This window comes from Dethiosulfovibrio faecalis (assembly GCF_021568795.1).
Taxonomy (GTDB): domain Bacteria; phylum Synergistota; class Synergistia; order Synergistales; family Dethiosulfovibrionaceae; genus Dethiosulfovibrio; species Dethiosulfovibrio faecalis.
Genome location: NZ_JAKGUE010000002.1, coordinates 171,495 through 217,690 on the forward strand (window position 1 = coordinate 171,495; position 46,196 = coordinate 217,690).

Annotated in this window: 45 protein-coding genes and 1 pseudogene (1 of these 46 only partly in view); 41 read left to right on the forward strand and 5 right to left on the reverse strand. The window is 54.1% G+C overall.

The window, feature by feature from the left end; genetic code table 11:
• From pgsA to L2W58_RS03015, 27 genes are all read left to right on the forward strand, one after another.
• On the forward strand, positions 1–429 hold the 3' portion of the coding sequence (gene pgsA / locus L2W58_RS02890; RefSeq protein ID WP_236101511.1) for a CDP-diacylglycerol--glycerol-3-phosphate 3-phosphatidyltransferase. 144 nt of this gene lie to the left of the window's left edge; 429 of the gene's 573 nt are visible here — the last part of the coding sequence; its start codon lies off the left edge, out of view; the stop codon is at positions 427–429.
• A 24-nt stretch (positions 430–453) separates the two neighbouring features.
• Positions 454–3,210, forward strand: coding sequence for a preprotein translocase subunit SecA (gene secA / locus L2W58_RS02895; RefSeq protein WP_236101639.1), 2,757 nt, complete (start codon positions 454–456; stop codon positions 3,208–3,210).
• 25 nt (positions 3,211–3,235) lie between these two features.
• On the forward strand, positions 3,236–5,026 hold the full coding sequence (locus L2W58_RS02900; RefSeq protein WP_236101512.1) for a hypothetical protein: 1,791 nt from the start codon (positions 3,236–3,238) through the stop codon (positions 5,024–5,026).
• Between the two features lie 41 nt (positions 5,027–5,067).
• A complete protein-coding gene (argS, locus tag L2W58_RS02905) occupies positions 5,068–6,744 on the forward strand; it encodes an arginine--tRNA ligase (protein WP_236101513.1) in 1,677 nt (558 codons plus the stop codon).
• Between the two features lie 6 nt (positions 6,745–6,750).
• On the forward strand, positions 6,751–7,056 hold the full coding sequence (locus tag L2W58_RS02910; RefSeq protein WP_236101514.1) for a resistance to Congo red protein: 306 nt from the start codon (positions 6,751–6,753) through the stop codon (positions 7,054–7,056).
• Between the two features lie 70 nt (positions 7,057–7,126).
• Positions 7,127–7,411 (forward strand): 30S ribosomal protein S6, encoded by a 285-nt coding sequence (gene rpsF / locus L2W58_RS02915; RefSeq protein WP_236101515.1) that lies wholly within the window; start codon positions 7,127–7,129, stop codon positions 7,409–7,411.
• An 18-nt stretch (positions 7,412–7,429) separates the two neighbouring features.
• Positions 7,430–7,939 (forward strand): single-stranded DNA-binding protein, encoded by a 510-nt coding sequence (locus L2W58_RS02920; RefSeq protein ID WP_236101516.1) that lies wholly within the window; start codon positions 7,430–7,432, stop codon positions 7,937–7,939.
• Between the two features lie 21 nt (positions 7,940–7,960).
• A complete protein-coding gene (gene rpsR / locus L2W58_RS02925; RefSeq protein ID WP_005658751.1) occupies positions 7,961–8,200 on the forward strand; it encodes a 30S ribosomal protein S18 in 240 nt (79 codons plus the stop codon).
• A gap of 134 nt (positions 8,201–8,334) precedes the next feature.
• A complete protein-coding gene (locus L2W58_RS02930; protein ID WP_236101517.1) occupies positions 8,335–9,276 on the forward strand; it encodes a YybS family protein in 942 nt (313 codons plus the stop codon).
• A gap of 6 nt (positions 9,277–9,282) precedes the next feature.
• A complete protein-coding gene (gene rplI / locus L2W58_RS02935) occupies positions 9,283–9,729 on the forward strand; it encodes a 50S ribosomal protein L9 (RefSeq protein WP_236101518.1) in 447 nt (148 codons plus the stop codon).
• A 4-nt stretch (positions 9,730–9,733) separates the two neighbouring features.
• On the forward strand, positions 9,734–11,089 hold the full coding sequence (dnaB, locus tag L2W58_RS02940) for a replicative DNA helicase (RefSeq protein WP_236101519.1): 1,356 nt from the start codon (positions 9,734–9,736) through the stop codon (positions 11,087–11,089).
• 12 nt (positions 11,090–11,101) lie between these two features.
• Positions 11,102–12,046: a ParB/RepB/Spo0J family partition protein gene (locus tag L2W58_RS02945; RefSeq protein WP_236101520.1), complete on the forward strand. Its 945-nt coding sequence runs from the start codon at positions 11,102–11,104 to the stop codon at positions 12,044–12,046.
• Positions 12,046–13,803 carry an O-antigen ligase family protein gene (locus L2W58_RS02950; protein ID WP_236101521.1) on the forward strand — a complete coding sequence of 586 codons (1,758 nt, stop codon included), beginning with the start codon at positions 12,046–12,048 and terminating at the stop codon, positions 13,801–13,803. The genes L2W58_RS02945 and L2W58_RS02950 overlap by 1 nt, the downstream gene beginning before the upstream one ends.
• A complete protein-coding gene (locus L2W58_RS02955; protein WP_236101522.1) occupies positions 13,800–14,402 on the forward strand; it encodes a type II secretion system protein in 603 nt (200 codons plus the stop codon). Before L2W58_RS02950 ends, L2W58_RS02955 begins: the two co-directional genes overlap by 4 nt.
• Positions 14,371–15,294: a type II secretion system minor pseudopilin gene (locus tag L2W58_RS02960; protein WP_236101523.1), complete on the forward strand. Its 924-nt coding sequence runs from the start codon at positions 14,371–14,373 to the stop codon at positions 15,292–15,294. Before L2W58_RS02955 ends, L2W58_RS02960 begins: the two co-directional genes overlap by 32 nt.
• Positions 15,294–16,460 carry a type II secretion system protein GspL gene (gene gspL, locus L2W58_RS02965; protein WP_236101524.1) on the forward strand — a complete coding sequence of 389 codons (1,167 nt, stop codon included), beginning with the start codon at positions 15,294–15,296 and terminating at the stop codon, positions 16,458–16,460. Before L2W58_RS02960 ends, gspL begins: the two co-directional genes overlap by 1 nt.
• Positions 16,457–16,939: a type II secretion system protein GspM gene (gene gspM / locus L2W58_RS02970; RefSeq protein ID WP_236101525.1), complete on the forward strand. Its 483-nt coding sequence runs from the start codon at positions 16,457–16,459 to the stop codon at positions 16,937–16,939. The genes gspL and gspM overlap by 4 nt, the downstream gene beginning before the upstream one ends.
• The gene (gspN, locus tag L2W58_RS02975; protein ID WP_338033056.1) at positions 16,936–17,541 is read left to right on the forward strand and encodes a type II secretion system protein GspN; all 606 of its coding nucleotides are present in this window, start codon (positions 16,936–16,938) and stop codon (positions 17,539–17,541) included. The genes gspM and gspN overlap by 4 nt, the downstream gene beginning before the upstream one ends.
• Positions 17,542–17,560: 19 nt before the next feature.
• On the forward strand, positions 17,561–18,490 hold the full coding sequence (gene gspC / locus L2W58_RS02980; RefSeq protein WP_236101527.1) for a type II secretion system protein GspC: 930 nt from the start codon (positions 17,561–17,563) through the stop codon (positions 18,488–18,490).
• Positions 18,477–18,809: a type II secretion system protein gene (locus tag L2W58_RS13200; RefSeq protein WP_420827981.1), complete on the forward strand. Its 333-nt coding sequence runs from the start codon at positions 18,477–18,479 to the stop codon at positions 18,807–18,809. Before gspC ends, L2W58_RS13200 begins: the two co-directional genes overlap by 14 nt.
• Positions 18,810–18,882: 73 nt before the next feature.
• Positions 18,883–20,790 carry a type II secretion system secretin GspD gene (gene gspD, locus L2W58_RS02985; RefSeq protein ID WP_236101528.1) on the forward strand — a complete coding sequence of 636 codons (1,908 nt, stop codon included), beginning with the start codon at positions 18,883–18,885 and terminating at the stop codon, positions 20,788–20,790.
• Positions 20,787–22,289 (forward strand): GspE/PulE family protein, encoded by a 1,503-nt coding sequence (locus L2W58_RS02990; protein WP_236101529.1) that lies wholly within the window; start codon positions 20,787–20,789, stop codon positions 22,287–22,289. Before gspD ends, L2W58_RS02990 begins: the two co-directional genes overlap by 4 nt.
• A gap of 1 nt (position 22,290) precedes the next feature.
• On the forward strand, positions 22,291–23,442 hold the full coding sequence (locus tag L2W58_RS02995; protein WP_236101530.1) for a type II secretion system F family protein: 1,152 nt from the start codon (positions 22,291–22,293) through the stop codon (positions 23,440–23,442).
• A gap of 24 nt (positions 23,443–23,466) precedes the next feature.
• A complete protein-coding gene (gene gspG / locus L2W58_RS03000) occupies positions 23,467–23,886 on the forward strand; it encodes a type II secretion system major pseudopilin GspG (RefSeq protein ID WP_338033057.1) in 420 nt (139 codons plus the stop codon).
• 4 nt (positions 23,887–23,890) lie between these two features.
• Positions 23,891–24,292 (forward strand): prepilin-type N-terminal cleavage/methylation domain-containing protein, encoded by a 402-nt coding sequence (locus L2W58_RS03005; protein ID WP_236101531.1) that lies wholly within the window; start codon positions 23,891–23,893, stop codon positions 24,290–24,292.
• A complete protein-coding gene (locus tag L2W58_RS03010) occupies positions 24,289–27,006 on the forward strand; it encodes a PAS domain S-box protein (protein ID WP_236101532.1) in 2,718 nt (905 codons plus the stop codon). Before L2W58_RS03005 ends, L2W58_RS03010 begins: the two co-directional genes overlap by 4 nt.
• 24 nt (positions 27,007–27,030) lie before the next feature.
• Entirely contained in the window at positions 27,031–27,672 is a 642-nt protein-coding gene (locus L2W58_RS03015; RefSeq protein WP_236101641.1) for a response regulator, read from the forward strand.
• 58 nt (positions 27,673–27,730) lie between these two features.
• On the opposite strand, the gene L2W58_RS03020 is transcribed toward L2W58_RS03015, so the two are convergent.
• Positions 27,731–29,848, reverse strand: a complete 2,118-nt coding sequence (locus tag L2W58_RS03020; RefSeq protein ID WP_236101533.1) for a glutamine synthetase III family protein — start codon at positions 29,846–29,848, stop codon at positions 27,731–27,733.
• A gap of 290 nt (positions 29,849–30,138) precedes the next feature.
• Between L2W58_RS03020 and L2W58_RS03025 the strand changes: the two genes are divergently transcribed.
• From L2W58_RS03025 to L2W58_RS03050, 6 genes are read left to right on the forward strand one after another with little or no spacing between them, the layout of a single operon-like run.
• Positions 30,139–31,059, forward strand: coding sequence for an efflux RND transporter periplasmic adaptor subunit (locus L2W58_RS03025; RefSeq protein ID WP_236101534.1), 921 nt, complete (start codon positions 30,139–30,141; stop codon positions 31,057–31,059).
• Complete coding sequence (locus L2W58_RS03030) at positions 31,053–31,769, forward strand: YggS family pyridoxal phosphate-dependent enzyme (protein WP_236101535.1); 717 nt, start codon at positions 31,053–31,055, stop codon at positions 31,767–31,769. The genes L2W58_RS03025 and L2W58_RS03030 overlap by 7 nt, the downstream gene beginning before the upstream one ends.
• Before the next feature lie 5 nt (positions 31,770–31,774).
• Positions 31,775–32,212, forward strand: coding sequence for a cell division protein SepF (locus L2W58_RS03035; protein WP_236101536.1), 438 nt, complete (start codon positions 31,775–31,777; stop codon positions 32,210–32,212).
• Positions 32,205–32,678, forward strand: coding sequence for a DivIVA domain-containing protein (locus L2W58_RS03040; protein ID WP_236101537.1), 474 nt, complete (start codon positions 32,205–32,207; stop codon positions 32,676–32,678). Before L2W58_RS03035 ends, L2W58_RS03040 begins: the two co-directional genes overlap by 8 nt.
• Positions 32,675–34,738, forward strand: coding sequence for an ATP-dependent DNA helicase RecG (gene recG, locus L2W58_RS03045; protein WP_236101538.1), 2,064 nt, complete (start codon positions 32,675–32,677; stop codon positions 34,736–34,738). The genes L2W58_RS03040 and recG overlap by 4 nt, the downstream gene beginning before the upstream one ends.
• 16 nt (positions 34,739–34,754) lie before the next feature.
• Positions 34,755–35,192 carry a regulatory protein RecX gene (locus tag L2W58_RS03050; protein ID WP_236101539.1) on the forward strand — a complete coding sequence of 146 codons (438 nt, stop codon included), beginning with the start codon at positions 34,755–34,757 and terminating at the stop codon, positions 35,190–35,192.
• Here L2W58_RS03050 and L2W58_RS03055 read toward each other — a convergent pair.
• The gene (locus tag L2W58_RS03055; RefSeq protein WP_236101540.1) at positions 35,189–35,881 is read right to left on the reverse strand and encodes a FadR/GntR family transcriptional regulator; all 693 of its coding nucleotides are present in this window, start codon (positions 35,879–35,881) and stop codon (positions 35,189–35,191) included. The genes L2W58_RS03050 and L2W58_RS03055 overlap by 4 nt on opposite strands.
• Positions 35,882–36,001: 120 nt before the next feature.
• Between L2W58_RS03055 and L2W58_RS03060 the strand changes: the two genes are divergently transcribed.
• From L2W58_RS03060 to L2W58_RS03090, 7 genes are all read left to right on the forward strand, one after another.
• A complete protein-coding gene (locus L2W58_RS03060) occupies positions 36,002–36,973 on the forward strand; it encodes a TRAP transporter substrate-binding protein (RefSeq protein WP_236101541.1) in 972 nt (323 codons plus the stop codon).
• Positions 36,974–36,978: 5 nt separating this feature from the next.
• Positions 36,979–37,452 (forward strand): TRAP transporter small permease, encoded by a 474-nt coding sequence (locus L2W58_RS03065; protein ID WP_236101542.1) that lies wholly within the window; start codon positions 36,979–36,981, stop codon positions 37,450–37,452.
• Positions 37,452–38,729: a TRAP transporter large permease gene (locus L2W58_RS03070; RefSeq protein WP_236101543.1), complete on the forward strand. Its 1,278-nt coding sequence runs from the start codon at positions 37,452–37,454 to the stop codon at positions 38,727–38,729. Before L2W58_RS03065 ends, L2W58_RS03070 begins: the two co-directional genes overlap by 1 nt.
• 18 nt (positions 38,730–38,747) lie before the next feature.
• Positions 38,748–40,409, forward strand: coding sequence for a dihydroxy-acid dehydratase (ilvD, locus tag L2W58_RS03075; RefSeq protein ID WP_236101544.1), 1,662 nt, complete (start codon positions 38,748–38,750; stop codon positions 40,407–40,409).
• A 74-nt stretch (positions 40,410–40,483) separates the two neighbouring features.
• Positions 40,484–40,906 (forward strand): RrF2 family transcriptional regulator, encoded by a 423-nt coding sequence (locus L2W58_RS03080; RefSeq protein ID WP_236101545.1) that lies wholly within the window; start codon positions 40,484–40,486, stop codon positions 40,904–40,906.
• Between the two features lie 170 nt (positions 40,907–41,076).
• The gene (gene rny, locus L2W58_RS03085; protein WP_236101546.1) at positions 41,077–42,615 is read left to right on the forward strand and encodes a ribonuclease Y; all 1,539 of its coding nucleotides are present in this window, start codon (positions 41,077–41,079) and stop codon (positions 42,613–42,615) included.
• On the forward strand, positions 42,616–43,401 hold the full coding sequence (locus tag L2W58_RS03090) for a TIGR00282 family metallophosphoesterase (protein WP_236101547.1): 786 nt from the start codon (positions 42,616–42,618) through the stop codon (positions 43,399–43,401).
• 83 nt (positions 43,402–43,484) lie between these two features.
• On the opposite strand, the gene hypE is transcribed toward L2W58_RS03090, so the two are convergent.
• Genes hypE through L2W58_RS03105 form a run of 3 tightly spaced genes read right to left on the reverse strand, consistent with a single transcriptional unit; the run spans position 43,485 to position 45,776 of the window.
• The gene (gene hypE / locus L2W58_RS03095) at positions 43,485–44,471 is read right to left on the reverse strand and encodes a hydrogenase expression/formation protein HypE (RefSeq protein WP_236101548.1); all 987 of its coding nucleotides are present in this window, start codon (positions 44,469–44,471) and stop codon (positions 43,485–43,487) included.
• On the reverse strand, positions 44,459–45,544 hold the full coding sequence (gene hypD, locus L2W58_RS03100) for a hydrogenase formation protein HypD (RefSeq protein WP_236101549.1): 1,086 nt from the start codon (positions 45,542–45,544) through the stop codon (positions 44,459–44,461). Before hypD ends, hypE begins: the two co-directional genes overlap by 13 nt.
• Complete coding sequence (locus tag L2W58_RS03105) at positions 45,531–45,776, reverse strand: HypC/HybG/HupF family hydrogenase formation chaperone (RefSeq protein WP_236101550.1); 246 nt, start codon at positions 45,774–45,776, stop codon at positions 45,531–45,533. The genes hypD and L2W58_RS03105 overlap by 14 nt, the downstream gene beginning before the upstream one ends.
• A gap of 300 nt (positions 45,777–46,076) precedes the next feature.
• Between L2W58_RS03105 and L2W58_RS03110 the strand changes: the two are divergent.
• Positions 46,077–46,196: pseudogene (locus L2W58_RS03110) on the forward strand (sodium-dependent transporter); the annotation flags it as partial.

A 46,196-nucleotide genomic window follows, 5' to 3' on the forward strand; every position in this document is an offset into this window, starting at 1 on the left:
ATCTTTGCCGGAATCGTCTTCATAATAGCCGCTCTCACCGATACCGCCGACGGCTACATAGCCAGGAAAAAGGGGATAGTGACCAACTTCGGAAAGTTTATAGATCCTCTGTCCGACAAGGTCCTGGTCGTGGCGGCCCTGATCTCACTGGTTGAACTCGGGCGGCTTCCTGCCTGGATGGTCGTGGTGATAGTCTCCAGGGATTTTGTCGTAAGCGGTCTGAGGATGGTAGCGGCGGTGGAGGGAGTCGTGATCGCCGCCTCCTGGGCCGGAAAGGCCAAGACGGTAGTGCAGATCGTAGCGATAAGCATGATGATATTCAACGTTCCCTTCGCTTTTCCTGCCATGTGGTTGGCCCTCGTGCTGACCGTATGGTCCGGTGCCGTGTATCTCGCTAACGGATGGGAACTTATAGTCGATATCGACTGATATTATTGGATTGAGGTGGATGTATTGTTAGGCAAGTTAAAGAAGGCCCTCGGTTTGGATCCCAACGAGAGGGCCCTGAAGCGCTACGGTAAGATGGCGGAAGAGATAAGCGGTCTGGAAACCTCCGTTCAGAAATTATCCGACCAAGAGATCCTCGGAGCGGTAGAGGAGATCAAGTCCGATCTGTCTTCTCTGGACGGTCAGGATCTTCGAGATGCTATGGATCGCCATCTTCCTCGGGTGTTCGCCATGGTCAGGGAGGCCTCCGTAAGGAATCTGGGACTTCGCCACTTCGACGTGCAGCTCATGGGAGGCGTAGCCCTTCACGAGGGTAACATCGCCGAGATGAAGACCGGAGAGGGAAAGACCCTTGTGGCTCCTCTTGCGGTGGTCCTCAATGCCCTGACCGGCCGGGGTGTCCACGTCATAACGGTGAACGACTATCTGGCGAAGAGGGACGCCTCCTGGATGGAGCCCCTCTATAACGCCTTGGGGCTGTCCGTAGGGGTCATCTATTCCTTCATGGATCCCGAGGAACGTCGAAAGGCCTACGAGGCGGACATCACCTACGGTACCAACAGCGAGTTCGGCTTCGACTACCTTCGAGACAACATGGTGCTCTCCAAGACCCAGATGGTTCAAAGAGGCCATAACTTCTGCATCGTCGACGAGGTGGATTCGATCCTCATCGACGAGGCCAGGACGCCTCTAATAATATCCGGACCATCGGAGGACAGCGAGGAGCCCTACAGCAGGGCGGACCAGATAGCCTCCAGGCTCTCCGGGGTGGCGAAGGATCCCAACGAGGTCAGACCCTCTGTTCTGGACGGTCAGGATAGACCGGAGCCGGACGGAGATTTCGAGTACGACGAAAAAGAGCGTTCCGTGGCCCTGACCTCCCGAGGAATAGCCAAATGCGAGGAGATGCTGGGGACCCCCGATCTTTTTACCGACATGGCCCACGCCGACATGGCCCATAAGATTCTCCAGGCTATCAAGGCCAGAACCCTCTTCCAGAGGGACACCCACTACGTGGTTAAAGACGGCGAGATCGTCATAGTCGACGAGTTCACCGGTCGTCTGATGTTCGGTCGTCGCTATTCCGACGGCCTGCACCAGGCCATAGAGGCCAAGGAAGGGGTCAAGATAGGCAAGGAAAGCCAGACCCTGGCCACCATAACCCTTCAGAACTACTTCCGTATGTACAGAAAACTCGCTGGTATGACCGGTACCGCCGCCACCGAGGCGGAGGAGTTCAAGGAGATATACGGTCTCGGGGTCGTGGTGATACCGACGAACCGTCCTGTGGTCAGGGACGATATGGCCGATCAGGTCTATCGAACCAAGACCGAGAAATTCGCCGCCGTCGCCGACGAGATACAGAGTATATCGTCGGAAGGACGACCGATCCTCGTAGGGACCACGTCGGTGGAGCAGTCCGAGAGGCTGGCGAAAATGCTCAAGGCCAGAAAGGTGCCTCATCAGGTTCTGAACGCGAAGTACCACGAGAGGGAGTCTCTCATAGTGGCTCAGGCGGGGAGGCTGGGAGCCGTTACGGTGGCTACCAACATGGCCGGTAGAGGGACCGACATATTGTTGGGAGGTAATCCGGAGTATCTTGCCCAGGAGGAGCTTCGCAAAGAAGGATCCGACCCCAACTCGTCTCCGGAACGTTACGAGGAGCTTCTGGAAAGCTACAAGAAAGCCTGTAACGAAGAAAAGGCGAAGGTCCTGGAGCTGGGAGGTCTATGTATACTCGGCACGGAGCGTCACGAGGCCAGGCGCATAGACAACCAGCTGAGAGGTCGTGCCGGTCGTCAGGGAGACCCCGGCAGCTCTCGATTCTTCCTCTCTCTGGAGGACGATCTTCTCAGACTCTTTGGGTCGGAGAGAATCCAGGGAATAATGGGCAAGCTGGGGCTGGAGGAGGGGGAGGCCATAGAACATAGCCTCCTGACCAGGGCCATCGAGTCGGCCCAGAAAAAGGTGGAGCAGCTTCATTACGATATACGTCGCCAGCTCCTCATGTACGACAACGTGATGAATCGTCAGAGGGAGGCTGTCTACGACGAGAGACAGAGGATACTCTCCGACGAGGACGTCGTCCTTCATGGATGGGAGATAGTCGGCGGAGTGGTCGAGGACGTCCTGGACCGGGCCTTTCCGGAGAACGGCGAGGTGGATCCTGAGAGCGCAAAAAGTCGTCTGAAAGCTATATTCTGGCCCGGGGTGGAAGCTCCCTTGGACGGGGTGGACAGCCTACAGGGACTCCCGGAAGCCAGGGAAGCCATACTGGACGATATGAAATCCCGTTACTATGATAGGGTGGAGAAGTTGGGCGAGGACGTATGCAAAGATCTGTTCCGTTTCATCTCTCTCCACGTGCTGGACGGCAGCTGGAAGGAACATCTTTTGGCCATGGACGCTCTGAGACAGGGCATAGGGCTCCGGGCGGTCGGTCAGAAGGATCCTTTGTTGGAGTATCAATTCGAGTCTTATTCTTTGTTTCAGGAGTCCATGTCCCAGGTTAGAGAGTCCATAGCCCAGCTACTGTTCCGCGTCGCGGTCGTCTCGGAGGAGAGGGTACCTAGACGTAATCAGGTCAAGGAGAGCAGAGACCTTTTCCTGCCGACCCCGGGAGGAACTCCCGTCCCGGGAGCCGATGCAGGCGACGGTCGTCACGAACCCTTCCGTCGCCAGGGCAGAAAGATAGGGCGAAACGAGCCATGCCCCTGTGGCAGCGGTAAAAAATACAAAAATTGCTGTGGCAGGAACGCTTGAAATCCACGCCGTTAGGAGGATGTCCGTGAGAAAAAAGACTTTTCCGTCCCTGTGTTTTATGGTAATAGGGCTTTTGTGGGTGCTTTCACTGGAGGCCTCGGCGGAGATTGATATCTCCCGGCTGGTCCAGGAGGCTCCTCCTCTCGAGACCTACGGAGATGTCCCGGCGGTGATCTGGCAGCGTCACGAAGACTACGGTCTCCTCCCGGATGGGGCCATGTTCAGAGATAGTCTCTGGGTCGTCATGGTTACGGATAAACTGAGAAGAGACTGGCCCGAGACGATCCTGTCGGTTCCTGCCGCAGGAGAGCTCAAGATACGGAGGGCCGACCTGTTCGATCCCGTGTCTGGAGAGAGGATAAGGTCCGTTCCCTACAGGCTGGAGGACGAAAAGGGTTATCCGGTCTGCCGGATGGACCTGGGCGACGCCGACGAGGCCGTCCTCGTCCTGAGGTTCAGACAGACCTATGCCCGCAGGTTCTCCGTAGACGGCATAGTCGAGCTCGCCTCGGATCTTCCCATGTGGGAGGGGCGTTTTTCGGTGTCCGTGCCTCAGGGGTCGGAGCTATATGTCCAGAGCAATCGGCTAGATCCCCCTAAAAAGACGGACCGAGCCGGAGCGACCAAGTATCTTTGGACTGTCTACAATCTATCTGCTCACAAGAGGGTCTCCTTGGTGGAGATGGGAGAGCCCTATCTCGCCTTCGGTCTCAGGTCCGGAAAGGTGCCTTTTCTCCAGTATATGGGTGCCCTCGAGGCCCTGGATCTTTCTCCTCTCCCATCTCAGCTGGAGGGGTTGAAGAGGATCGGCGACAAGGTGAAGGCCGGGAAGAGGCTTCTTCGTTCCGTCGAGGGGATGACCATACCTCACAGTGCCGGTTTCATAAGGGAGGAAATCCCCCCCGAAGGGCCTTGGACTCAATGGGAAAGGACGCTGCTTCTCGGACGTTGGCTCGAGGATTTCGGTTGGCGATCCGAACTGGTATGGCTTACCTTTCTCCCCATAGGTTCGAACGAACCGGCCACCCTTGATAACTTTGCCTCTCCCGCCTTGAGGTTGGCTCCTCCGGGGTCCAACCCGTGGTTCTATCTGCCGGGACAGACGGTCGAGCCAGGAGAGATCCCGGCGGCCTTGACCGGGAAGACTCTTTACGGCGGATCTCCGGAGGCGGGGCTCTCGGTTTACTCTGTCGACAAGGGAAAGACCGGAGACCATCGACTGACCATGGAGTGGCTGGTATCCCTTGGTTCCGATGGACTGCTCTCCGGCGAGCTTCGTCTTTGGGTGAGAAACGGTTGGCTGTGGCTCTTTCCAGATGGAGGAGACGTCACGTGGGAATCTCTGGAGACCGTAATACCTGGAATCTCCAACTGGGGCGACGGTAGACCCAAGGTTCATCCCATGGATTACGGTTACAGGATAGACCTTCCAGTAAGAAAGATAACCGGCATTCCCGGAGGTCCGGGGATGCTGCTGCGTCTACCCTGTCTTCTCCCGGGGGCTCTAGAGGATCTGGCGTCCACCGTTCCTCCCAAAAAACTAAAATTCCCCTTCGTGGTGGAGCAGAAATACTCGGTTTCGTTGCCCGAGGGCTCGAGGCTTCTCTCCGTTCCTCCCATGAACGATAGGAAGGAAGGAGAGCTTCGTTTCTCCGAGTCCATGCGGTTCAACAGAAAACGTCGAACTCTGGAGGGAGAGGAAAAGATAATAACCTGGTCTTCCGACTACGACGACGGATTCAACGTCGCTCTCGGTCGTATGTTAGGGGCTTGGTTGCGTTGGAAAGATCTGTCCGCGCCCATATCCTACAGATGAGGGCCGGGCCGAAAACGGTATAAAAAAGGAGTATGAGATTTATGGCAGATGTTACCACCATCTTGAGGGATCTTATCGGAGAGGCTCTTTCCGATATGGCTCGGCAAAAGGAGGTGTCCTCCGACCTTCTGCCGGAGGTTCACCTGGAGCGTCCGAAGAGAGAGGACCAGGGAGACTGGGCCACCAACGTGGCCATGCAGGCCTGCAAACTTCTGGGGGAAAGGCCCAGGGATCTGGCTGCCATGGTGGTGGACAGGCTGAAGGACGACGAGCATATCCGTTCCGTCGAGGTGGCCGGTCCGGGCTTTATCAACTTTTTTCTGGCCGATCGGTGGATCGGCAACGTCATATCCTCGGTTCTGGCCTCGGGGGACGATTACGGAAGATGCGACCTGGGCAAGGGAAGAAAGGTTCAGGTCGAGTTCGTCAGCGCCAACCCGACAGGTCCTCTTCACGTAGGACATGGCAGGGGAGCTGCCGTCGGCGATATAGTCGGAAATATACTCGCTTTTTCCGGTTGGAAGGTCGAGAAGGAGTACTACGTTAACGACGCCGGTCTACAGATGTCCAATCTGGGAAAATCCACCCAATCCAGGTACTTTGAACTATTGGGGCAGGCCGATAAGGCTCCCTTTCCGGAGGACGGATACAAAGGGGACTACATATACGATCTGGCCCGTCAGGTTATGGACGATCACGGAGACGAATACCTTTCCGTCGACCTAGAGGAGAGTCTTCCCTTTTTCAGAGACTTTTCCAGCAAGGTCATTCTGGACGGTATCAAGGCGGACCTGAAGCGTTTCGGAGTGACCTTCGACTGTTGGTTTTCCGAGAAGAGCCTTTACGAGAACGACCAGGTACCGGATACGGTAGAGGCTCTCAGAAAGAGAGGCTACACCTACGAGGAAGACGGGGCCATCTGGTTTCGTTCCACCGACTTCGGAGACGATAAGGACAGGGTCCTTTTCCGCTCTAACGGAGTTCCTACCTACTTTGCCTCTGACGTGGCCTACCATAAAAACAAGTTCGATCGGGGTTTCGATTTGGCCATAGACGTATGGGGAGCGGATCATCACGGTTATGTTCCCCGTATGAGAGCTGCGGTGGAGGCCCTGGGCAAGTCGTCGGACGATAATTTCGCCGTCACATTGATTCAGTTCGTCAATTTGCTTCGGGACGGCGAGCAGGTGTCTATGTCGACTAGATCGGGACAGTTCGTAACCCTTTCCGACGTCATAGACGAGGTCGGAGTCGATGCTACCAGGTTCTACTTCGTTATGCGTCGTTCCGACAGCCACCTGGATTTCGACCTGGAGCTAGCCAAGAGGGAGTCCTCGGACAATCCGGTGTTCTACGTCCAGTATGCCAACGCCAGGATCGCCAGCATAACCAGAAACCTCAGGGACAAGGGGATCGCCATTCCAGCTATGAATGAACTGGATGAGTCTCTGATCTCAAGCTCGGAGGAGAAAAAACTGATCACCCGTCTGTCCATGTTCCCCGAGGAGGTGGAGAAGGCTGCGATCGAGATGGCTCCCCACAGGATCGTAAACTACGTTCACGATCTGGCCGGAGATTTCCATTCCTTCTACAACGCTCACAGGGTGTTAGACGAGGATCCGAGTCGTCCCTCCAGGATCCTGCTGGTTAAGGCCACCTATGTAGTTCTGACAAACGCCCTGAGGATATTGGGCATATCGGCCCCCGAAAGGATGTAGTTAAAGGTGCCTCGGCTCAGATGGGTTCTTTTCTGGGCCATGGTCGTTTTGTTTTTCGCGGTGTTTTCCACGGCTATGATAAGGGAGAGGCGCAGGATAGACGAGCTCTCCCAGGCGGTCAATCTCAAGGAGGGAAAACTTCGAAAACTGAGCGACGATCTGGAGAGGTCCAGGGAAAAGCTGAAGTTTTACGGCACAGACAAGGGCAAGGCCAGACTGGCTAGAGATCAGTTCAATCTAGCGTTCCCCGGCGAGAGGATATATCGTCTCTCGGTGGATTCCGGTGATGTCTTGCCTGAAAGCGATCGTTAGGGTATAATTCCTTTTTGCAATCCCTGCCCCCCTGGGGGGGCCTAACGTCCAAAGGGAGGAGGTGTAGCTCATGCGTCCATATGAGATGATGGTGCTTCTCGAGGCCGACCTCGAGGACCACAGCGCAGAGCTTGATGGAATCAAGGAGGTCATCGCCAAACTTGGCGGCGACGTCGACAAGGTCGATATCTGGGGAAAAAGGCGTCTCGCCTATCCTATCGATAAGCGTACCGAGGGGTATTACGCCCTGGTCTACTTCAAGCTGGATCCTTCTCAGCAGAAGGAGATGGCTAGGCTTTTCAGCCTGCGTACCGCTATCGTTCGTAACCTGGTGATCCGACTGGACCAGGAGTAGTCGAGGGAGGTTTTCGGCATGGCTCGTGGATTCAACAAGGTTATACTTATGGGGAATTTGGCCAAGGATCCTCAGATTCGCTACACCGCCAGTAAACAGGCCGTGGCTACCTTTTCCGTTGCGGTGAACCGCAGCTGGAAGGGTAAAAACGGCGAACTTCAGGAATCGGTGGATTTCATCCCTGTCGTGGTATGGGGCGCTCAGGCTGAAAACTGTGAGCGTTATCTTTCCAAAGGACGTCCCGTCCTGGTGGAGGGACGCATACAGGTCCGAAACTACGACGATAAATCGGGACAGAGACGATGGGTAACCGAGGTCGTGGCAAACGATATAACCTTCCTGCCGTCCGGCGGGAGGAGGGACGACCGTCCGTCCTCTCAGGGCGATTACGACGGAGGATATCGGAATGACGGTGATCAAGGTCAGCCTCGCAGTTTCCGTGACGATTTCGGCGGCGGCGATTTTCCCATGGATATATCGGAGATGGGTCCCACAGCCGACGAAGACGAGGCAGATATACCCTTTTAAACCAGAGAAAGGAGGATGGACATGGCTTTTGGAGGAAACAAAAGACGTGGCAAGCGCCGTCCTAAGGTCTGTTTCTACTGTGTAGACAAGATCGACTCTGTCGACTACAAAGACGTCGACAGACTTCGCAAATACATCAGCGAGAGGGGCAAGATAGTTCCTCGTCGTGTTACCGGCAACTGTGCCAATCATCAGCGCCAGTTGACAGTGGCTCTCAAGAGAGCCCGTTATATGGCTCTTCTTCCCTACAGCGCCGAGTAATTCGGGACGGGAGTGCCTTGAGATTTCAAAAGGGGGAGAAGCGTAGCTTCTTCCCCTTTTTTGTGTAGGCTCCGTCGGTCGTATATAATGGTCCCGTTTTGGACTATCCAAGGGATTAAGAAAGGAAGAAGCTCATGAACGGAACCAAAAGCCTGGTGGAATCCTCCCTCTTGACGGGATTGGCGGTGGTCTTGTTCCTGGCTGCTCGATTTATACCGGTGGCTGGGATCGTCCTGTCTTTGCTGTGTCCCGCCCCTCTCGTCGTGCTGGGATTGAGACACCGGCCCCAGAGAGCGGCTCTGGCCCTTTGCGTGGCTACCGCCATCGTCGGTTTACTGGGAGGCCCTATCTCCTCCGTATCATTCTTCCTGGGTTTCGGGATATTGGGAGTTGGACTCGGGATTCTGGCCGCTCGCTTTGACAAGGCGGTCGATATAATGCTCTACGGTATCGTTCTTTCTTTGGTGAGCAAACTGCTTCTCATGTCCGTCCTTACCTGGATAACCGGGGTCAATCCCTTCGATCCCGATGTGGAGGAGCTCAGGGCGACTATGACGAAGGTGTTCTCCCTCTATGGAGGAGGAGACATAGATTCCCTCGAGGGGGTAAAGGGACAGATGGAGATGACCCTGAAGGCCATTCCCCTTATGTTCCCCGCTATGATAACCATGGCTAGTGCGTTGGACTGTCTTCTCAGCTACGTCGTTTCCCGTAGGATACTTCTCAGGATAGGGGGGGGCTCTCTGCCTCCCGTCCCATCCTTCGGAAGCTGGCGTTTTCCCAAAAGTCTATTCTGGGCCTTCGCCCTCTCCGCGTTGCTGTTGGTGTTCGAATCGTCGATAAAGGATCCTCTTTTGTCGAGGGTCGGGTTGAACCTGAGATTGCTGGTCAGCATGTTGTTCATGATCCAGGGAATGGCCGTCGGATGGGACTACATGGATTTTCGTGGTGTAGGAAAGGGATGGAGGTATGCCTTGGTGACACTGGCAGTCCTGATCCCCTTGCTATCCCAGGTAGCGGTTATCGCCGGTCTGTTGGATATTTGGATAGATCTGAGAAAAAGATACAGGAGGTGACCTGAGTTGAAGGTTATATTGCTGGAAGACGTGAAAAAACTTGGTAGAAAAAACGAGATAGTCGAGGTATCCGACGGTTACGGGAGGAATTTTCTGTTTCCAAGAAAACTGGCCGTCGAGGCCGACGGGGCGAACCTCAAAAAACTCGAGGAGAAGAGGGAGTCGTCCAAGAGAAAGGACCAGCAGGCGAGATCCGAGGCGGAGGAACAGAGAAAACACCTTCAGGATCGACAGGTGGTTCTGGCCGTGACGACCGGAGAAGGAGGCCGTCTCTTCGGCAGCGTGACCACCGCACAGATCGTCGACGGAATATCGGATCAGTTCGGGATCTCGGTGGACAAGAAAAACGTTAAAATGGCTGATGCGGTAAAGGCTCTGGGGAGCTATTCTTTTACCGTGAAGCTCTATCAGGGAGTAGAGGCTTCCATGACTCTAAAGGTGGAGGCCCAGTGACCCTGTGAGTTCGTCTATATACGATAGAGTTCCGCCTCAGAACCTGGAGGCCGAGAGGGCTGTCATAGGCTCCTGTCTGATGGATAAAGACGTCCTCATCCAGATATCGGAGATACTGTCCCCTGAGGACTTCAGGGACAAAAATTATCAGGTCGCGTTCGACGTTTTGACCGACATGGTTCATCAAGATCGTCCGGTGGACTCTCTGACCTTTCTCGAGGAGCTCTCCCGCAGAGGGTTGTCCGAAAGTCTGGGAGGGCAAGCCTTCATCGTGGCGGTCATGGACAGCGTCCCCACAGCTGCCAACGCCGAATATCATGCCAGGATAGTCAGAGATAAGGCGGTGCTTCGCCGCCTCATCTCTACCGGTACGTCCATAGCCAGGATGGGATATTCGGAGGACCGAGAGATCGATGAGCTTCTGGAGGAGGCGGAGAGGGCTATCTTCGAGGTCTCTCGTCACAGGAACGAGTCCAACTTCAAGAAGGTCGCAGATGTCATAGGTCCGACCTTCCATCAGATAGAGGAGCAGTTCTATCGTTCCGAACAGACGGTAACGGGGGTCATGACCGGATTCGACGACCTTGACCGACTAACCGGCGGTCTTCAGCCCGGGAGTCTCAATATCCTGGCGGCCAGGCCCTCCATGGGGAAGACCGCTCTGGCCCTCAACCTGGCCAGAAACGTGGCGGTCAAGTCCAATCTGCCCGTCCTCGTGTTCAGTCTCGAGATGGGAGCAGATCAGTTGGTTCAGAGGCTGCTGGGGTCGGAGGCGCGGGTAAACATACAGGACCTGAGGACGGGCAATTTCGCCAGGGAGGACTGGGAGAAGCTGACCACCGCCGCAGGTCGCCTGACCAAGGCCCCGATGTATATAGATGACAGCTCCATGCTCACCACCACGGAGATGAGGGCCAGATGCCGCCGTTTCAAGGCTCAACATGCGTCTTTGGGACTTATAGTGGTGGACTATCTCCAGTTGATGAGTATGTCCAGGAAAATAGAGAGCAAACAACAGGAAGTGGCGGAGATCTCCAGAGGGCTGAAGGCCATCGCCAGGGAGCTGGAGGTTCCGGTGTTGTCCCTCTCGCAGCTTTCCAGGGCCGTTGAGAGCAGAAACGACAAACGCCCACAGCTCTCGGACCTGCGGGACAGCGGAGCCATAGAGCAGGACGCTGACTTGGTGGCGCTCCTCTACAGGGAAGCCTATTACGCCAAGGATGTTCCCCAGGACCAACAGGACGACAGCGCCATACTGGATATAGCTAAGCATCGTAACGGACCTACCGGGGTGGTCCATTTGATGTTTATGAAGCAACATACTCGTTTCGAGAGCAAGAGTTCCATCGACGGATTCTAGGAGGCGATTGTCTTGAAAGACAGCAGACTGGCGGAGATAGAGCTATCCCGTATTCGTACCAACCCTTATCAGCCGAGAAAACACTTCGACGAGGATGATATCCTGGAGTTGGCCGAATCCATAGGCGAGGTCGGTCTGATACAGCCATTGGTGGTAAGACCCAGCGGCGAATTTTTCGAGTTGATAGCGGGAGAGCGGCGACTTCGGGCCTGCCACGTGGCGGGAATTGAGGCCGTCTCCGCTATAGTTCTGGAAGTGGACTCGGCGGACCAGCAGATAATGGCGCTCGTCGAGAACATACACAGAAAGGACCTTTCCTCCATCGAAGAGGCCGGTAGCCTGAAGGATATATTGGATAGAACCGGGTGGGGACAGTCAGAACTTGCCAGGAGGCTTGGCAGGTCACAGGCATCGGTGGCCAACAAACTCAGGCTTTTGAAATTGGAGGATCCGGTTCAGAAAATGGTGTTGGAGGGGCTGCTGGGAGAGCGTTCTGCAAGGGCCCTTCTCCGTCTACCTCCTGCGCTTCAGATAGCCGCGTCCAAAAAAGTCGTCGAGCGGGAGTTGACCTCGAAGGAGGTCGAGGAACTGGTAAACGATCTCAAGGAAGGCAAACCCCTCGATCCCAAGATGTCTTTAAGTGACGAGCCCCATGTGGAGGTCGAAATCGGAGATGTCGGGGAAGTCCTTCTCGAAACTATTGACGAGACCGATGAAGGTAGGTTGGACGAGGACTCTATCCGTCGTCGAAACGCGAAAAGAGACGCTCTGTCCTTCAATGGACCGGAAGGTCCGACGGGAGAGTTGCTACACCAATTGGCGGATCTCGTAGAGAAACAGAGAAAAAAGGGGATTCCCGTCATATGGAAGGTTAGAGAGCTGGCTCAGAGCGAGCTGGTGGTGGAGATAATCGTCGACCTTAAAAAACAGCTTCTCATGGAGGACGAAGAGATATGATGGAACGATCCAAAGCCCTAGACGGACTTTTTCTGGTCTCCGCCGCCATTTCGTTGGCGTTGCCCAACTTGGTATACTCGGGGGTTTTCTTCTTCCAGACCCTTCACATAATGAAGTGGACCGTCGCGTTGGTCCCGGTGGCGACCATGGCCATACTGACCGGAATAGTGGTGGCCTGGCGAGGATCAGAGAGGACCGGGTTCAAGGTGGACCTCTTCGGCTGGATATGGTTTGCCCTTTTGGTCTACGTGACGGTTCAGCCCATATGGGCTCCGATAAAATCGGTGCCGACCTTTTATCGAGAGTGGTTTTTCTTCGCATCCCTTTGGGGATTCTACGTTCTCTGTCTCAACCTGTTCAGGGAGAACTGGCTCAGACCGATTCTTTGGCTGGCCTCCTTGAACGGTGCGATAAACGTTTTCTTCGCAGAGTTTCAGGTCGCCAATAACGTAAACATATTCGCCCCTCTTAAACTGATACTTCCGACCCCGGGAAACTACATCGGCAACACAGGACAGCAGAACATGCTTGGGCTTTGGCTAGCGATAACGTCTTTAGGCTCGATATTCCTGTATCTTTGTCACGGTGTCAGGAATACCAGAGGGTCAGGACGCTTTTTTGCCGTAACCAATCTGATGTTGTTGCCCGTATTGTTGTGGGGCTTGTGGAACAGTACCAGTCGATCGGCCATTCTGTCTCTTCTGGTTGGACTAGCCGTCCTGGCTTTAATGATAGCGATAGGTAGGGATAGAGCCAGACTTCGAAGGTTGGGTTTTTCCGTCGTTTTAATAGCGGTAGTTTTAGGAGCTTCGATTTTATTGAACCAAGGGCGCTCCGGGTCTCTGATATCTAAAGGACTGGACCTGGTAAAAAATGCCGACACATTAGGGGGAAGGGACGGCATATGGAAAACCTCGTGGGCCATGGCCATGGGGGAGCCCATAAAGGGGATGGGATTAGGACAGTATAAATGGAACTATCTCGATGCCCAAAAGAAGGCTTTCTCTCTTTATCCCGATATGAAATGGCAATACACTAACTGGGCCCATAACGAATATCTCCAATGGTATTGTGAGTCCGGTTTGTTGGGATTTATAGTTCTTATAGGTTTAGCCGTCTGGTGGCTTTTTTCCTTTTTTGTGTATCTAAAAAGGCATAAGGGAGCTGCTTTCCCTAATGCGGTTTTGTGGAGCGCCGCGTTCCTTTTCCTCATCTGGTTCGATGCTCTGTGGACGAGGCCCTTCCACAGAATAGAGAACTCCCTATGGATGCCTTTGGCCTTTGCCTTGGCTAACAGAGAGATATTTGTCGAGATGGGGCTTTACAGGGCTCGTTTTCTCGGTAACTCCAGAGGATATCGGGTGGTAGGGATAATAATGGCTTCCGTTTCCCTGTGGGGATTGGTATATCTCGGACAAGGCTTAGCAGGGGACGTCACGATTCGCAGAGCCGTTTACAGTAGAACCGCTCCGGTACAGAGAGGGCTGATGGAAAAAGCCCATGGCGCTTTGATGGTAAGGGATATTGCCGAACGTCAGCTGGCCTATCACTACATAGCTTATGGAGAAGCTGCTAAGGATCCGGAAGCCCTGGCCAAGGGGTTAAACATGCTCTTAACTGCTTTTAGGCAGCAACCTACGGCAGAGGATCTCAGACGTCTCTTGGACTGGTCCGGGAAACTCAAGAAACAGGAACTGTTGAAATATCTAGTAACCTATCTCAAGCCGGGAACCTATCGGATAGAGCAGAGAAAATGAGGCGTGGAGGGTTCACACTTGTTGAAATACTGGTCGTTATCGCACTCATTGGGGTAATGGCAACCTGTGCGATTGCTCCAATGACTCATATGGTAAAAAATATCAGAGATGCTAGATCTTATTTTGGAGATCTTGCCGCCATTGAGGATGCACTGGAACTGATTCAGCGAGATATAGGAAACGTGCTGGTGGTTCCACGAAAAAACTATATGGCTATACGTAAGCACGATCTTTTTGGCGATAGTGCCGACGACGTTCTGGCGATCGCATCGGGAAGCGTCATACGAACCACGATGGCTCCCGGTGTCGTAGTCTATAAATTGCTTAGAGAAGATTCCCTCGGAATGGACAGGGTTATTCCCGGTCTTTACCGCTGGATATTTCCCGTAAAAGGCATAGAGGATCTGGATTTAAAGTCGAGTTTCCCTCCAGAAAAGGCGGCCCTGGTCTTGCCTTACGTAAGCTCATTTCGGGTTGAGGTTTATGTCGGAAAATCTTGGATAGGAGATTATTCCGGAGCACAGCCGCCTGCGGCTAGAATAACCCTAAAACGAGGAGAGACGGTTTATGGTTCGACCGAATGGTTTCCTGCATTTTGAAGTTCGTCGACGTAGGGGGTTTATCCTCGTCTCTGTTCTGTTGGTCTCTCTCTTTTTGGTCTCTTCCGCTGTGGGATATGGCTGGTTTGTCAGAAGTCAAGTTAAGAGGATCGACCGGAGAAAGTTCGATATCGAGAGCAAGGGAATTGCCTTGCTTGCAGTTAAAAATGTGGTGAGAGGGCTTGCCTCGGATAAAAGCAGCTACGACAGCGAGCATGAGGTATGGTTCAAAGATCAATTGATCCCCCTGGGAGATAAGTTTTTGGTGTCGGTTAAAATAACTCCCCTTAATGACAAGCTCCCTCTTAGACACCTATTCCTCCCCGATGGGGTAACCGTAAGAGGGGAAATCTCCGAGCCTTGGAACGAGGTTTGGAAGATAATCGATTTACCGAATTTAGCCGCTCCCGCTCTGGATTTTATCGATAAGGACAGAGCCCCCAGGATCGGCGGTTATGAGAAAGCCTTTTTCCCTAATACTCTTCCCGGTGATGTAGGTGCCTTCTATCTTCTGCCTGGAGTTTCTTTATCTAAGATAATCGGAACTAGAGAGAGTCTCGGTTTGAACGATTTGTTGACGTTGTGGTGTGGTCCTAAGATAAACGTAAATACCGCTTCGGCGGAGGTTCTCTCTCTTTTGGATAAGATAGACGATGTTACAGCGAAAGAAATAGTCGCCCTGAGAAGGGAAAAACCCTTTAAAAATATAGTTCGAGTGGCGGAATTGCCCGTCTTTTCCGGAAGTTTGGGTCCTAAACTGTCCAATATTTTAGGGACTACTAGCGATTATTTTATGATAGAGATTGACGTATCCTCTCTTGAGGGCGATAAGGGGAAACATTACAACGTCGTGGTGGATAAAAAATCGGTCCTATCGTGGGAGGAACGGTAATGATGCAGTTCAGAGAGGTATATATTCGCGATACAAAAGGAGAGGTCTCCTTTCTTGGGGGGTCTGGAGGTGCTAAGCTAAAGAAAGGGAAGCGGCTTATTCTAGTGCCGTACAAGGGGCTTTCCGTGCGATCCTTCGATTTTCCCTTCGGTTCCGTTTCTTCCATTAGAGAGGCTATAAAAATACAGTATATTCCCATCTCTGGCGGTAAAGACGTGGAGATATTCCCCGTGGTGCATGGCAAAGAAGGTCGACGTTTCTTAGGTTCCGCCTTGGTCCTGCCATTCGAGGAGCGGGCATCCGTAGAGGAGGATCTCGCCGATATGGGGCGCTCTGTCATATGGGCTCTTCCCTTTGCTTTGGCCGGAGAGATCGATGGAAATGGATCTATTGTATGTATAGATGACGATGGGATTTCCTCCTCCATATTTATAGAGGGTGTCCCGGTTCTTTACAGATGGCAGCCTAAATCCCGTCGATCTGTGGAGAACGAGATAGATTGGTTAAAAAACTATTCCGAGCGGTTTTCCCCTCTCCCCTCCAACTTGACAGTGGTAGATGTCTCTGAAGAAAAGGTTCGTCTTGTAAACGGAGCATCTGAAACTCTATCGAAGTTTCCTGAGCTTGGACATTATTCTCTTTCAAGAAAGGTATTGGACAGCGCGATAGTATGGGAAAGTTTGATCAAATCTTTGGAGGGCTTTTCCCGTTGGATGGTGTTGGCTGGCTGTCTTTTTCTCGCAGCGGCTGTTATTCGAGTAGAGGCGGAGAAAAATAAAATCACTCTCATTCAAGAGAAGGCGGAATCCCTCTACGTAGAGACTTTTGGATCTGGCAGGATAAGAGATCCTCTGAGCCAGGCAAAAGGGAAGCTTTTGGAATTTTCCGAGACCCCCGATTTTGTGAGCATAGAGAGGGGGCTGAACGTTTTAGCTAGGTCGTGGGAGTCGATCGATAAAGAGAACGAGGATATAGTGCTTGATTCCCTTCGCTATAGTACGGATGGTATGGAATTGATAGGAACAGCTCAAGGGGTGTCGTCGGTGCAATCTCTCCAGAAAAGGTTAAAAGAGGAGGGAGATGGATCGGTGCGTCTCGGCGATATACAACAGATCCCGGGCGGAGGATTGCGTTATTCTCTAGAGGTGAGGTGGAGTTCCAGATGAAGATATCTTTGCTGCCTGATATATCGGGTATCTCGAGAGACTCTGTAAGGCCTCTGCTGTTTATGGTATTGGCATTTCTATTATGGGTAATCTCCTTTTACGTTTGGTCCGGAATATCCAACTTAGAGTCGAAGTCAAAGCTCAATTACGCTCGTTTCGAGGAACTTACGGAAGTGGTACGTAGCTACAAAAATCTTCCCCACAGAGAGGATAGGAGCTCTGCTCCCGAGGATCCCATGGTGGTGGTCTCCTCTTTGGTAGAGAGCATGGGGCTTAAGGATAACTTGATTCAGATATCGTCTCTGAGCAAAGGGGTTAGCGTCCAGCTCTCCAGGCTTTATTCTGAGAAGACTCTCAGTTTTATACAAGAACTGGGGAAGAGGGGGCTTTCGATCGAGTCCGCTGAGGTGAGGGCTGTGCCGGAGGGGGCTTTCAGATTGCTGTCTATTTCTTTGATAATAACGGTGTCTCAACAATGAAGAGATTAACGTTGGTGTTATCTTATTTAACGTTGGTTTTGTTGGGACTCTTGATCGGCTCTCGTCTATTCATTCCCTGGAATGAGATTTCAGAACTTGGTTTTTTACGCGTGTCCTCTAGTCTGTACGGTTCTACAGAGACGACCATCTCAGCCAGAGATTTTTCTAACGAAGGTATTTTCCCGACCTTTTCCTTTAAAGGCGTGGATATCGACGGGTTAGGTATCCAGGTACATTTAGAATCGTTGAAGGTCGCTGTAAAACCGCTCTCCTCTGTTCTTACAGGCCGAGTCGTGGTGGATGTCTATTTGAATAAAGGGAGTCTCTCTTTGCCGGGAGATCAGCCTCGGTCTTTCGGAGGCAACTTTAACTGTAGTTACGGGGAAGAAGAGATTGAAATCTCTGATGTCGATATAAAGGGCGATATCTCCGCTTCTGGGAAGTCGACGATGTCCGTTTCGAATAAAAGGATAACAGAGGCAGATATGGCTTTTTCTGTTCCCGAGACAATGGAGGGGGTTTTCCCCATGGCAAAAAAGTATCTTCCTCTTTCAAAAGGAGAAGATGGTACGTGGCTTTTGAGACGAAAGAAGGAGAGCTAAGTTGAACTTATCCAGTAAGATGACCTCTTTTACGGGTGTTTTTGCTTTATTGGGTAAGGCCTTGCCCTTTCTTGGGGCTCTTTCCCTGGGAGTTACAATAGCTTTATTCCTAGGGAGCGTTCTCGATAAGGAACTTACTCCGTTGATAGTCGATGCCAGGGCTTCTCATTATATAAACGATATGAATTCTAACAGGAGTGGCTTGAATTTTGAGGAAATCGTTGAGGCTGAGTCGGGTTTGTTCTTGACTGCCGATCCTTTCGACGTCTCCGTAAAACCGGAGATCTCTGAGAATGAATTGCCACCCGATCTCATGACCCCTGAAGAGGAAAGGGTTTTCAGCGTAGATGGGATAAAGGTCGTTGGATCACTTCCAGGGGTTGCGGCTTGGCTGAACGAAGAGGATAAGGTCTCTTTGGTCTTGTCCGGACAAAAGTACGGAGGATTTCTCCTGAAAGAGGTTTTGGCCTATAGCGTTGTTTTGACAAAGGATAACGTCAATTACGAGGTCTATATCTCTTACAAAGACAAAGGGGAAAGCGCCTCGTCCAAGGCACGAGAAAGGCGAAAGCTCCCAGAGAAAACGCCGGTATTGTCTTCTGGATCTAAAGTTCTACCCGCCTCAGAGGGATCCGAGGGCGTGGTGGCGAGAGAACTGGTCGACTCTCTGCTCATGAATCCGTTTAATGAATTGAAGAGAGTCCGTCTTATACCTAAATTCGTGGATGATAAGCCTGCAGGTATAGAGGTCGCTAATATAATGGATGGGAGCATTCTTAAAGAACTAGGGGTTCAAAAAGGAGATATAGTTAAAAGTGTCAATGGGGTCGTTATAAGAAATATGGGGGATGTGGCAAACGCTATAAATTCGCTTATGGGAGGATCCCGTTTCGAGGTTGCGGTAGGACGGGGAGAGAAAGAAATTATGTTAAACTATGTGGTCAGATAAAGCGAAGGGGTTTACGTTGCTAGAGGTCTTGGTGTCTGTAGCGGTGCTGGGGCTTGTCGCTTCCGGAGCTATAAAGCTTTCTATAGTGGCGACTAGGACGTTGGACTCCATCGTGGAAGAGACTCGCTTACTAGACAGGGTTCAAACTCTTGAGACGGAAATATTATCAGGGGAATGTCCCGACAATGGGGAAAAGGATGGGCTGAAATGGGATTCTCGTGCTTATTCTTTTTCTTTGATGGACGGGCTTTGGGAAGTGCGATATCGTCAGTTGGAAGTGGACTTAGGCGATCGTAGCATGACTCTTTATATCCCATAGAGGAGGAAACGTAGTGACTCGAAAAATCTGCGCTGTCCTGATATTGACCTTAAGTTTAACGGTTGCTATACCGATGGATTCTTTTACGATAGCTTGGGCTCAGGATTTGGAAAATCAAGAGGAGCAAAATCTTATTGCCGCAGCCAGGGCCATGAGGGCCTCAGGGTCCGTTCAGTTTAACTTTACCAATTTAGATGTGGTCAAGTTTATTCGGTTTATGGCAGAGCTTCTGCAGAAGAACATAATCATCTCCCCTGAGGTTGGAGGAACCGTCACGGTAATGTCACCTCGTTCGGTAAGCTTAGAGGAATCGTTTAAAATAATGCTCACGACTTTAAGCTTGAACGGCCTTTCCTTGGAGGATATGGGGGATTATTACAAGGTCGTAAAGGGTGGGGTGACTCAGGAAAATAAAGCTCAAAGGGGGAAGATCGGCCCTGGATATGGAGAGCAGTATGTAAACCAAGTGGTTCCTTTGGATTTCGTTACCTCGGATATCGCTCATAAGGCGTTGCAGCAAGCTGCCGGTAATTCCGTTAAAGTATTGCCTCTGTCCGATGGGAATGGAGTCCTTTTATCCGGTCAAGCTGTCGATGTCCAGCGTATGGTGAACCTAGCGAGGGCTTTGGATGTTCCCGATAGCATACGCAAGGTTATGGTATTGCCTATTTCCGAAGCGGAGCCGGCTTTGCTGGCACAGCATCTGGCGAATTTGGCGAAAGATCCTATGGGGCCTTTTAGAGGGCTCAGCGCTGTAGCCGATCCAGCCAGTCGAAAAATTGTGCTGGTCGGAGAGATGTCCGTGTTGGAATCGGCTAAAAAGGTAGTCTCCAAACTGGATGTCCCCCCCACGTCGGGAGAATTTCACGTTTACAAGCTCAAGAACGCCGACGCGAAGGAGGTCTCGGAACAACTCAGTCAGATTCTTGCGGTGGCAGGAAGGCTTCAATCCGGAAAAGACGGCTCAGTTCCGACTACGGTAGTTCCGGATATTCCAACTAACAGTTTGATATTTACCGCTCCGGAAAGACAGTTCTCGAGTTTGTTGGACATAATAGAACAGCTAGATACCCAACCCAAGCAGGTTCTGGTCCGTGGGCTCATCGCGGAGGTCAACCTCACCAATCTTAAAAATGCTGGAATAGACTGGGCTACCTGGGGTGGACAGGTATCGGGAAACACCGTCTTCGCCGCCAACGCGGCTCTGGGAGGTTCCACCGGCGTGCCCTCAACTTTTGTAGACTGGTTTCAGGAATTGAGCAAGCACGAGGAGGAGCTTTACAACAGCGACGGCAATCTGGTCGGTACCAAAACGACGTATGATGGTAACTCTCTTATCTATGCCTACGTCCAGCTGTTGAAGAAATACGATGCGATGAATATTCTCTCCATGCCAAGGCTTATGTGTACCGATAACAAGGAGAGTTCGCTTCTGGTCGGGCAGGTAATTCCACAGATGAAGGCCTCCACCTCGGATATATCTAACCCAAGCTCGGTGCAGAACAGCTACGATTACAAGGATACGGGGTTGAAGCTCAAGATAACCCCTCATATAAGGAGCGGAAACCTGGTGGCTCTGGATATAGAACAGAGTACCGAGGAAGTGCTTAGCGCCATGACCAGCACGACCCCGGTCACGGCGAAAAGGGAGATAAAAACCTCCGTTCAGGTCCGAAACGGCCAGACTATTATTCTTGGAGGTCTTTTAAAAGAGGCGGAAAAAAGCCTAAAGCAGAGGGTTCCTATTCTTTCTTACATACCTTTGGTAGGTGAGCTGTTCAAGAGCTCGACGAATCAGAGAGAGAAGATCGAACTTATGGTTTTTCTGACCCCCTACATATTGGAGACTCCCGAGGCGGCCACTGAGGCCAGCAAGGCGGTTGCGGCATCCGACGCTGACCTTGGCCTTAGCGAAGCGGAGATCCAGCTTAATCGGCGTTTCCAAGAGATGTACCAGGAGGCGGTGAAGAAACAACGATGACCGATTCCACACCATCGACGACCAGAGAGCTTCCAGAGGCGTCTTCCATAGCGGAGATGCTTCCCGGTTCTGTCAGTCTGGACGGTCTTCGTTCCGACGGGATTCTTCCCATAAGGAAAGAGGACGACGTTCTGGTTGTCGCAGTCCCCTCTCTGGATCGTTACGACAGGGCACAGGCCCTGGGATACGCTCTCGGGGCGGTCGTGGACGTCGAGATCCACGATCCAGCCGCTATCTCGGAGCGGATAAATCAGCTGTACGATCTGCGCAGCGGAGCCGCCGACGATGCAGTTCGGGATATGGAGGGCATAGACGACGTGGATGCTCTCGCCAGGGAGGACGTTCTCAGCGACTCGGTAGACGTCCCGGTCATCCGTCTGGTCAACGGCCTCTTTGCCGATGCGATGAAACAAAGGGCCACCGACATCCATGTCGAGTCCTACGAGGATTCGGTTATAATTCGCTTCCGGGTGGACGGTGTCCTGCGGGACAGGCTGAAGTTGCCCAGAAGCCACCAGGCTCCCTTGGTCAGTAGGATAAAGGTAATGGCCAGGATGGACATCGCGGAACACATGGCCCCCCAGGACGGCCGAATAGGTATAACGGTGGGAGGGAGAGCGGTGGATGTCCGAGTGAACTCGGTTCCCACCCAGCACGGCGAGAGGATGGCTCTCAGGCTTCTGGATAAGGGAGGCGGAGCCCTTACCCTGAGGGATCTGGGTATGGACGAGAGGGAGCTGGAACTCATGGAGAGGATAATATCCAGTCCCTACGGTATGATCTTGTTCACCGGTCCGACCGGGTCCGGTAAGTCCACCAGCCTCTACGCCATCCTTCAGGAACTGGCCAAGCCGTCGGTGAACGTCATAACCGTCGAGGACCCGGTGGAATACGACCTTCCGGGAGTTGCCCAGATACAGGTGAACGAAAAGGCCGGGATGACCTTCGCCTCCGCACTGAGGTCTATCCTTAGGCAGGACCCTGACATAGTCATGATAGGGGAGATGAGGGATTTCGACACTGCCCACATAGGGGTTCAGGCGTCTCTGACGGGACATCTGGTCCTATCCACCCTCCACACCAACGATTCAATAAGTGCCGTAGCCCGTTTGGCCGACATGGGGGTCGAGCCCTATCTGGTGGCCGGATCCCTGGTTGGGGTGGTGGCCCAGAGACTGGTTCGCCGTCTCTGTCCTCACTGTAGAGAGGAGGTCGAAGTTCCCTCTATTCTGACCAAAAACGGCGTCAAGAAAGCCTGGGGTCCGGCGGGATGTCCCCTCTGTTCCGGTACGGGCTACAGAGGTCGAGTTGGCATATACGAGCAGCTGGTCATAGATGACGATCTTAGAGAGGCCATAGCGAGAAACGCCCCAGCCGCCGAGATGAGGGGGTTGGCCGAGCCTCAGGGATTTCGGACTCTCTGGGAGATAGGTCTCTCTTTGGTCGAGAATGGATCCACGTCGCCGGAAGAATTGATCCGAGTGGCCGGCGAGGTGTAATATGCCGACCTATCGCTACAGTGCCTACGACTCCAAGGGGACACTCAAGAAAGGCCGTATAGAGGCTCCGGGAACCCAACAGGCGGCGGAAAGCCTGGCGGTTCAGGGGCTGGTCGTGGTGGATATGTCCGAGGACAGCAGATCGAAGAGGAAGTCGACGGTTCGATCGTTGTCTTTGGACGACCACGAGACCTTCTGCCGATCCCTCGCCACATATCTCAAGGCAGGTCTTCCACTGTCCGAGGCCCTGAGGTTGCTGGAAAAACAGGGAGGTAAGAGACTTGGCCTGCTATACGGATCGCTCCGACAGGCGGTGGAGGGGGGGCGGAGGCTTTCCTCCTCCTTGAGGGATGCTGGATGTTTCGACGAAAACCTGTGCAGCATGGTCGAATCCGGCGAGAGAGGTGGTACCCTGGACGAGGTCCTGACCCAGGCAGTGGGGCTTTTCTCCATGCAAGCCTCCCTCAGAAGAAGGCTCCAGACCGCCATGACCTATCCGGCTATAATGATGGTGGTAGGGTTAGGAGTCGTTGCCTTCCTGATGACCTACGTGGTTCCCAAGGTGGCTGTTCTCTTTTCGGACATGGGCAGGACTCTTCCCCTTCCCACCAGGATACTGATGGGATTTTCCCGCGGTTTCCAGGCCATGGGGGTTCCTTTTCTCCTGGCCGTTTTGGTCCTATTCATCCTGGTGAAGTCGGGCAGGCTGAAGATAAAGATGCCTTTCTTCAGGGGGATCAGAAATAACATAATAATATCCCTGGTGTGTTCCAACCTGGGGTCACTGCTTCGATCGGGCATCCCTCTGGTCCAGGCCCTGAGGATGAGCTCAGTCCTGGATCCCAGAAAAGAACGCTGGATGGTCATAGCCGATCAGGTCAAAGGAGGACTCCGCTTCGAGAAGGCCCTGGAGAAGGACGGCTCTTTCGACGAAGACCTGGTATATTTCGTCAGAATAGGCGAGATTGGAGGCGATCTGGCCGGAGCTCTTGAACAGATAGCCCAGACCAGATGGGATAGAGCCAGGGCCAGCATGGATCGTATGGCGAACCTGATAGAGCCCGTAATGGTGCTGTTTTTGGGAGTCGTCGTCGGTTTCGTTGTGGTAGCGATATTATTGCCCATCTTCGATATATCCAGTTTTGTTCGTTAGCAGAATCTTTAAGGAGGAATTGTAGTGAAAAGACGAAGTGGTTTCACGTTGGTCGAGGTCCTCGTCGTAGTGGTCATCATAGGTATGTTGGCCGCCCTGGTGGCTCCCAGAGTCGTTGGTAGAGGCGAGGAAGCCAAGCGAACCGCCGCTCTTGTACAGATTCGCGAGATAGAGCAGGCCTTGGACATGTACAAGCTGGACAGTGGAATGTACCCCACCACAGAGCAGGGTCTGGAGTCTTTGGTGGAGAAGCCCACCACGTCTCCGGAGCCGAAAAGGTGGAAAGAGGGTGGCTATCTCAAGAAGGTCCCGGTCGACCCCTGGGGCAAAGAGTACGTCTATCGTAGGCCCGGGGATCACGGCGAGTTCGACCTGTTTTCCTGCGGTCCCGACGGAGAGGAAGGCGGCGAAGGGGACGGCAAGGACATAACCAACTGGGAATGACGTCATGACCAGCGGTCGCCGGGGATTCACCCTTTTCGAGGTGATGTTCGTCGTCGCTTTGATCGGGATCATGGCCACCCTGGTGGTCTCCAGGATAGCCCCCAGGGAGCCGGACGGACTTATATCTCTCAATCGCTATCTCTCGGACGCTCGATCGGAGGCCATGGATAGGGGGCCTCTGATCTTGGCCGTCAAGGACGATTTACTGGCAGTTCTCGACGGTTCTCTGGAGCCTCTCTATCTTCGGTCGGACTTGCCCGACGGAAGCTGGCAGATGGTTCCGGAGAGAATCCTGTTCTACAGGGACGGATCCTGTTCCCCGGGCAGACTGACTTTGAAAGGCACAAAGGGAGAGGAGTCTTTTCTGATAGCCGTGACAGGAAGGGCCTACGAGGTCCCCCGATGAAGTTCTCAAGGATGGCTCTGTCCGAATGGGGGGCCTATATGGTCGGGGTGATATTCTGTATAGCCGTCTATCTCGGAGGCATGTTCTTTCTCGATAGATCCGAGGTGTCCAACTCCAGGGAAGAGGGGATGCTCAGGAGATCGGAGCAGCTAACCCTTGCCGCTCGGGCCACCTCGGACAGATTGAACGATATGGTCCGGCATTTCTCGACGGTCTCAAGATACGTTTCCTCCTCCTACATCTCCTCCGATTTCGACAGAGACGCCCTCAGGAATGTGCAGTCTCTGGAGTTGATCTCCTTTCCACAGATACTGGATATCTCCGTGGTGACCTACGATGACGATCAGTGGATGCACGGATCGGAAAACCGCGCCATCTTCGAACAGTCCCTGCATTGGGGAAAGCTGTTTTTGAGCCGTTATATGGAAAGAGGGAGGGAGCATTGGATTCCTCCTTTTTTCGTCTCCCCAGGTCTTAGGACGATGGGCATAGTGTATCCCTTAAGACAGGAACGTATAGCTTACGGAGCCATGGTCGTAACCCTAGACTTGGACAGGCTCCTGGGACACGTCGTCTATGACCTCAAGATGGGAGGTAGCTCCTATATATTGAGTCCTCTGGGCGACGTTGTGTTGTCCAGTGATCCCGAGACGGTGGGACACAGCGTATTCGGCGATCTCCACGGCAGGAAGACGGACCTGAGGTTTATGACCAGGGACGTACTTAACAGGTCCTCGGGGCAGTCTATGGAGCAGGTTTCGGGAGAGGGTCTAAAGGTTACAGCCTGGCACAGTGCTAGGATAGGGGGACAGAAGTTTGTGTTGGTACACGTCTCCTCCGATCCTGCTTATCTCAACGTGATTTTTCACCTCAAACGCAGGCTTCCTTTGACCGCCTTTCTGGGGTTCGCTCTGGTGGTACTGAGCCTGCTTTTCGTCTCCTCATATCGGAAGGTCTGGGATATCCTGACCGAGGGGGAGAGGCGCTATGCGGCGGTTCTGGAGGCTCAGACAGATCCTCTGATACGCTTTCGATCCGATTGGACTATCACCTTCGTGAACCGGGCCTGCTGTCGTTTCTGGGGGTTATCCAGGGAAAACGTGGTGGGGTCCTCTCTGGCCAACAGGCTTAAGGCCACAGAGAGGCTAGGACTCCAGTCTCTTCTGGATGGTTTAGATGGAGGGAAGAGCCGTCAGGGGGAGTGGACCCAATCGGTAAGCTCTCCGGATGGATCGGAGAGATGGATAAGGTGGAGCTGCGTTCCCGTCCCGGGAGTCGGATCGACCGGTCTGGAGATACAGGCGGTAGGAAGGGACGTCTCCTCCCTGTACTCTCTCCAGAGGGAGCTCGCTCGAAGGAAAGATACTCTGGACGCCATATTGGAGGGGGCTCCAGTTCCCATATGTATGACCGGCCTTGACGGAGAGGTCAAGAGATTCAACCGTACCGGAAAGATCCTGTCTCTAAACGACGGGGCCCTGTACCGTATGGCCCGGAGGGTCGTCCAACAGGGCTACGGGATATACGGCGAAGAACTATCCTTTTCGGACGAAAAAGGCAACAGGAGGGTTTTCTCGGTAAACGTGGTTCCCTATAAGGATGAAAACGGTGATATAAAGGGGACTATCGTGGCGGGAATGGAGCTCACTGAGGTGAGAAACATCGCTCGTAGGCTTTTGGAGGAAAGAGAAGATCGCTACAGGAAAATTCTGAACGCTATAGGAGACGGTGTCCTTCTCTGTCGAAAGGGGATAGATGAGCTTTTCCGGGTGGATCTTTCCAACCCCGTCGCCTCCGAGATGATAGGAGGTAACGATAAACCTTCCGTAGGTCGTTCTCTAGGGGAGATCTTTTCGTCCTCCTCGCTCCGTCAGGTGGAAAACCTATTGAGTCGCAACAGAGGTCCTGTCGGTTTGACCGGAGACCTGAGTCGTCCCGACGGATCCAGTCTTCCTGTCGAGATGAGTTTGACCGTTTTCTCCGAGGATAACCTTCCTGTATTGTTGATAGTGATGAAGGATATCTCCGAAAGACTTGAGGCCAGAGCCAGGGAGAAGAACTACGCCAGACAACTGAGAAAGCTGATAGGTCGCCTCGACGAGGTGGAGCAGCAGGAGAGGCGGAGGATGGCCGCATATCTTCACGACGTCGTGGGACAGAATCTGGCTTCGGTCAAGATTCGACTGGGGTTGGCAATGAGAGAAGCCTCCGGTTCTGTGAGGGAAAGACTGGAGCAGTGCGTGTTTTTGGCGGACCAGGTCATCTCGGAGACCAGGGCCATGACCTTCGAGCTGGGGTCGCCATTGCTGGACGAGTTGGGTTTCGGCCCGGCGCTGGAACGGATGTGCGACGGATTTCGACGAGACAGGGATCTATCCGTGTTCGTGAAGGACGACGGCTCGGCTGACCTTCTGGATCGGAAATCCAGAGGCCTTTTGTACAGGTCCATCAGAGAGCTCTTGATAAACGTTGCCAAACACGCCGAGGTTCTCGAGGCTTCCGTAACTCTCGAGAGGGATGGGAAGTTCGTGGCCGCCACCATTATCGACGAGGGCGGGGGGTACGATCCTGAAAAACTAGATCGATCCGCCGCGGGGCTATCCTTCGGTCTTCTCAGCATAAGAGAGAGATTGGCGGGGATGGGGGGAGAGCTTATCTGTCGATCCTCTCTCGGGAAGGGAACCATGGCTACCATAAAATTGCCCATAAGGTAAGAGAGGAGGGGTCTCTTGATAAGGGTGATGGTGGCGGACGATCATCAGATTGTCCGTAAGGGATTGGTAATGCTCTTGGAGGCGGAGAAGAACATCGACATAGTCGCCGAGGTATCCGATGGCAGGGCCGCCGTGGATATAGCGGAAGAGCTGCATCCCCACGTGGCCGTCATGGATATAGTGATGCCCGGTATGGGGGGAATAGAGGCCACCAGACGGCTTAGAAAGCTTGGCGTGGCGGTAGTGGCCTTGTCCATGCATTCGGACAGACATTTTGTTGTGGAGATGTTCAGAGCCGGTGCCAGAGCCTTCCTGCTCAAGGACTGTGCCACCGACGAGCTTGTAGGTGCCATAAGGGCGGTGGTCGAAGGGGAGGCCTATCTCGGTCCCAGCATAGAGAGAGGGCTCGGGATGGACCTTTCCTCGTTGGATTACCTGATAGCCGAGGAGGATCAGAGGACGGAGCTCACCCCCAGGGAATGGGAGATTCTTCAGCTAGTTGCGGAGGGCAGGAGCACCAGGGAGATCGCCTCGTCTCTCAATCTTAGTTCCAAAACGGTGGAGAATCACCGGCAGAGCGTGATGAACAAGCTGGACCTGCACAACGTGGCGGACTTGACCAAGTACGCCATAAGGTGCGGACTTACCGATACGGAGCTTCTTTGATATATCAAGCGGTGCGCCTTCCTACAGATAAGGCGCACCGCTTTTTTCTTTAGTGTACTCAGTCTATGGTGAGCAGATCCCTGTATCTGGGGTAGGGCCATATGTCTCCGGCTACCACCTGCTCCGCGGCGTCGCTCATACCTCTGATGGCTGCCATCTGGGGTAGGGCTTCCTCCGTTACTATCCGTGCCCTCTCGGAGAGGCCCATGTTGTTGGCCCTCTGTCTCAGGTCGTCCAGGTTTTCTATTCCCGTTATGAGGCCGTTTTTGAGCGTCACCAGCTCTTTCAGAGATTTTCTCCAAGGATCCATGTCCTTGCGGAGTTCCTCCGGAAGAGACCCCATGGCCTCCGATTCCAGCGATATCTGTCTGGTGACGGCGGGAAGCACTCCCTCCCTTATCATGGCGGTCATCGTCGCCATCTCGACGTCCATAGCGTTGACGTACTGCTCCGTCCGTATTTCGTGGTAGGCCTCTACCTCCCTCTCGGTCATTATTCCCAGATCGGCGAAGAGGGAGCGGTTTTCCGGAATGAGGTACAGGTCCAGAGCCTCCGGCGTAGTGTTGGCCACCGTGAGTCCTCTTTTGGCCGCATCGTTCTGCCACTCGGGAGCGTAGGCGTTGCCCTCGAAACGGACCGCCTTGCTCTCCTTCGCCCCGTGGCGTATCGCCTCCAAAGCCGCGTCGGTGACGTCCATTCGGCCCTCCGATATCCTGTGCTCTATCATCGATGTCATCTCTTCTATCCCTTTGCTCCACACCGCCAGGAGAACCGTGAGAGGGCCCGCAAGGGCCTGAGGGGCGCCTACCGCCCGGAACTCGAACTTATTGCCGGTGAAGGCTATAGGAGAGGTCCTGTTTCTGTCCGAGTTGTCCGCGACTACCGCCGGGAGTCTGTTGAGTCCCAGGTCTATCAGGGAGCGGGACGGCATTTTGTCAGGAAGGCCCTTCTCTATATTGTCCAATATCTGGGTGAGCAGGTCTCCTAGATAGACGCTCATTATCGCCGGAGGGGCCTCGTGTCCACCTAGACGGTGCATGTTGCCCGGAGAGGCTATAGCCGCCCTCAGAAGCCCTCCGTGTTTGGATACTCCCAGCAGAAAGGCGCTCAGAAAGGTGAGAAACTGGATGTTCCGTCTCTGGTTGCTGGATGGTTTGAGCAGGTTGCGTCCTTCGCTGTCCCTCAGGGAGAAGTTTAGATGCTTGCCGCTTCCGTTGACGCCTGCGAAAGGCTTTTCGTGGAGCATCAGCTTGAAGCCGTGTCTGATGGCCATCTTCTTCATTATCTCCATCAGGATGTGGTTCTGGTCGCATCCCAGATTTCCCTCGGCTATGTCTGGGGCGAACTCGAACTGACAGGGGGCGACCTCGTTGTGTCTGGTCTTGAGGATCTGTCCCATTCGGTACATGTCCCTCTCGACGTCCTCCATGTAGGCCAGCGTCCTCGGGTGTATCGAGCCGAAATAGTGGGCTTCTACGGTCTGCTCCAGAGGCGAGGGAGCCCCTATGAGGGTGCGACCGCATTTCATGATGTCCGGTCTTTTTCTGGCTTTCTGCTCGTCCACCAGGAAGTATTCCTGCTCGCCTCCCACGGTGACGTCCACGGATCTGACGCTCCTGTTGCCGAAGAGCTTCAGTAGGCGCATCGATCTATCTCGGACAACGTCTATCGATTTCAGCAGGGGAGTCTTCATGTCCAGAGGGGTCCCGTCGTAGGATATGAAAACAGATGGTATACATAAAGTCGCCCCTTTGGGACTCCTCACTACGAAGGCGGGGCTTGAGGGGTCCCATGTGCTGTATCCTCTGGCCTCGAAGGTGGACCTTATCCCTCCGGAGGGAAAGGACGAGGCGTCCGGTTCGCTTCGAACCAGCTCCATCCCGCTGAACGAGTCCATAGGGGCTCCAGATTCGTCGGTGGTGAGAAACGCCATGTGTTTTTCGGCGGTCGTCTCGGTTCTGGGAAGGAACCAGTGGGTGTAGTGGGTCGCTCCCTTGGACACGGCCCATTCCTTCATCGCGGTGGCCACGAAATCCGCCATCGATATGTCCAGTTTCTGTCCCCCTTCGATGGACGTCACCATCTTGCGGTAGATCTCGTCCGGAAGCACTTCCTTCATGGTCTTTCTGTCGAACACGTTCATTCCAAAAATTTCCTTTGGTCTGGATACCTCCATGTCTCTTTCCCCTCCTCGTCTTCAGTTCCTGAGTCTTGCAAAAAAGATGCCCCTTTATACCATCCGTTTCTTTTTTATGCAAGAGGTTTTTGCTTCTTTTTGCAATATATACGTATAATAGCCTGCGTATACATGAGATTTTGTCGTTTTTCGCCACGACATGTTTGATATGAACATATTTTGTGGGCTTGCTCTGTGTTTTTTATCGTGATAAAGAGTAAAGCTCGATAGAACAAAAAAACGGTGCTGTTGTAAAATAGGCGGTGCATAAGCGATCGAGGAGGGCTTCGATGAAATCCAAGAGACTGCACGTCGCCTACATATCTTTCGTAACCTTTATCGTGGTCGCCGTGGTCTCGGTCTATATGGCCTGGTGGTGGCATACATCGGGATCGATTCCCGAGCTGGTAAACGCGAGGACCGTATTCTACAGGGACGATATCCCGATACGGGCGGTCCTGATATGGCGAGAGGAGTTGGTACACTCCAGGGTCAGAGGCTCGATCCAGTACAGGTACGGCTCATCCCCCGCCGTCGTGGGAAAGGGAGATCTGGTGGGGACTGTCTTGAGAGGCGGGAAGAGCTTTCCCATATACTCTCCCGGAAAGGGATATTTCGTCCCAGGTCTGGACGGTCTCGAGGGGGAATGGAGATATTCTTTTATATGGCCCGGATCGGCGTCTTTGCCGGATCCGCCGGGAACCCTCTTTTTTCAGGACCTCTCGGAGATAAGAAGGGACAAGGTAATAGGCAAGCTAATTCCTCAACCTCAGAACCTCCGATGTGTGTTCTACTGTCCTCTGACCGATTCCCTCAGCTCCGATATAGGCGGAGGTTCCGTCGAGTTTAGACTGGATCCCTTGGGAGTTCCCTACAGGGGGGAGGTCCGGGTTGCCCAGAGGATGGGCCATACCGTCAAGCTTTACGTCAATCTGCCGTTTTTCCCTGCTGACGTATTGACTCGGAGGGAGCTCCGGATTTTCGTCAACGGAGGAGAGGGTAGAGGGGTGGCGGTACCCGATTCGGCCGTGGTGATACGTCAGGGGGTAAGAGGGGTTTTCGTCCTAGACGGAAACAACGTCTCCTTCAGGGGGGTCGAAGGATTTCCGGTGGATGGAGGTCGTTTTATGGTGGAGGCTGGATTAAACCCTGGGAGTCTTGTATTATTGAACGGAATGACCGCTCAAGAGGGGAGGATAAAGTTGTGGTAGATCCTGTTGATTGTGAAACTCAAGTTAGAGAGGTCTTGGACCGCATGGCCGAGGCGGCTCTTCGTTCCGGCAGACGTCCGGAGGACGTCCGTCTGTTAGGGGTCACCAAGACCCATCCGGTCGAGAGGATTCTCCCCGTTGCAAGGACTGGCTTGGTATGGGCCTTGGGCGAGAACAGGGTTCAGGAAGCGGAGGGAAAGATAGAGAGTTGGCCTGAAGATCTCTCCATCCCTTGGCACCTGGTAGGCCATCTACAGAGAAACAAAGCCAGAAAGGCGGTGGCTCTTTTCGACGTGATTCACAGTGTGGACAGTCTGCGCCTGGCCGAGACCCTGGATCGTCTAGCGCTTGAGTTCGATAAGGCTCCTTACGATATAATGATAGAGGTGAACACTTCGGGAGAGGTTTCCAAGCACGGGGTCTCTCCGGAGGAAGCTTTGGTCCTTCTAGACGGTATATTCTTTTCGTGCGGTTCCTTGAACCCCGTGGGTTTGATGACGGTAGGGCCTCTTTGCGATGACCAAGTCCGCATAGGCAGGGCTTTCGAAGTCCTGAGAGAGCTCAAAGATAGAGCGACGAGAGAGTTTGGACGGCCACTGCCGGAACTTTCCATGGGGATGAGTGGCGATTTCGAGCTGGCCATAGAAGAGGGAAGCACCATAGTGAGGGTAGGTTCGGCTATTTTCGGAGCGAGGGAACGGAGGCAGTAAGGGATATGTTGAATCGGCTTTTCGAGCTTTTAGGCATGACCGACGATTACGACGACGATGAGATAGTAATCACCTCCCATAAGGAAGACGGGGTCGGAGAGGCTCCTCCTGCGGTCGAGACCTCAAGGGAGGAGAGGCTCGATAGGATCATGAGGCCCCTTCCTCCCAAGGCGGAGGTCGTACTTTGCAGAGGGGCGGACTGTCTGGAATTGAAGGACGATCTTCTCTCCGCCCTTAGACAGGGACGGCTGATACTGATCGACCTCCAGGGTGTCGACCTGGACCTGGGGAACGAGCTGCTGGCCGCCATAAACGAGGTCATCGCCGCTTCCAAGGGTAGTCTACTCAGGGTATCCAGGAGCAGTTTTCTCGCGACACCGGTGAAGACCGCCTGCGAGGAATGGGTTGCCGGAGAGGAGAGGCAGGAGAACTCCGGTGACTAGTCTCGTTACGGTCCTGGACGTAGAGAACGTCTCCTTCTCCAGGACCATAAGAGGCTATAATCCCGACGAGGTCGAGGATTTTCTCGATCAAGTCGCCGATACCCTTCAGTACTCGGCGGAACGGCAGGCCGAGCTGGAACAGGAGATCAGAAGACTTCAGGAAAAGATGGGCGAATACGACACTATGAGGGATTCCCTTCAGGAGGCCCTGCTTATGGCTCAGAGAAGCTCGGAGGAGCGACTCGGATCGGCCAGGAAAGAGGCCGACGCCATAGTGGCAGAGGCGAGGAGCCGTGCCGAGGGGATCGTCAACGAGGCTAGAGGCAAAAAAGACGATCTCCTACGCCAGTGCGACGAGGCTCGGAAGACCAAGGAGATGTTTCTGGCCGATTTCAGGTCTCTCCTGGTTCGTTTCAGCAGCCTCGTGGATGGATCGGACAGAGAGGAGGAGGACTCCTTTCCGTGACCGTTTTGGACAGTTCCATCCGGTATCTCAACGGAGTGGGTCCCGTCAAGGCGTCCCGGCTGGAAAGGCTGGGAGTGCGCACTTTGGGGGATCTGCTCTTTTTTTTCCCACGTCGCTACGAGGATAGACGACGGATAGTGCCGTTGAAGGATCTTCAGACCGATACCGTGGCGGCGTCCATCGTCACGGTGGTGTCCACCGATAACCGTGTGTCTGTGAAGAAGAGGATCTCTCTTACCAGGGCCATCGTGAGCGACGGTCACGGTCTGGCCTCCGCTTTATGGTTCAACCGCAAGGGGCTGGATCGTCTGTTGACCTCGGGGACCAGGGTGGCCCTCTATGGGAAGATCGCCAAAGAGGGCGGAATGGCTCAGTTTGTGGCCCCCGAATTCGAGATCCTTCGAGAGGGCGAGGTTCCAGTTCAGATCGGAGGGATAGCCGCAGTATACTCCCTTACCGCCGGTCTCTCCGACCGATGGCTGAGAAAGATTATACATAGATTGCTCGATCAGGTTCTGCCCGAACTGGAGGACCATATGCCGGAGTTGCTCCTGAGGGATCTGGACCTGGATCCCCTCGGTTGGGCTATAAGGGAGATGCACTGCCCCGTCTCTCCGGAAAGCTGGAAAAGAGCCCGTCGTCGTCTGGCTTTCGACGAGCTCTTTATGCTTCAGATCGGCCTTGCCATTCGTAGACGATCTGTAGGGGAGCTTCGAGGAGCTCCTAGACTCCCCCAGGGAGGTCCTCTCAGGCGGAAGATCGAACATTCGCTTCCGTTCAAGCTAACCGAGGATCAGAGCAGGGTCCTGGCCGAGATAGGTACGGATATGTCCTCGGATGTAACCATGAACCGTCTTCTCCAGGGCGACGTCGGGTCCGGTAAGACCGCCGTGGCAACTCTGGCCATGATGCAGGCCGTAGACGGGGGAACTCAGGCTGCCCTCATGGTCCCGACCTCTATATTGGCCCAGCAGCACGCCATAAGGCTGAAATCCTTTCTAGAACCTCACGGAGTCAGAGTTGGTCTGCTGACAGGTGGACTTTCGGCCAAGGAACGGAGAGTCCTCCTGAAGGAGATAGCCGAAGGCTCGGTCGATCTGGTCATAGGCACTCACGCAGTCATTCAGGAGGACGTGGCCTTTAACAGGTTGGGGCTGATAGTAATAGACGAGCAGCACCGATTCGGCGTGCTTCAAAGGGGGGCTCTCGGAGGGAAGGGAGAGATGCCCCATGTCTTGGTCATGACGGCCACTCCTATCCCTCGAACCTTGGCTCTGTCGGTATACGGAGATCTCTCCGTGTCTGTGATAAGGACGATGCCGGAGGGGCGGATCCCGGTCAAGACCAGGTGGATAGGGGATCATAAGGTGGACGATCTCTACGGTTTTTTGGACTCGGAGATGGACAGAGGCAGGAGGATCTTCTGGGTCTGTCCCCTCATAGAGGAGAGCGAGCATCTGAACGCCCGTCCTCTGGAGGAGCGGTTCGACTTTTTGGTCCGTCGTTTCGGATCGGAAAGGGTATCCATGCTCCATGGCAGGATGTCCATGGAGGAGCGTCGATCGGTTATGGATGAATTCGCCTCCGGAGAGAAGCCTCTTCTTGCATCGACCACCGTGATAGAGGTAGGGGTCGACGTCCCCGAGGCGACGGTTATGGTCATTGAGGGAGCCGAGCGTTTCGGACTCTCCCAACTTCACCAGCTAAGGGGAAGGGTCGGGCGAAGCGACGAGCAATCCTGGTGTTTTCTGCTGGGAAAACCGGGAACCCAGGACGGCAACAGACGGCTCGAGGCGATCTGCTCCAGTTCCGACGGGTTCGAGGTGGCCGAGGCTGACATGGCGATTCGAGGTCCAGGCGAGATATGCGGGACCAGACAGCACGGACTCACCGATTTCAAGGTGGCCGATCTGATAAGAGACGGGGAACTGTTGACCCTGGCCAGACGGATCGCGATCGACATGGTAGATCGAGACCCCGCCCTGGATTCGATCCCGGCAGTGAGGGAGATGGTCTTCAGGATGTATCGGGAGAAGCTGGAGCTTGCCGGTACCGCTTGATCCGGGAGGTGATTCGTTGGATCGACATGAGAGATACCTTCAAAATCTACTGGGAAGAGGGGTGTATCCCAGAAAGGAGCTTTTCGTCCGGCTGAGGCGAAAGGGTTGCGAGCGGTCCACGGCAGAGGCGCTCTTGAACCGCTACGAGGAGTTGGGTCTGATAGACGATCGAGCCTACGCTATCCTGTTCGTGGATGGCCACCCCGACTGGTCGTTAAGGCGTATAAGAGATGAGCTTCGCTCCAGAGGCGTCCCCTCCGATCTTATCGTAGACGCTATAGAGGTGGCCGATATAGACGAGGAGGAAAGGGCGATCCGTCTGGCCGAGGGATGGCGTTCCGTCGGAATCGAGAACCGGAAAATAGAGGGAAGGCTCTTTCGCAGGGGGTTCCCCGGAGACGTCGTCTACAGGGTCCTGGGAGACGACGTTCGGAGATACGACCGACCCGATTAGGGGTGTCCCTGCCGGAACAGGCGGTCGGCTATCCTGAGGTGGTCCTCTGTGATCTCCATGGCTCTCCTCTCGTCGCCGATCTCAACGGACTTCACCAGTTCTCGGTGTTGAAACAGTACCTCGTCGGGGAGTCCGGGGTTGGCGAAGAGCCTTCTCCTGGTGTCCCCTATATATCGCTCCATGAGGAGGGCGACCCCCTCGAATACCCTGGATAGGAGCTTGTTTTTCGCTCCGTCCACCACCGACATGTGCAGAAGCGAGTCCCATCTGGCGCCGTCGGCGTCAGTCGAGGATTTTTCCAGCTTTTCCAGTTCTCTGAGACATTTTTTCATCCTGTTCACATCCGATTCGTCCCTTCGTCTCGCAGCTAGGCCGGACGCGGGAATCTCGACCAGACGTCTCATCTCCATCAGCTGGTCCATGGTCTCGTGAGGCCACAGCATGACCCCCGATATCACCCCGTCCAGGCTTGAGGCGATGTCCCTTCCTGTGACGTATATTCCCTCTCTGCCCTTTATATCCAGTATGCCCATGCCCTCCATGGTGACCAGGGCCTCTCTCAAGAGGCCTCTGCTCACCCCTAGGGTCTCGGCGAAATCCCTCTCGGAGGGGAGTTTCCCCGAGGGGAACTCCCCTCCTTCTATCAATCCGGCGATTCTGTCTATAAGGTTCTTCCTCTTGCTTTCCATCTTGGTCCATCTCCTCCGTGTAGGTCCTATTCGGTGTTGTCAAGCGATCCCTATTCTAATATAATGTCCTCGGTTTTGGTAGTACCATTGGTCCAACCAAGAAGGGGAGGTACGAAGAAGATGAGAAAGTCTGTGATGTGCGCTTTGGCCGCTATGTTGGTCGCTTCCGTCGTGAGTACCGGGTTCGCCAAGGAAAGAACCCTCAAGCTGGCCCACGTGGTCAACGAGCAGGACGCCTTTCACGTGTGTGCCCTGAAGTTCAAGGAAGTGGTGGAGGCCGGCGGCGATGATCTGAAGGTCACCATTTTCCCAAACGCCAAATTAGGTGACGAGAGGACTCTTCTGGAGAACATGAGGATGGGAGTGGTGGATGCGGCGATCATAACCGGAGGCCCGATCATCAACTTTATGCCCCAGTTCGGCGTGTTCGATCTGCCTTTCCTCTTCCGGGATACCGACCACGCCTATGCGGTGTTGGACGGACCTGTGGGACAGGAGATGCTGGACGGTATGGAAAAGTTCGGATGGAAGGGACTTGCCTACGGAGAGAGGGGATTCCGTAATCTCACCAACAGCGTGAGACCCGTTAAGGAGCCGGAGGATATGAAGGGGCTCAAGATAAGGCTTATGCAGAACCCAGTTTACGTCGAGAGTTTCAAGACCCTCGGAGCTAACGCCGTGCCCATGGCATGGACCGAGGCCCTCACGGCTCTCCAGCAGGGGACCATCGATGGACAGGAAAATCCTCTGAACGTGATAGTTTCCTTCAAACTCTACGAGAGCCAGAAGTATCTTTCTCTGACCAGACACGCCTACGCTCCGAACGTCATAATGATGAGCATGGCTACTTGGAAGAAGCTCTCTTCCTCGCAGCATGAGTTGATCGAGAACGCCGCCAAGGCTGCATCCAAGGCTAACAGGGACCTGGATAACCAGAAGGCCGCCGAGTGGCTCCAGTTCCTGAAGGATCAGGGTATGGAGGTTACGGAGCCGGATCTTGCGGCTTTCCGAGAGGCGGTAAAACCCATATACGACAAATATACCGATAAGTTCGGTGCCGAGACGATCAAGACCATCGTCGACACGAAATAAAAACAATGGCTTTCGTTTCTGTCTTGAGCGATAGGGTAAACAGGGCTTGCGAGGTGCTCCTGTTCGTCCTCATGATAGCTATGGTGCTTCTGACGACCGCTCAGATATTCTGCCGGATATTTGGAGACGCCCTCATATGGTCCGAGGAGTTGGTACGGTTCATGCTGGTTGGAGCTTCGCTGATAGGGGCTGCCGTCGCCTTTTACCGGGGAAGTCATATATCGATAACTTTTCTTACCGAGAGGCTTCCCCGGCCTCTGCGCCTTTTAGTAGCGGTGGTGGTGCAGTCCATGGCCGTGGCTTTCTTCGTGATAGTGGGCTGGTACGGAGGGGCTCTGATGGAGACCGAGGCCTTTCAGACGACTCCGGCTCTGGGCGTGTCGATGAGGTGGGTCTACTCCATGTACCCTATCTTTTGTGTCGTGGTGATCCTTCATCTCGTGGCCGGTTTCAAGTGCCTCTTTGAGGGGGATTCCTGATGGGATTCGTGTTGGGAGGCGCTTTTTTCCTGCTGATGGCGCTGGGGATGCCGATAGGCCTGGCCATAGGGGTGGCTGCCACCATAGTCCTACTGCTCAACGGTCTGCCCCTTCAGATGGTGCCTCAGATGATGTTCACGGGGAACAACTCTTTTGCCCTGGTGGCAGTTCCATTCTTTATATTGGCCGGTGATATCCTGGCCAAGGGGGGTATCTCGGAGAGGATCGTGGCGTTTGCCGAGGCATCTCTGGGCAGGATCAGAGGGGGGCTTTCGATAGTCTCCACGGTGGCCTCCATGTTCATAGCGGCCATCTCCGGATCCGGCGCGGCGACTACCGCCGCTGTGGGGTCGGCTCTTCTGCCGGAGCTGAAGGAAAAGGGCTATGATCTGGATTTTTCCGCCGCCCTTATCGCCGCGTCGGGGACCATCGGGGTGGTTATACCGCCCAGCGTCCCTATGGTACTCTACGCCGTGATAGCAGGGGAGTCGGTTGCGAAGCTTTTCATGGCTGGATTCATCCCCGGAGCTCTTATGGGAACTGGGCTTATTCTCCTGGCTCTCCATGTGGCCAAGAAGAGAAACTACCCTGCCGCCGACCCCGTTCCTAAGGAGGAGAAGAGGCGGCGTTTCAAGGATTCGATATGGGGTCTTATGACCCCTGTGATAATACTAGGGGGTATCTTCTCCGGTTTCTTCACCCCTTCGGAGGCGGCGGCCATAGCCGTGGTGTATTCTCTGGGAGTCGCTTTCTTCGTCTATCGTTCCATGGATTGGAAGAAGTTCTATCGCCTGGTGGTGGGGGCGGGGGTTACTTCGTCTTTGATAATGTTCATCATAGCGACGTCTAAGCTTTTCGGATGGGGATTGGCCTTTTACGAGGTTCCGGAAGCCGTAGCCAATGCCTTGTTAGGCGTGGCCGGAGGCAACGAGGCCATGGTGTATCTGATGATACTTGTGATAGTGCTCCTGGCCGGTATGGTGATGGAGACAGCTTCGGCATTGATAATATTGACCCCGATCTTTCTGCCCACGGTAATTCAGATGGGAGGAGATCTGATCCATTTCGGCGTGATGATAGCGGTCGGACTGGCTATCGGTATGGCTACGCCTCCGGTGGCTATCGATATCTACGTCGCCAGTGCCATAACGGGGCTATCGGTGGAGGAGATAAGTCGCCCTATAGTTCCTATGGTCCTGGTGCTTATGGCTGTGCTTCTGTTGACCACCTACGTTCCGTGGCTGACGGTTTTTCTGCCCAGTCTGATATGGGGTTAATCCAAAGGGGGATTTGACTTGAACAGCGATTTCGTAAAGAAGGGGTTCGAGAGGGCTCCTCATCGATCCTTGATGAAGGCAAACGGTTACACCGATTGGGAGATCGACCGTCCTTGGATAGGGGTCGTCAACGCCTATAACTCGATCATTCCGGGACACATTCACCTCAACCGCATAGCCGGAGCGGTGAAAGCCGGCGTCTATGCGGCAGGAGGTCTTCCTCTGGAGTTTCCAGTAATAGGGGTGTGCGACGGGATAGCCATGGGGCACAAGGGTATGAAGTTCTCCCTTCCCAGCAGAGAGCTGATAAAGGACTCGATAGAGCTTATGACCCAGGCCCACGGTCTGGACGGTCTTGTCCTTGTGACGAACTGCGATAAGATCATTCCGGCGATGGCGATGGCGGCGGCCACTCTGGATATACCTTCCATAGTGATCAGCGGAGGTGCCATGTTGGCCGGTTCCTCACCCGGTTGTGCCACCGACCTGAGCACTGTATTCGAGGCGGTGGGGAAAAAGGCGGTCGATCAGATATCCGATAAGGAGCTTCTCGAGCTAGAGGATTCGGCCTGTCCCACCTGCGGTTCCTGCTCGGGGATGTTCACCGCCAACACCATGAACTGTATGATGGAGGCCTTGGGACTTGCCCTTCCATGGAACGGAACCATTCCCGCCGTGTTCGCCGCCAGGGATCGTCTGGCCAAGGACGCCGGCAGACAGATAATGGAACTGTTGGAGAAGGATATAAGGCCCAGCAAGATATTGACGAAAAAGGCCTTCGAGAACGCCGTGGCGGTAGATATGGCTCTGGGGGGGTCCACCAACACAGCCCTCCATCTCCCAGCCGTCGCCCACTCGGCCGGGGTGGATCTCTCCTTGGAGGATATGGACGCAATCAGCCGCCGCACCCCTCATCTGTGCAGCATGAGCCCCGGCGGGGCCCATCATATAGAGGACCTTTGGAAGGCCGGAGGGATCCAGGCCGTCCTGAAAGAGCTTCTGGACGCCGGTCTGATTCACGGAGACTCTATCACCTGTACCGGTCTTACAGTGGCGGAGAACGTGGCCGAAGCGGAGATCAAGGACAGATCGGTTATCCATTCCGTCTCCGATCCCGTTGATCCCGAAGGGGGCATAGCCGTCCTCAAGGGAACGTTGGCTCCCGACGGAGCGGTGGTGAAGCAGACCGCCGTGTCTCCCGAGATGATGCGTCACAGAGGGCCAGCCAGGGTTTTCGAGTCGGAGGAGGCGGCGGGAGAGGCCATAATGAAGGGCCTCATCTCCGACGGAGACGTTATCGTCATCCGCTACGAGGGGCCTAAGGGCGGTCCCGGAATGAGGGAGATGTTGGCTCCCACCTCGGCGATAATGGGAAGAGGGCAGGGCGGCTCGGTGGCTCTCATAACCGATGGACGCTTCTCCGGGGCCACCAGAGGGGCTTCTATAGGACACGTGTCGCCGGAAGCCGCCGCAGGAGGGCCTATCGGGCTTGTCAAAGACGGCGACGAGATAGTGATAGATATTCCTGCCAGAAAACTGGACCTGATGGTCGATCCCGATGAGTTGGAACGCCGCAAGAGGGAATGGACTCCGACGATGCAGCCTGGAGCTACCTCGTATCTAGAGCGCTACAGAGCCTTCGTGACGTCCGGCAACAGAGGGGCGGTTTTTCAAGACTGATCCCTATGGGGTTCGTAGGATACTTGACAGATAAAGTTGGGTATAGTATCCTCCTACCACGGAGGGTGATGTAGATGAAGCTGTCGACTAAAACCAGATACGGACTCAGGGCGATGGTAGACTTGGCTCGAGGTTACGGTAACGGTCGTCCCATATCGATAAGCGAGGTCGCCAAGAACCAGACTCTGTCCGAGAGCTATCTGGAGCAGCTTTTCTCCAAGCTCCGGAAATCCGGTCTCGTCTCCAGCGTCAGAGGAGCTCAGGGAGGCTATCTTCTGAGCAGAGATCCTAAAGAGATCCTGACCTCGGAGATAATAGATTCTCTGGAGGGTCCCATCAGCTTGGCAGATTGTGTGGACTACGGTAGCTGCGAGCGAGGAGGCTGCTGTCCAGCCAGGTTTTTATGGGAGAAGGTAAGCGACAGCATAGAGAGGGTTACGTCGTCTACTACCCTTTGGGATATAATCGAGGAATACGACCGAGAGTGCACCGGTTGATGTCGAAGAGGGGGGCTGAAGCCCTCCTCTTTTTTATCCATCCGTAGAAAGAAAAACGCAACGTTTAAATCTGAGGTCTCTGTTGGGTCTTGTTGGCTTTTTACAGAACCTGTAAAATAGACCTCATCGTTGTCATCGTCCTCATAAAATAAAGGAGTTGAGATCTGTCTATGGAATCTACGATGATTCTCGGAATCGCCGCGGGGCTGGCCTTCGGTGTCGTAGGCGGTCTCCTGATTTCCAGATCTCTCGGTGGAAAGCACCTAGCCAACGCAAAACGGCAGGCCGATCAGTTGTTGAAAAAGGCCGTCAAGGATGGGGAGCACCACAAGAGGGAAATGCTCTCGGAGGTAAAAGAAGAGATCTTCGGGATGAAGCAGGAGACGGAAAACGAGATTAAGGAGAGAAGAGGGGAACTTCAGAGGTCCGAGAGACGTCTGGAGCAGAAGGAGGAAAACCTCGAACGGAAACTCGACAAGGTCGGTCGCCGTGAAGAGGACCTCAAGAACAAGCTCGATTCGGCGGAGAAGAGACTTCAGGAGATAGAGAGTCTCAAGCAAGATCAACTGGTGAAGTTGGAGGAGGTCGCTCAGCTCAACAGAGACGACGCTAGGGATATCCTGATGAAGGACGTCGAGGAGAAGGCCCAGCACTCTCTAGGTCTTCTTGTCAAGGATCTCGAGGAGAAGGCCCGCAGAGAGGCTTCCAGAAAGGCCAGGGAGGTTATAGTCACGGCTATTCAACGCTGTGCCGTGGAGTATTCCTCCGACGTGTCGGTCAGCGTGGTAAACCTTCCCTCCGACGAGATGAAGGGGCGCATAATCGGCAGAGAAGGCAGAAATATAAGGGCTTTCGAGACCGAGACGGGAGTCGATCTCATTGTCGACGATACCCCGGAAGCGGTTACCATAAGCTGTTTCGATCCGGTCCGGCGTGAGATAGCCCGGCTGGCTTTGGAGAGGCTGGTCACCGACGGCAGGATACATCCCGCTCGTATCGAGGAACTCATCCAGAAGGCGACCGAAGAGGTGGAGGAGTCCATCATGGAGGCCGGGGATCAGTGTCTGCTTGATCTGGGCGTCAAGCATATGCATACCGATCTTATCAGGCTGATAGGGTCTCTCAGATATCGCTACAGCTACGGTCAGAACGCCCTTCAGCACAGCATGGAGGTCGCCCATATATCCGGTATCATAGCGGCTGAGCTGGGTGCCGACGAGGAACTGGCCCGAAGAGCCGGGCTGCTTCACGATATCGGTAAAGCAGTGGACCACAAGATAGAGGGCCCTCATGCCGTGATAGGTGCGGATCTGGCGAAGAGGTACAACGAATCTTCGGAGATAATAAACGCTATAGGATCTCACCACGAGGACATGGAGATCCAGTCGATCTACGACGTTATCGTGGCCGCCGCCGACGCCATCAGTGCGGCCAGGCCCGGCGCCCGTAGGGAGAGTCTTGACGCCTACGTCAAACGTCTGGAAAAACTGGAGACGTTGGCGAAGTCGTTCAAGGGTGTTAGCAAGGCCTTCGCTATTCAGGCCGGCAGAGAGGTCAGGGTTATGGTGGCTCCCAACGTGTCGGACGAGGGCGTCATAGCCAAACTGGCTTTCGACATAGCCAAGAAGATAGAGGAAGAGATGAAGTATCCGGGACAGATAAAGGTGACCGCTATCAAGGAGTTCCGGTCGGTGGAGTACGCCAAGTAGATGAGGATTCTCTTCATCGGCGATATGGTGGGTAAGCCGGGTCGTAGAATGGTATCCGAGTCTCTCCCTTACCTTCGAGCGAAGGAAGGCCCTTTCGATTTCGTCCTGGCTAACGGCGAAAACGCCGCGGCCGGAAGGGGGCTCACCGCCAAGGTTGCGGAGGAGCTCTTCGATATGGGGATAGACGGTCTTACCTCGGGAAATCACATATGGGATAAAAAGGAATTTATTCCGTTGTTGGACGAGGAGTCACGGGTTGTCCGTCCGGCGAACTATCCTCCCGGATGTCCGGGAAGCGGCGTTATGGTCTTGCGGAAGGGAGGTCTCGCCCTGGGGGTGATCAATCTTCAGGGGAGGGTCTTCATGCCTCCTACAGATTGTCCTTTCAGGAAGATCGACGAGCTTCTGAGGGATATGGACGCAATGCCCGTCTTCGTGGACCTTCACGCCGAGGCGACATCGGAGAAGAAGGTAATGGGAGCCTATCTGGACGGACGGGTCTCCGTGTTGGTGGGAACCCACACCCACGTACAGACCGCCGACGAGGAGGTCCTCCCGAGGGGAACTGCCTATATCTCCGACGTGGGAATGACCGGATCTTTCTCAAGCGCTATAGGCATGACCGTCGAGAGCGTTATGCCCAAGTTCCTCACAGGTCTTCCCTCTCGGTTCGAGGTGGCGACGGAGGATCTGAGACTCAACGGTGTGGTTGTGGACGTGGATTACGAGACCGGAATAGCCCTGGACATAAGAAGGGTTTCAATCAAATGGGAAGAGTGGGTTTGAATCGGTAGTTCAAGGTTCAATTTAAAAATATGAGGACTGACGGAGGGCTCCGATCTGAGCCCTCCGTTTCGTTCTTTATCCCATCAGCATATACGGGGAAGCAGCTCGCCTACCGGCATATCTACGACCCTCATCCCTCCGGCCTTGGTCCTCATTCCCACCATGGAGGGGTGTCTCTCGACCACCGTTCCTATCGAGGTCGCCTGGATCCCGGAGGGATGGGCCCTGAGGATCTCGATTATCCGGTCCTCATCGTCCGGTGAGTAGGCTATCAGGGCGCATCCTTCGCAGGCCAGGTGGAGGGGATCGAAACCTAGTATGTCGCAAACCGACGACACCCCTTCGTCTATGGGTATAGACGATTCGTCTATCTCAATTCCCAGTCCGGTTCCCTCAGCCCATTCGCACAGGGTCGTACCCAGTCCTCCTCTGGTGCAGTCCCTCATGGCTCTTACGCCGGGAAGGGGAGCCAGCGGTTTTACGAGAGGCCAAAGCGGAGCGCAGTCGCTTGAGAGGCCCGTCACGTCCAGGTCGAATCTGATCGAGCCTATGGTGGCTCCATGTCTACCTATGGAGGTCGTGACGGCTAGCCTATCGCCGGGCTTTATGCGGTCCATTCCCAGAGGTTTTCCTAAAGGTTGCCCCATGGACGCTACCGTTAGGAAAAGTCCGTCGACCGTTCCCCTGGGAACCACCTTGGTGTCTCCCGCCGCAAGTTTGACTTCAAGTTCGTGGCACACCGACGCGGCGCTTCTGCCGTATCTCAATAGTTCCTCTTCGTCCAGCCCCTCCTCGGCGATGACGCTCAGGGTCACGAATTTAGGCTCTATTCCACGGACCGCCAGGTCGTTGGTCCCGCCGCATATAGCCAATTTCCCTATGTTTCCTCCGGGGAAATCCATGGGCGACACGGTAAAACCGTCTATGGTGATGGCCCATTCCGGAGAGATCATGGTGCAGTCCTCCAGGTCTCTCTGGATGTTTACGTCGTCGAATTGAGCCTTGAATTTTCCTATCAGCTCGGAGGTTAGCCTTCCTCCGCTTCCCTGACCCAGGTTCAGCTTTCCCACTTGAGATCTCCCTTTCTTCCGTATCTGTACCAAGCCGAACAGGTCCCCTCGCTGGACACCATACAGGGGCCTACCGGGGTTATCGGCGTGCATCCTGTTCCGAAGAGGGGGCATTCCTTGGGAGTTATGGTTCCCGAGAGAATCTCTCCGCATCTGCATCCCTTAGGTTCCGGCATGTTCCTAACGGCGACGTCGAATTTCCTAGATCCGTCCCAGAGGGAATATTCCTCCTTTATGGACATACCCGATTCGTCTATCGGACCGATTCCTCTCCACGTGGAGGTGCTTGTGTTGAATACCCTGTTCATCAGATCGACGGCCTTGACGTTCCCCTCCGGCCTTACAGCCTTATCGTAGCGGGAGGTCAGAGAGGGACGATTTTTGCCTATCTGTTCCAGCAGGTCTACCAAGGCCAGCATTATCTCGTCCGCTTCGAAGCCGGCTATCGTACAGGCTATGCCGTATCTTTCAGGTATGAATTTAAACGGTTCATGCCCCAGAATTACCGCTACGTGTCCGGGCAATAAAAAACCGTCGACCCTGTTTCCGTCGGTTTCCGACAGGGCCCTGAGTGCCGGAGGCACTCTTTTGTGCAGACAGAGCGCCGACAGGTTATCGAGGTTCTTCTTTCGCGCTTCTATCAGCAGTGCCGCTGTCGCCGGTGCGGTGGTCTCGAATCCCACCGCTAGAAACACTATCTCTTTGTGGGGCATCTCCTCGGCCATCCTAAGGGTTTCCATGGCCGACAGCACCACCCTCACGTCGGAGCCCGATCCTCTGAGCTCCCCTAAGGTACCGTTTGATCCGGGAACCCTCATCATGTCCCCGTAGGTCGCCATGACCACGTTTTTTCTCGTGGCCAATTCGATGGCCCCGTCTATCTCCCCCTGAGACGTTACGCATACCGGACAGCCCGGACCGGATATCAGTTTGAGATTTTCCGGGAAAAGAGATCTCAGCCCCTGTCTGAAGATCGACACCGTGTGAGTTCCGCAGACCTCCATGATGGTCGTCGGCCTGTCGGCTAGCCTCCTGAGGGCCGAGGACAGCAGTTTTGCTCTATCTGAACTCATCGATTTCCTCTCCGGCGAGCTCTCTTATTTTGTCCCACATGGCCGTCAGTTCCTCCGAGTCCTCCGGAGAGACTTTTTCTATAGCGAAGCCAGCATGGACCAATACCGTGTCTCCTACAGAAGGATCGTCTATGAGATCGGTCCTGATCTCTCTGACTATCGCTCCTGCCTTGGCCATCGCCGATCCATCCTGAGCCAAATCGATTATGACGTGTGGTACTGCAAGGCACATGGATTTCTCCCCTTTCCTATGTCGACGTCCTCCCTATTGTACAACTCTCCGCGGATTTTACATGGGGATCTTTTTTTTGATGAAACCCACTGTTCTAAAATGCATACTATGGTGTATAATGCGGTCAGATCCATCTAAACGACGAATTCAGATAATTTACTTGATTCTCTGTCTTCTTTATGTCTCGTCGTTTGTCATTTCCTCGGAGAAGGAGGTGTCGAGAGCCGGTTACGGTGTAGGTCTATAAGAGGTGTATTTTTTCGGGATCTGTATATTCACCCTAAAAGGAGGTAAGGGTTTATGGCGAATCAGGTAGAGCAGCAGAGAGAACAGTGGGGAAGCAAGATAGGCTTTATTCTCGCCGCGGCGGGATCCGCCGTCGGTCTGGGTAACATATGGAAATTTCCTTATGTTACGGGC

Bases quoted from the DNA above. Each gene is read 5' to 3' on its own strand.
- hypD (WP_236101549.1), bottom strand. From the start codon at position 45,544: ATGAGTTCAGATAGAGCAAAACTGCTGTCCTCGGCCCTCAGGAGGCTA.
- L2W58_RS03010 (WP_236101532.1), top strand. From the start codon at position 24,289: ATGAAGTTCTCAAGGATGGCTCTGTCCGAATGGGGGGCCTATATGGTC.
- L2W58_RS02990 (WP_236101529.1), top strand. From the start codon at position 20,787: ATGACCGATTCCACACCATCGACGACCAGAGAGCTTCCAGAGGCGTCT.
- L2W58_RS03065 (WP_236101542.1), top strand. From the start codon at position 36,979: ATGGCTTTCGTTTCTGTCTTGAGCGATAGGGTAAACAGGGCTTGCGAG.
- L2W58_RS03005 (WP_236101531.1), top strand. From the start codon at position 23,891: ATGACCAGCGGTCGCCGGGGATTCACCCTTTTCGAGGTGATGTTCGTC.
- L2W58_RS03055 (WP_236101540.1), bottom strand. From the start codon at position 35,881: ATGGAAAGCAAGAGGAAGAACCTTATAGACAGAATCGCCGGATTGATA.
- rny (WP_236101546.1), top strand. From the start codon at position 41,077: ATGGAATCTACGATGATTCTCGGAATCGCCGCGGGGCTGGCCTTCGGT.
- L2W58_RS03025 (WP_236101534.1), top strand. From the start codon at position 30,139: ATGAAATCCAAGAGACTGCACGTCGCCTACATATCTTTCGTAACCTTT.
- L2W58_RS02955 (WP_236101522.1), top strand. From the start codon at position 13,800: ATGAGGCGTGGAGGGTTCACACTTGTTGAAATACTGGTCGTTATCGCA.
- L2W58_RS02930 (WP_236101517.1), top strand. From the start codon at position 8,335: ATGAACGGAACCAAAAGCCTGGTGGAATCCTCCCTCTTGACGGGATTG.
- L2W58_RS03080 (WP_236101545.1), top strand. From the start codon at position 40,484: ATGAAGCTGTCGACTAAAACCAGATACGGACTCAGGGCGATGGTAGAC.
- L2W58_RS03060 (WP_236101541.1), top strand. From the start codon at position 36,002: ATGAGAAAGTCTGTGATGTGCGCTTTGGCCGCTATGTTGGTCGCTTCC.
- L2W58_RS03070 (WP_236101543.1), top strand. From the start codon at position 37,452: ATGGGATTCGTGTTGGGAGGCGCTTTTTTCCTGCTGATGGCGCTGGGG.
- argS (WP_236101513.1), top strand. From the start codon at position 5,068: ATGGCAGATGTTACCACCATCTTGAGGGATCTTATCGGAGAGGCTCTT.
- L2W58_RS02920 (WP_236101516.1), top strand. From the start codon at position 7,430: ATGGCTCGTGGATTCAACAAGGTTATACTTATGGGGAATTTGGCCAAG.
- L2W58_RS03090 (WP_236101547.1), top strand. From the start codon at position 42,616: ATGAGGATTCTCTTCATCGGCGATATGGTGGGTAAGCCGGGTCGTAGA.
- L2W58_RS03035 (WP_236101536.1), top strand. From the start codon at position 31,775: ATGTTGAATCGGCTTTTCGAGCTTTTAGGCATGACCGACGATTACGAC.
- L2W58_RS02995 (WP_236101530.1), top strand. From the start codon at position 22,291: ATGCCGACCTATCGCTACAGTGCCTACGACTCCAAGGGGACACTCAAG.
- rpsF (WP_236101515.1), top strand. From the start codon at position 7,127: ATGCGTCCATATGAGATGATGGTGCTTCTCGAGGCCGACCTCGAGGAC.
- gspC (WP_236101527.1), top strand. From the start codon at position 17,561: ATGACCTCTTTTACGGGTGTTTTTGCTTTATTGGGTAAGGCCTTGCCC.
- L2W58_RS03105 (WP_236101550.1), bottom strand. From the start codon at position 45,776: ATGTGCCTTGCAGTACCACACGTCATAATCGATTTGGCTCAGGATGGA.
- gspL (WP_236101524.1), top strand. From the start codon at position 15,294: ATGATGCAGTTCAGAGAGGTATATATTCGCGATACAAAAGGAGAGGTC.
- rpsR (WP_005658751.1), top strand. From the start codon at position 7,961: ATGGCTTTTGGAGGAAACAAAAGACGTGGCAAGCGCCGTCCTAAGGTC.
- L2W58_RS02950 (WP_236101521.1), top strand. From the start codon at position 12,046: ATGGAACGATCCAAAGCCCTAGACGGACTTTTTCTGGTCTCCGCCGCC.
- L2W58_RS02960 (WP_236101523.1), top strand. From the start codon at position 14,371: ATGGTTCGACCGAATGGTTTCCTGCATTTTGAAGTTCGTCGACGTAGG.
- L2W58_RS13200 (WP_420827981.1), top strand. From the start codon at position 18,477: ATGTGGTCAGATAAAGCGAAGGGGTTTACGTTGCTAGAGGTCTTGGTG.
- gspD (WP_236101528.1), top strand. From the start codon at position 18,883: ATGGATTCTTTTACGATAGCTTGGGCTCAGGATTTGGAAAATCAAGAG.
- gspM (WP_236101525.1), top strand. From the start codon at position 16,457: ATGAAGATATCTTTGCTGCCTGATATATCGGGTATCTCGAGAGACTCT.
- gspN (WP_338033056.1), top strand. From the start codon at position 16,936: ATGAAGAGATTAACGTTGGTGTTATCTTATTTAACGTTGGTTTTGTTG.
- L2W58_RS03020 (WP_236101533.1), bottom strand. From the start codon at position 29,848: ATGGAGGTATCCAGACCAAAGGAAATTTTTGGAATGAACGTGTTCGAC.